The organism is Cupriavidus oxalaticus (assembly GCF_004768545.1).
In the GTDB taxonomy this organism is placed as follows: domain Bacteria; phylum Pseudomonadota; class Gammaproteobacteria; order Burkholderiales; family Burkholderiaceae; genus Cupriavidus; species Cupriavidus oxalaticus_A.
The window spans coordinates 1643683-1699213 of sequence record NZ_CP038635.1 but is presented as its reverse complement, the minus strand read 5'-3'; the positions used below and the strand labels follow the sequence as shown (position 1 = coordinate 1699213).

The 55531-nt window shown below is 64.0% G+C and carries 54 protein-coding genes and 2 pseudogenes (2 of these 56 running past the window's edge); 25 read left to right on the top strand and 31 right to left on the bottom strand.

Annotated elements, in window-relative coordinates:
* The 8 genes from E0W60_RS18675 to E0W60_RS18645 all read right to left on the bottom strand — a co-directional run.
* Positions 1-1424: the 5' portion of a hypothetical protein gene (locus E0W60_RS18675; protein WP_135705203.1), read on the bottom strand. It extends 1084 nt beyond the left edge of the window; the window shows 1424 of its 2508 coding nt (coding positions 1-1424); its start codon is at positions 1422-1424; the stop codon falls past the left edge of the window.
* Between the two features lie 5 nt (positions 1425-1429).
* Positions 1430-1594 (bottom strand): hypothetical protein, encoded by a 165-nt coding sequence (locus E0W60_RS37030; protein WP_167884584.1) that lies wholly within the window; start codon positions 1592-1594, stop codon positions 1430-1432.
* Between the two features lie 100 nt (positions 1595-1694).
* The gene (locus tag E0W60_RS18670; RefSeq protein WP_135705202.1) at positions 1695-2480 is read right to left on the bottom strand and encodes a hypothetical protein; all 786 of its coding nucleotides are present in this window, start codon (positions 2478-2480) and stop codon (positions 1695-1697) included.
* Between the two features lie 1031 nt (positions 2481-3511).
* Entirely contained in the window at positions 3512-4135 is a 624-nt protein-coding gene (locus E0W60_RS18665) for a hypothetical protein (RefSeq protein WP_135705201.1), read from the bottom strand.
* A 138-nt stretch (positions 4136-4273) separates the two neighbouring features.
* The gene (locus tag E0W60_RS38075; protein ID WP_276609607.1) at positions 4274-4405 is read right to left on the bottom strand and encodes a hypothetical protein; all 132 of its coding nucleotides are present in this window, start codon (positions 4403-4405) and stop codon (positions 4274-4276) included.
* A 38-nt stretch (positions 4406-4443) separates the two neighbouring features.
* Entirely contained in the window at positions 4444-5337 is an 894-nt protein-coding gene (locus E0W60_RS18660; protein WP_135705200.1) for a hypothetical protein, read from the bottom strand.
* Between the two features lie 632 nt (positions 5338-5969).
* Positions 5970-6557 (bottom strand): hypothetical protein, encoded by a 588-nt coding sequence (locus E0W60_RS18650; RefSeq protein WP_135705199.1) that lies wholly within the window; start codon positions 6555-6557, stop codon positions 5970-5972.
* Between the two features lie 33 nt (positions 6558-6590).
* Complete coding sequence (locus tag E0W60_RS18645) at positions 6591-7493, bottom strand: LysR family transcriptional regulator (RefSeq protein ID WP_135705198.1); 903 nt, start codon at positions 7491-7493, stop codon at positions 6591-6593.
* 263 nt (positions 7494-7756) lie between these two features.
* Here E0W60_RS18645 and E0W60_RS18640 point away from each other — a divergent pair, with 263 nt between their 5' ends.
* The 9 genes from E0W60_RS18640 to E0W60_RS18600 all read left to right on the top strand — a co-directional run bounded on the left by E0W60_RS18640 (position 7757) and on the right by E0W60_RS18600 (position 19189).
* Positions 7757-10789, top strand: a complete 3033-nt coding sequence (locus E0W60_RS18640; RefSeq protein ID WP_135705197.1) for a xanthine dehydrogenase family protein molybdopterin-binding subunit — start codon at positions 7757-7759, stop codon at positions 10787-10789.
* Entirely contained in the window at positions 10786-11601 is an 816-nt protein-coding gene (locus tag E0W60_RS18635; protein WP_133098283.1) for an FAD binding domain-containing protein, read from the top strand. Before E0W60_RS18640 ends, E0W60_RS18635 begins: the two co-directional genes overlap by 4 nt.
* The gene (locus E0W60_RS18630) at positions 11598-12170 is read left to right on the top strand and encodes a (2Fe-2S)-binding protein (RefSeq protein WP_135705196.1); all 573 of its coding nucleotides are present in this window, start codon (positions 11598-11600) and stop codon (positions 12168-12170) included. Before E0W60_RS18635 ends, E0W60_RS18630 begins: the two co-directional genes overlap by 4 nt.
* The gene (locus E0W60_RS18625; RefSeq protein ID WP_135705195.1) at positions 12163-13716 is read left to right on the top strand and encodes an AMP-binding protein; all 1554 of its coding nucleotides are present in this window, start codon (positions 12163-12165) and stop codon (positions 13714-13716) included. The genes E0W60_RS18630 and E0W60_RS18625 overlap by 8 nt, the downstream gene beginning before the upstream one ends.
* Before the next feature lie 4 nt (positions 13717-13720).
* Positions 13721-14536 carry an enoyl-CoA hydratase/isomerase family protein gene (locus E0W60_RS18620; RefSeq protein WP_135705194.1) on the top strand — a complete coding sequence of 272 codons (816 nt, stop codon included), beginning with the start codon at positions 13721-13723 and terminating at the stop codon, positions 14534-14536.
* 134 nt (positions 14537-14670) lie between these two features.
* Positions 14671-16032: an MFS transporter gene (locus E0W60_RS18615; RefSeq protein ID WP_135705193.1), complete on the top strand. Its 1362-nt coding sequence runs from the start codon at positions 14671-14673 to the stop codon at positions 16030-16032.
* Positions 16033-16386: 354 nt separating this feature from the next.
* Entirely contained in the window at positions 16387-16704 is a 318-nt protein-coding gene (locus E0W60_RS18610; protein WP_133098278.1) for a hypothetical protein, read from the top strand.
* Positions 16705-16895: 191 nt separating this feature from the next.
* On the top strand, positions 16896-18005 hold the full coding sequence (locus E0W60_RS18605) for an alkene reductase (protein WP_135706268.1): 1110 nt from the start codon (positions 16896-16898) through the stop codon (positions 18003-18005).
* Positions 18006-18028: 23 nt separating this feature from the next.
* A complete protein-coding gene (locus E0W60_RS18600) occupies positions 18029-19189 on the top strand; it encodes an MFS transporter (RefSeq protein ID WP_135705192.1) in 1161 nt (386 codons plus the stop codon).
* Positions 19190-19232: 43 nt separating this feature from the next.
* On the opposite strand, the gene E0W60_RS18595 is transcribed toward E0W60_RS18600, so the two are convergent.
* The 3 genes from E0W60_RS18595 to E0W60_RS18585 form a co-directional block, all read right to left on the bottom strand.
* The gene (locus E0W60_RS18595) at positions 19233-19451 is read right to left on the bottom strand and encodes a hypothetical protein (protein ID WP_240745966.1); all 219 of its coding nucleotides are present in this window, start codon (positions 19449-19451) and stop codon (positions 19233-19235) included.
* A gap of 267 nt (positions 19452-19718) precedes the next feature.
* Positions 19719-20144 carry an SRPBCC family protein gene (locus E0W60_RS18590; protein ID WP_135705191.1) on the bottom strand — a complete coding sequence of 142 codons (426 nt, stop codon included), beginning with the start codon at positions 20142-20144 and terminating at the stop codon, positions 19719-19721.
* 32 nt (positions 20145-20176) lie between these two features.
* The gene (locus tag E0W60_RS18585; protein WP_133098275.1) at positions 20177-21196 is read right to left on the bottom strand and encodes an aldo/keto reductase; all 1020 of its coding nucleotides are present in this window, start codon (positions 21194-21196) and stop codon (positions 20177-20179) included.
* Positions 21197-21310: 114 nt separating this feature from the next.
* Between E0W60_RS18585 and E0W60_RS18580 the strand changes: the two genes are divergently transcribed.
* The 4 genes and pseudogenes from E0W60_RS18580 to E0W60_RS18570 form a co-directional block, all read left to right on the top strand.
* The gene (locus E0W60_RS18580) at positions 21311-22240 is read left to right on the top strand and encodes a LysR substrate-binding domain-containing protein (protein ID WP_133098274.1); all 930 of its coding nucleotides are present in this window, start codon (positions 21311-21313) and stop codon (positions 22238-22240) included.
* Positions 22241-22431: 191 nt separating this feature from the next.
* A complete protein-coding gene (locus E0W60_RS37360; protein ID WP_205751664.1) occupies positions 22432-22695 on the top strand; it encodes a LysR family transcriptional regulator in 264 nt (87 codons plus the stop codon).
* Positions 22674-23069, top strand: a complete 396-nt coding sequence (locus tag E0W60_RS37355; protein WP_205751652.1) for a LysR substrate-binding domain-containing protein — start codon at positions 22674-22676, stop codon at positions 23067-23069. The genes E0W60_RS37360 and E0W60_RS37355 overlap by 22 nt, the downstream gene beginning before the upstream one ends.
* Positions 22952-23476, top strand: a pseudogene (locus E0W60_RS18570) (SDR family NAD(P)-dependent oxidoreductase); the annotation flags it as partial. The gene E0W60_RS37355 and the pseudogene E0W60_RS18570, both read left to right, overlap by 118 nt.
* A 128-nt stretch (positions 23477-23604) precedes the next feature.
* Here the strand turns inward: E0W60_RS18570 and E0W60_RS18565 are convergent.
* The 7 genes from E0W60_RS18565 to E0W60_RS18535 all read right to left on the bottom strand — a co-directional run bounded on the left by E0W60_RS18565 (position 23605) and on the right by E0W60_RS18535 (position 31090).
* Entirely contained in the window at positions 23605-25095 is a 1491-nt protein-coding gene (locus E0W60_RS18565; RefSeq protein ID WP_135705189.1) for a M81 family metallopeptidase, read from the bottom strand.
* 20 nt (positions 25096-25115) lie between these two features.
* Positions 25116-26399 (bottom strand): Zn-dependent hydrolase, encoded by a 1284-nt coding sequence (locus E0W60_RS18560; RefSeq protein WP_135705188.1) that lies wholly within the window; start codon positions 26397-26399, stop codon positions 25116-25118.
* Between the two features lie 49 nt (positions 26400-26448).
* Positions 26449-27153, bottom strand: a complete 705-nt coding sequence (locus E0W60_RS18555) for an ABC transporter ATP-binding protein (RefSeq protein WP_135705187.1) — start codon at positions 27151-27153, stop codon at positions 26449-26451.
* Positions 27150-27926 (bottom strand): ABC transporter ATP-binding protein, encoded by a 777-nt coding sequence (locus tag E0W60_RS18550; RefSeq protein WP_133098270.1) that lies wholly within the window; start codon positions 27924-27926, stop codon positions 27150-27152. The genes E0W60_RS18555 and E0W60_RS18550 overlap by 4 nt, the downstream gene beginning before the upstream one ends.
* On the bottom strand, positions 27923-28918 hold the full coding sequence (locus E0W60_RS18545) for a branched-chain amino acid ABC transporter permease (protein ID WP_133098294.1): 996 nt from the start codon (positions 28916-28918) through the stop codon (positions 27923-27925). Before E0W60_RS18545 ends, E0W60_RS18550 begins: the two co-directional genes overlap by 4 nt.
* Complete coding sequence (locus E0W60_RS18540; protein WP_135705186.1) at positions 28918-29775, bottom strand: branched-chain amino acid ABC transporter permease; 858 nt, start codon at positions 29773-29775, stop codon at positions 28918-28920. Before E0W60_RS18540 ends, E0W60_RS18545 begins: the two co-directional genes overlap by 1 nt.
* A gap of 112 nt (positions 29776-29887) precedes the next feature.
* Complete coding sequence (locus tag E0W60_RS18535) at positions 29888-31090, bottom strand: ABC transporter substrate-binding protein (RefSeq protein WP_133098268.1); 1203 nt, start codon at positions 31088-31090, stop codon at positions 29888-29890.
* 429 nt (positions 31091-31519) lie between these two features.
* Between E0W60_RS18535 and E0W60_RS18530 the strand changes: the two genes are divergently transcribed.
* Positions 31520-32353: a FadR/GntR family transcriptional regulator gene (locus E0W60_RS18530; protein WP_133098267.1), complete on the top strand. Its 834-nt coding sequence runs from the start codon at positions 31520-31522 to the stop codon at positions 32351-32353.
* Between the two features lie 90 nt (positions 32354-32443).
* Here the strand turns inward: E0W60_RS18530 and E0W60_RS18525 are convergent.
* Positions 32444-32848, bottom strand: a pseudogene (locus E0W60_RS18525) (DUF6496 domain-containing protein); the annotation flags it as partial.
* Between the two features lie 293 nt (positions 32849-33141).
* Here E0W60_RS18525 and E0W60_RS18520 point away from each other — a divergent pair.
* The 3 genes from E0W60_RS18520 to panP all read left to right on the top strand — a co-directional run bounded on the left by E0W60_RS18520 (position 33142) and on the right by panP (position 36012).
* Positions 33142-33720, top strand: a complete 579-nt coding sequence (locus tag E0W60_RS18520) for a lecithin retinol acyltransferase family protein (RefSeq protein ID WP_135705185.1) — start codon at positions 33142-33144, stop codon at positions 33718-33720.
* Positions 33721-33853: 133 nt separating this feature from the next.
* Positions 33854-34072 carry a hypothetical protein gene (locus E0W60_RS18515; RefSeq protein WP_133098266.1) on the top strand — a complete coding sequence of 73 codons (219 nt, stop codon included), beginning with the start codon at positions 33854-33856 and terminating at the stop codon, positions 34070-34072.
* A 281-nt stretch (positions 34073-34353) separates the two neighbouring features.
* Positions 34354-36012 carry a pyridoxal-dependent aspartate 1-decarboxylase PanP gene (gene panP / locus E0W60_RS18510; protein WP_346769560.1) on the top strand — a complete coding sequence of 553 codons (1659 nt, stop codon included), beginning with the start codon at positions 34354-34356 and terminating at the stop codon, positions 36010-36012.
* 24 nt (positions 36013-36036) lie between these two features.
* Here the strand turns inward: panP and E0W60_RS18505 are convergent, their stop codons facing one another.
* The gene (locus tag E0W60_RS18505) at positions 36037-36633 is read right to left on the bottom strand and encodes a short chain dehydrogenase (RefSeq protein WP_135705183.1); all 597 of its coding nucleotides are present in this window, start codon (positions 36631-36633) and stop codon (positions 36037-36039) included.
* Positions 36634-36716: 83 nt separating this feature from the next.
* On the bottom strand, positions 36717-37145 hold the full coding sequence (locus E0W60_RS18500) for an ACT domain-containing protein (protein ID WP_133098263.1): 429 nt from the start codon (positions 37143-37145) through the stop codon (positions 36717-36719).
* Positions 37146-37347: 202 nt separating this feature from the next.
* Here E0W60_RS18500 and acs point away from each other — a divergent pair, with 202 nt between their 5' ends.
* Entirely contained in the window at positions 37348-39405 is a 2058-nt protein-coding gene (gene acs / locus E0W60_RS18495; RefSeq protein WP_135705182.1) for an acetate--CoA ligase, read from the top strand.
* Positions 39406-39489: 84 nt separating this feature from the next.
* Here acs and E0W60_RS18490 read toward each other — a convergent pair whose 3' ends face one another.
* Both E0W60_RS18490 and E0W60_RS18485 read right to left on the bottom strand, forming a co-directional pair.
* A complete protein-coding gene (locus E0W60_RS18490) occupies positions 39490-40494 on the bottom strand; it encodes a Bug family tripartite tricarboxylate transporter substrate binding protein (protein ID WP_135705181.1) in 1005 nt (334 codons plus the stop codon).
* A gap of 21 nt (positions 40495-40515) precedes the next feature.
* On the bottom strand, positions 40516-41532 hold the full coding sequence (locus E0W60_RS18485) for a 1-aminocyclopropane-1-carboxylate deaminase (protein WP_135705180.1): 1017 nt from the start codon (positions 41530-41532) through the stop codon (positions 40516-40518).
* Between the two features lie 185 nt (positions 41533-41717).
* Between E0W60_RS18485 and E0W60_RS18480 the strand changes: the two genes are divergently transcribed.
* Entirely contained in the window at positions 41718-42263 is a 546-nt protein-coding gene (locus E0W60_RS18480) for an Lrp/AsnC family transcriptional regulator (protein WP_240745993.1), read from the top strand.
* Between the two features lie 123 nt (positions 42264-42386).
* On the opposite strand, the gene E0W60_RS18475 is transcribed toward E0W60_RS18480, so the two are convergent.
* Complete coding sequence (locus E0W60_RS18475; RefSeq protein ID WP_135705179.1) at positions 42387-43910, bottom strand: Rieske 2Fe-2S domain-containing protein; 1524 nt, start codon at positions 43908-43910, stop codon at positions 42387-42389.
* 707 nt (positions 43911-44617) lie between these two features.
* Here E0W60_RS18475 and E0W60_RS18470 point away from each other — a divergent pair.
* The gene (locus E0W60_RS18470; RefSeq protein ID WP_133098258.1) at positions 44618-45574 is read left to right on the top strand and encodes a methicillin resistance protein; all 957 of its coding nucleotides are present in this window, start codon (positions 44618-44620) and stop codon (positions 45572-45574) included.
* Between the two features lie 363 nt (positions 45575-45937).
* Here the strand turns inward: E0W60_RS18470 and E0W60_RS18465 are convergent, their stop codons facing one another.
* Together E0W60_RS18465 and E0W60_RS18460 are read right to left on the bottom strand one after the other, a co-directional pair.
* On the bottom strand, positions 45938-47056 hold the full coding sequence (locus E0W60_RS18465; protein ID WP_135705178.1) for a metal-dependent hydrolase: 1119 nt from the start codon (positions 47054-47056) through the stop codon (positions 45938-45940).
* Entirely contained in the window at positions 47032-47664 is a 633-nt protein-coding gene (locus tag E0W60_RS18460) for a TetR family transcriptional regulator (protein WP_240745964.1), read from the bottom strand. Before E0W60_RS18460 ends, E0W60_RS18465 begins: the two co-directional genes overlap by 25 nt.
* Before the next feature lie 184 nt (positions 47665-47848).
* On the opposite strand from E0W60_RS18460, the gene E0W60_RS18455 reads away from it, so the two are divergent.
* Complete coding sequence (locus E0W60_RS18455) at positions 47849-48934, top strand: AI-2E family transporter (protein ID WP_135705177.1); 1086 nt, start codon at positions 47849-47851, stop codon at positions 48932-48934.
* A gap of 134 nt (positions 48935-49068) precedes the next feature.
* Here the strand turns inward: E0W60_RS18455 and E0W60_RS18450 are convergent, their stop codons facing one another.
* From E0W60_RS18450 to E0W60_RS38070, 4 genes are all read right to left on the bottom strand, one after another.
* Positions 49069-49395, bottom strand: a complete 327-nt coding sequence (locus E0W60_RS18450; protein ID WP_133098291.1) for a hypothetical protein — start codon at positions 49393-49395, stop codon at positions 49069-49071.
* Positions 49396-49685: 290 nt separating this feature from the next.
* Positions 49686-50126, bottom strand: coding sequence for a hypothetical protein (locus E0W60_RS18445; protein ID WP_135705176.1), 441 nt, complete (start codon positions 50124-50126; stop codon positions 49686-49688).
* 160 nt (positions 50127-50286) lie between these two features.
* On the bottom strand, positions 50287-50865 hold the full coding sequence (locus E0W60_RS18440; RefSeq protein WP_133098254.1) for an elongation factor P: 579 nt from the start codon (positions 50863-50865) through the stop codon (positions 50287-50289).
* A 68-nt stretch (positions 50866-50933) separates the two neighbouring features.
* On the bottom strand, positions 50934-51065 hold the full coding sequence (locus E0W60_RS38070) for a hypothetical protein (protein ID WP_255519991.1): 132 nt from the start codon (positions 51063-51065) through the stop codon (positions 50934-50936).
* A 471-nt stretch (positions 51066-51536) separates the two neighbouring features.
* Between E0W60_RS38070 and E0W60_RS18430 the strand changes: the two genes are divergently transcribed.
* The 4 genes from E0W60_RS18430 (at position 51537) to E0W60_RS18415 (ending at position 55353) form a co-directional block, all read left to right on the top strand.
* A complete protein-coding gene (locus E0W60_RS18430) occupies positions 51537-52169 on the top strand; it encodes a malonic semialdehyde reductase (protein WP_135705175.1) in 633 nt (210 codons plus the stop codon).
* 234 nt (positions 52170-52403) lie between these two features.
* Positions 52404-53444 (top strand): isocitrate/isopropylmalate dehydrogenase family protein, encoded by a 1041-nt coding sequence (locus E0W60_RS18425; protein ID WP_133098251.1) that lies wholly within the window; start codon positions 52404-52406, stop codon positions 53442-53444.
* Positions 53445-53659: 215 nt separating this feature from the next.
* Complete coding sequence (locus tag E0W60_RS18420; RefSeq protein WP_135705174.1) at positions 53660-55003, top strand: CitMHS family transporter; 1344 nt, start codon at positions 53660-53662, stop codon at positions 55001-55003.
* A gap of 146 nt (positions 55004-55149) precedes the next feature.
* Positions 55150-55353: a cold-shock protein gene (locus tag E0W60_RS18415; protein WP_133098249.1), complete on the top strand. Its 204-nt coding sequence runs from the start codon at positions 55150-55152 to the stop codon at positions 55351-55353.
* Between the two features lie 117 nt (positions 55354-55470).
* On the opposite strand, the gene E0W60_RS18410 is transcribed toward E0W60_RS18415, so the two are convergent.
* Positions 55471-55531: the 3' end of a tripartite tricarboxylate transporter substrate binding protein gene (locus tag E0W60_RS18410; protein ID WP_135705173.1), read on the bottom strand. Its footprint extends 935 nt past the window's final position; 61 of the gene's 996 nt are visible here — the last part of the coding sequence; the start codon falls outside the window, past its right edge — the gene reads right to left on this strand; it ends in the stop codon at positions 55471-55473.

The window sequence follows — 55531 nt, the reverse complement described above, 5'->3', positions numbered from 1 at the left end:
ATGCTCGCAGCCAGGGCCAGACCGCCTGCCACCTGGCCCATTGTCCCGGCGACGTCCAAGAGGTTGGCCGCCCCAGCAGCCCCTTCCTGGAACAGGGTAAGCCCTTGATCCTTGAGGATGTTGGCGTAGAGCATCGCTGCCTGGCTACCCAGGTTCAGACCGGATGCCGCAATACCCAGGCCGTCGCCATCCTGGATGGCGTTGAACAGGTTCAGACCGGCGGCGAGTACGTTCAGTCCGGCCCCAATGCCATCTGGCAGCAAATGCACATCGCTGCGCAGCCCGTCCAGATTTGCCAGCATGGCGGCGCTGGCTGCCGCAATGGCCGCCGTGTCGCCGGACTCGATGGCCTGAACCAGCGACAGCATGCTTTGCACGCTGCCGAGCACCGCAGTGGCGGTGACTGGTGACTCCGGTGCCGGCGTAACAGTGGGTGGCGTCTCCGGTGTCGCGGAGATTTCACCGGGTGACAAGCCATCTGCCGTTGGGGCGGCTACGTTAAGACGGCCATCCGCCTGAACCGAGACTACCTCACCATGGAGTCCAGTCAGGCGAACATCGCTGCCATCGATGGATACCGTGGCGAGCACCTTCTGCTGTCCATCGACCAGAACCCGCGTGCCGTCATCCAGGGTGTAAAGGGAAACGTCCTTGCCGTAGAGACGCTCGATGGCGCTTTGCCAGTTCGCTGTTCGTTCAGCGAAGGCCTGTCTCTGGGCAAGAATTGCCTCCTCGGTCGGTGTCGCGCCGTCAGAAGTAACGCCGCCATTGTCGACTAGCGGAATACGGTCTCCGCCGAGTGCCGCAAGCGCATTGCCGACACCGGCTGTGCCGGTAGCATCCGAGAACAGCTTGTCGAAGACCTGCTTGAACTGGTCCTCGACTTCATTGCGGATTTGCTGGAGTGTATTGACTGCATCCACCCCAATCGAATCAAGGAAGCCTACCTTATCCAACTGGGTGACAGCGTCGAGAAGATTCTGAAGCTCTTTTCCCGATGTCACGCCGGGGGCCTTATCCAGCCAGTCCTTGGCCATGGCGCGGATGGAGGGATCAGGCGACGCTGATGCCCCATACATGACCCCGAGCGTGTAGAGGTTCGCTGCTAATGCGTCCCCGTAGGCACCGCCCGTGTCGCGCAGCATATTCCAGAACTGCTCCACTTTGGCCGGGCCGCCCATCTTTTCCATTACTCGGAATGGGGCATCAAGCGTCCAGGCTTCGGGAGGGAGACCATTCTTCTCGAAAACTTTGCTGTGAAAACCCCAAACCTCATTACTATTGATATCCCTACTAACAGGTTGAGTTCCCCCCTTTGTCTGCTCGTATAGCGTATCAAGATAGCCCCGAGCCATACCGAATTTAATTTGGTTAACTTGGGCTTCGTCTAGCGGTTTGCCTAACTCTTTTGCGGTGTTACTCATATAGGTCAGCGCCGATGCTCCTGCAATTGTATTTGCATTTGCAACGCCGCCGGCCCATATTTATAGCCATAGCTTTCAAGTTGGCGATAAACTTGATCTGGCGTAAGCTTTCCAGCTTCGAATTGGGAGCGAATCTGAGTGAGGGTCTGCGCGGATATTGGTGTTGGCATGAATATCTCTTATTTTCCCAATTTATCGCTCGTCTCGGCAGATCGTGCCTGGAAGCTAAGAATTAGTTTTCGAACCCCTTGCTCGTACTTCATCCATTGGCTAAGCGATGCGAGCATCGTATTGCAGAGATGCCTCGGCCTTTAGTGAGGGGTAAAGAGAAAATTGATGAGTGCATACATTACGCGGGCTTTCCTCAAAGGGCTCGATGTTTGCACTGCACTCAATGAAGGTGATATTATTCCCGTCCTTTGTAAAGAAGAATAGACGCTCCCTCTCCATGACTGATCCACCAGGGTAATAAACCAATTTCTGGGATCGATACTCGACCAGTCCATATAATGTTTCTGATTGCCGCTCGTAAAGTCGATTACGGAATTTACTCAAGCCATCGATCTTTGATTTTTGGTTAAATAGATCGCCATCGAGTAATTGCTGGTTGGTCAGATACATGGCGCTGCTTGCTCTGACCCCGATCGGGAGCCACTCCTCCGGCCCTTCAATTGATTTCTGCGCTCGGTAGTAGCTAGCCTCATTCTCGGCAGTCCTCGGCGCAAAATCCGGCAAATGCACCATCAGCGGTAACGAGTTGATCTTTGAGGCGAAGGTGCGGACTGGCGGCTTCCACTTGCGGCGTTCCGGGTCGAACAAGCTAGGATCGCCGTCGTATTCGGTCACGAGGTGGGTGTAGTTGACAGGAACAGAAACCGGCACACCCCCGAGGTCGCCAATAATGGGATCATCCCCCTTGGGGAGATCAAAGGGGCCGGCCCACGAGGCCGTTCGGGTGCCAACTACTACCGTCGCAGCCACTACGAACAGTACAGCAAGAGCGGCAAACAGCGGGCGCCTGAACCTCGCTCGCTTCGTTGATGAATGACTCCACATGCTGCATCGCCTCATTGTTTTTTTTCATGCCGACGGCAACTGCTATGCCGCACAGGGACACCACACGACAGCGTTTCGAATCTGTTGCTCGCTACCTTGTGTTTGCGAGGCGTATTTCGAAACGGCCATATATTGAGGATCTCCCAAGCTCATGGAAAATCCAGGTCGACAAGCAACCTCTCGAAGTGAGGTGTCAGATTGCTTGTTTGTTACACCAACTTCCGGCCCGAATGACTTCCCCTCGCAAGTTGCCGTTGCGGGCTTCGGTTGCGTGTTTGCGCACCCAACAATCATGGACGCACTTGCAATAAACGCTACCGTCTTACGCGGACTCCCTGACGGTGTTGATCCTCACGCATGACCAAGGCCTAGCAGGTTACCCCAAGGAAAGGCCGGGGATACGGCGCAGCCGGGGCGAAAACTTTGCCAAGTCCCACAGCTTCTCCATGGTCCCATGCACCCCTGCATGCCCAGTGGCGTTCGGGGGCTTCGCCCGGATATCGATGGACCGGCTGAAAATTCGCATACTGCATAACTCCATATTCTCGTTTTCACGCAAAGCAACATCGTTGTGTTGCCCACGGCCATTGGTGCTCCATTGCGACTCCACACCATGCGCGCACTGGAGCATACCGATACCATCGTCAAATAGACATCAGACGATTCCGAATCTGTATTCAGAAATTTTGATATCAGAAATAAGGATGGTTATTCGCGGTATGGACTCGCACTCGGCCACTTTCGCCGATTCTGCACCATAGCGAGATCGCCTTCCGCCTGCAATAGAACTTCGGCGAGTTCACAACATTTAACGTTTATTCACTTTTCCATGGCGCGGGTGGCTGTTATCCCGCCACTCACCGGAAACGTGGGCGCGACGATTTACGTGGAGATTCGTTGGGAGGCCCATGGTTCTGCCCGACACCCGGTCAACTTCGTTAGCCGATCCGTCGCGGTTGGCTGGACGCCGGTTGGCTGGCCAGCTCGGGGGAATATCCAGAGCGCCAGCTCGCCTGAGGTACGTACTCAATTCACGGTGGAGCGCGCTTGGCATGGGAGCTCCCTGGCGGAGTCGCTAGGCCATAGCGCAGCGTATCCTCTTTGTCGTAGCGAACGAACGCTGGCCCTCCAAATTTTGGATTTGTGGGTCCAGAATGGCTTTCAATAATTTTTTCTCTATTGAATGGGCTCCCCTCTTTGAGGGCATCATCCGAAATGAAAAATTGGCTACTTGCTGTAACACCGACCGGCAACCATTCATGCGGATCGTCTATGGCAGGGGTTTTGAAGTAGCTCGATTCGTTTTCCGCAGTCCTCGGCGCAAAATCTGGCAAGTGCACCATCAGCGGCAACGAATTGATCTTTGAGGTGAAGGTGCGAACCGGCGGTTTCCACTTGCGACGCTCCGGGTCAAAGACACTCGGGTCCCCGTCGTACTCAGTGATAAGGTGCGTGTAATTAAGCGGAACTGAGACGGGTTCACCTCCAAGGTCACCAATAATGGGATCATTTCCCTTGGGAAGATCGAAGGGCCCCGCCCACAAGGCGGACCGACTGCCGACAGCTACCGTGACGCCTACCAGGAGCAACAAGGCAAGGACGGCATACAGCGTGCGTCCAGGCGTCTTTCGCTTCGTTGATGCTTTACTCCACATGCTTAATCGCCTCTCTGTTTCTTTTAGTGACGACAACTTTCAGAAGCCCCCGGCATAAGCCCGGTGGCGTTCGGGAGTTGGAAGGTCATGCCATGAGCCATCCCCGTCAGCATTCCAAGCACCGAATTGCACGCCATGTTATTGGTGGTCGTGTTCGGCGTCAGGCAGTGCCCCAGCACCGACGGACAGCGGGGCGGTTCCCGGCCCGGTGCCATAGACGCCCTTGGCAAAGGGCATGTACTTGAGAATCGTGTCGTAGTTGGTCGCCATCGTGGTTCCGCTTCCGGGGCAATCGGTCTTCTTGTTGCTTATTTTTGCGATTGCCGGCGCAGGAACTCCTCCGCCATCGCCCTGTAATTCAGGCCGCGCGCTTTGTCGATGGCGCGGATCTTGTCCGAGAACGATTCTGGCAGTTCGACAAGGTATGCAAATTCGCTTAGCTGACGTCCGTTATTGGTCCGGGATCGGTCTCCGAGCTTATCGAAGGAAATCACAAACTTCCGCACATCCTGGGCTTCCCTCCTTGGATTGGTGAACATGCCGGTACTGCCTTCGACGGCCAGGTAGTCGATGCCTTCGAAGACGCGGACGAAGTAGGTCTGCTCATGCAGGGTCGTGATCGGCCAGACGATCTTGCCGTCCTTGATCCCAGAGATGCCGATCTGAGATAGCTCAAAAGCCTTTACCGGTATTTCGCGTTTGGGTTTTGGTGCATCCTTACGCAGCGCTTCCGAGAGTCGTTTTGACGATCTCGCTATCATGTATGCGGAGGGCAACGATGGTACCATTGCAATGGATGTATCGATCGCCATTGGCAGTGGTGTACCGGACTTGAAATAGAGTTCAAAGCGCAAGGACTTCGGGAAGCCGCACCGTTCCTCAACACCGTTGTAGCTACAGCGCTCCTCGTCGCGATTCTCCGAGACCGTGAAGGCGACGGCTTCCGCGCCCTTGAGGTCCTTGCTGACAAACTCCTGGGGTATGCAGTAGCGTTCAGCAAACTCCGGCGTTACGACCCACAGGAAGTGATCCTTGGTGTAGACGCCCTTGCCAGGCCGCGGCCCGGTGTAGTAGCCGTCCGGGCAGTGCTGGTATTTGGCTTTGATCTCGGCTTCATTGAGACGCTGAAACGGCTCCTTGCCGGCATCCTGAGCCGCCACGCTTGTGCTGATGGCCGTCACCGCGAAGCCAAGGGCTGCCATACACATTGCAGCGCGACGCCAATGAACTTGGAATGCACTGCTGAAAACTCCCATGCTGCTTAATTCCCTATTCTTGTTTTTGCTGAGCGGCATCGTTGTGTCGCTATGGGCGCGGGACAATCCACTGGGAAGCCCTTGCGTGCCGGGTCGGGATGGAGCGTATCCATGCCATCGCCAAAAAACCATCGGACGTTTCCTAATTTATATTCAGGAATTCAAACACCAGATATAAGCGCGACTTTGCACGATTCAGATTCGCGCTCGGCCCGCTTGGCGATTCGGCACCGTAACGGACCCTCATTGCGGCCGCAATAGAGATTTGGTGAATTCACAACATTTAACGTTTATTCACTTTTCTTGCGCCAGGGGTGGCATCCACGGAAACGCGAGCTGCAAGTCTGGGCACGACTATCCGGCCGTGGGCTTGCCTGCGACCACGGCTGAACAGACCGAGCTATCGGGATCGTTGACGCTTTCGTGGTCCACGGGCCTGGTGCCCAAGCGTGAAATCGACCACCGGCTTCCAAACGGGCGCTTCGGAAGGAATCGATTTCAACCACCTCGATCTACTTGAATAGCGACGACGTCAAGCGGGCCCGGCAGTTTGGGCAGGCCTTCGCAGCCTGACCGACTTATTCCACCTGGGAATAAGAATTGGGTTTTTCATAACCACAAGGCTTATGATAGCAATTTAGCCTCATCTTGGTCAGACCCCTCGCACGTCCCGAATTGCTGGTGGAAATCATCGTGACGGCGGCGGTCTGACGCTGGGCGCTGCCCTGATTTGCCAGGTCTCTCGCGCATTCGCGCCCCAGGCCGTCGGGGCGGCCATGCCGCTCGACCAACTCAGGTAAATGTGGTGAAGAAAGAGATAGCCGGCGGAGCGTCGCGCTAGCGCTCCGTCCATCCCCAGGCACAAGCCGCACGTTTACGGGGCAAACCATGCGCGCACGATTTCCGGATTTGCCTTCATCCAGTCGCGCGCGACAGCCGCCGGCGGCTTCCGGTCGACGACGATCTGCCGTTCCAGCTCCGTCACGACCGGAATCCCCAGCTGGATCGGGCTTGCCCAGCTTCAGCTGGTAGCCGGCGGCTTCAAGGCCGTAGCGCTGCATGATATCCGCGGATCCGACCATCAGGCCCGATCCCGGCCCCACGCCGACGACCGATAACGGTTGCGACAGCCGCACCGGCCGCTGCGTCAGTGCCCAGGCGATCACCCCACCGTTACGCCACCCCGTTATGCCACCCCGTTACGCCATCCCGGAAACCCGCCTGATTTCCTCCGCGACGATCACGATCAACGCCTCGGCCGCCGTGCTCAGCGGCCGTTGCGGATGGCTCACGCAAACCAGATGCCGCACGATGCGCGGCGCAATGATGGTATGCATCCGCAGCCGTCCCTCTTCCACGGCGCGCAGCACCACGATGCGCGGCAGCACGGTGGCAAAGCGCGTCTCCTGCACGAACTGGACGATGGTGCCGAGGATGTCGATCTCGAACTTCGGCGCAAGGGTGACGTCCTGCGCCTGCGTCGCCGTGTCCAGCACCACGCGCAGGCCATGCCGCTTGGTCGGCAGCACCAGTTCCAGTCCCGGCAGCTTCGCCATCTCTACCGATTCCGGCAGTTCGGGGCCGTGTTCGACGCTGGTCACCAGCACCATTTCCTCGTCGTGCAGCGGCTGCACATGCAGCGCCGGCCGGCCGCGCTGGCGATGCACCACGGCCGCGTCAAGCTGGCCGGCGGAAACGAGATCGATCAGCGCGGCACTGAAGCCGTCCGCCACGGAAACCTCTACGTTCGGATAGCGCGCATTGAAGCGCGCCAGCGATCCCACCAGCACGCTCTCCGTTTCGGACGCCACCATGCCAAGCGTGATGCGGCCGGCCATCTGCTCCTCGCGCTGCATCATCTGCTGCCGCGCGCCGGCGATGTCGCGCACGATGGGCAGGAACAGGCGGTACATCATGCGACCCGCAGCAGTCGGCACCATGCCGTGCGGGATGCGGTCGAACAGCTTCTGCCCGAACTCCTCTTCCAGCCGCGCGATCTGCATGCTGAGCGCCGGCTGCACGATATTCAGGCGCTTGGCCGCGCGCGTGACGGAGCCGTCTTCGAACAGCGCGATGAAGTACTGGATTTGCTTAAGGTCCATGGGTTGGTATCAATGGGACTGTCATTCCGGCATCAATTTTAGTGATGAAGCCAGGGCGGCATGCGATACAGAAGACTCCGGCATTGGCCAGCTTGTTGCGCATCCCGCTTGTCTCCGGGAAGACCCTTATCAATCATCACAAATGATGGCTCGAATCAGAAATCAATATTAGATCTTATATCGAGATGTCACTAATCTCCGTTTGACGTTGCACGGCCCCATCGCCTTCCGGCGCGGTTCCGTCGCACGGAACGGAGTCGCAAATGAAAAGATTCGATGCTGGCGAAATGACCGGCACGGTGGAGACACAGCAGCCCCGGCCGGCGCCGCATGTCGGCCGCCCGATGCCGCGTGTCGAGGATGCCGCCATCCTGACCGGGCGAGGCCGGTACGCCGACGACCTCGGCGTCAGGCCCGGCACCCTGCACGCCGCCATCCTGCGCTCGCCGCACGCGCATGCCGAACTCGGCGCCATCGACTGCGCCGCCGCGTTGCATGCGCCGGGCGTGCGTGCCGTGCTGACGGGGGCCGACCTGCCTGCCTGGTCGAAGCCCTTCGTGGTGGGCGTGAAGGCGCCGATGGAGCAGTGGGCACTGGCCATGGAGCGCGTGCGCTATGTGGGCGAGCCGGTGGCCGTGGTGGTGGCCGAGAGCCGTGCCCTGGCGGAAGACGCGCTCGACCTCATGCGGGTGGAGTACCGCGTGTTGCCGCCGGTGGTGTCGATCGAGGCCGCCGTCGCCGACGACACGAGCGTGCTGCATCCCGGCCTCTGCAGCAACGTGGCCAGCGACCGCCATTTCCGCTATGGCGACCCCGAGGCCGCCTTTGCCGCCGCGCCGCACCGCGTGGCGCTGACCGCCCATTACCCGCGCAACACCTGCACGCCGATCGAGTGCGGCGTGGTGATTGCCGAGCACTTGCCGGGCAACGAGGGCTACCAGGTCACTTCCAACTTCATGGGGCCGTTCTCGCTGCACGCCGTGATGGCGATGGCGCTGCAGGTCCCGGCCAACCGCCTGCGCCATGTCGCGCCGCGTGACTCGGGCGGCAGCTTCGGCGTCAAGCAGGCGGTGTTCCCCTACGTGGTGCTGATGTGCCTCGCCTCGCGCAAGGCGGGCGCGCCGGTGAAGTGGGTGGAAGACCGGCTCGAGCACCTGAGCGCCGCCACGTCAGCTACCGCGCGGCTTTCCACCCTGGAAGCCGCGGTCGAGGCGGACGGCCGCATCGTCGCGCTCTCGTACGACCAGCTCGAGGATTGCGGCGGTTACCTGCGTGCGCCGGAGCCCGCCACCTTCTACCGCATGCATGGCCTGCTGACCGGTGCCTACTCGATCCCGAACCTGCTGGTGCGCAACCGCGTGGTGCTGACCAACAAAACGCCGACCGGCCTCGTGCGCGGTTTCGGCGGGCCGCAGGTGTACTTCGCGCTGGAGCGGCTGGTGCAGCGGATCGCGGTGGAGCTGGGCCTGGATCCGCTCGACGTCTACCGCCGCAACTTCGTGCCCGCCGATGCCTTTCCCTATCGCGCGGCAGCGGGCGCGCTGCTCGATTCCGGCAACTACCAGCTGGCGCTGTCGCGCGCGCTGGAAGCGGGCGACTACGGTGAACTCAAGCGCCGCCGCGACGCCGCGCGCGCCGAGGGCAGGCTGTACGGCATCGGCTTCGCGGCCATCGTCGAGCCCTCGGTATCGAACATGGGCTACATCACCACCGCCACGCCGGCCGCGGCACGCCGCAAGGCGGGCCCGAAGAACGGCGCCATCGCCAGCGCAACGGTCAGCGTGGACCTGCTCGGCGGCGTGGTGGTGACCATCGCGTCGACGCCGGCGGGACAGGGCCACATGACCGTGTCGGCGCAGGTCGTGGCCGACGTGCTCGGCATCGATCCGGCTGACGTCGTGGTCAACGTCGAATTCGACACGCACAAGGACGCGTGGTCCGTGGCCGCGGGCAACTACTCCAGCCGCTTCGCCGGCGCCGTCGCCGGCACCGTGCACCTGGCGGCCTCGCGCGTGCGCGACAAGCTGGCGCGCATTGTGGCCTCGCACCTGCACTGCGACCCGGCCGAACTGGTCTTCGCGGATGGCCGCATCGTACGCCGGGGCGCGCCCGATACCGCCCTGCCCTTTGCGCGCGCGGCCAGTAACGCGCCGCATTGGTCGCCGCAGCTGCTGCCGGCCGGCGAGGAGCCTGGCCTGCGCGAAACCGTGTTCTGGTCGCCCCCCAACCTCGACGCCCCGGACGAGCAGGACCGCGTCAACACATCCGCCTGCTACGGCTTTGCCTTCGACCTGTGCGGCGTGGAGATCGACCGCGCTACCGGCCGCGTGCGCATCGACCGCTACGTGACTGCGCACGACGCCGGCAAGCTGCTCAACCCGGCGCTGGCCGACGGCCAGATCCGCGGCGCCTTTGCGCAGGGGCTGGGCGCGGCGCTGATGGAGGAATTCCGCTACGGCCCCGACGGCAGCTTCCAGTCCGGCACGCTGGCGGACTACCTGATGCCGACTACGTGCGAGGTGCCCGACCCGCTCATCGTCCACCTGGAGACGCCGAGCCCGTTCACGCCGCTCGGCGCCAAGGGCCTCGGCGAGGGCAACAACATGAGCACGCCGCCATGCATCGCCAACGCGGTGGCCGATGCGCTGGGCGTGAGCGACATCCGCCTGCCGCTCACGCCCGCCAGGGTGATGGCGATGATCGGCTTCGACGACCCGCCGCCATCGCGTCCGGAACTGGCCGAGGCGGCAAGAGAGGCCTCGGCGAACAACAAGAGCGGCGGCAAGGGCGGCAAGGCCCTGAGCGCGCGCGGCACGGTCGACCTGGACGCCACGCCCGAGGCCGTCTTCGCCGTCCTGCTCGACCCGCAGGCGCTGGCCAAGGTCGTGCCGGGCTGCCACGCGCTCGTGCCCATCGGCGACAACCGGTACCGCGCCGATGTGACCGTGGGCGTGGGCATGATCAAGGCCCGCTACGAAGCCGAGATCGCGCTGTCAAACCTGGAGCCGCCGCACCGGCTGCGGCTCGCGGGCGCGGGCCTGTCGTCGCTCGGCAGTGCGCGCGGCGCGGGCCTGGTCGAACTGGCCCCGCACGGTGCCGGCACCCGTCTCACGTATGACTACGAGGCCGAGGTGTCCGGCAAGGTCGCCGCGGTCGGCGGCCGCATGCTCGAAGGCGCGGCCAAGGTGGTATTGCGCCAGCTGTTTGAATCGCTCGGCCGCCAGGCCGGGGGCAAGCCCGCGCGCAAGCCGGGCTGGATCGCGCGCCTGCTGGCGCTCTTTGGAGTCCGTCGATGAAACCTCCAGCCTTTGATTACCTGCGTGCCGAATCCGCGCAGCACGCGCTGGAAGCGCTGGCCCGTGCCGGCGAGGGTGCCCGCGTGCTGGCCGGCGGCCAGTCGCTGATGGCCGTGCTGAACATGCGCCTCGCGCAGCCGCAATTGCTGGTCGACATCTCGCGCACCCCTGACCTGGATACCGTGCGCGTGGAAGGCGGCCATCTGGTGGTGGGCGCTGCCGCCACGCAGGGCAGCGTGGAATGGCGCCCGTCATTGGCCGACGAGGTACCGCTGCTCGCGCTCGCCTTCCCGCATATCTCGCATTTCCAGATCCGCAACCGCGGCACCGTGTGCGGCTCCATCGCCCACGCCGACCCGAGCGCCGAGCTGCCGCTGGTGCTCACCGCGCTCGGCGGCGAGGTGGTGCTGCGCTCGCTGCGCCGCCGGCGCGTGCTGCCGGCCGCCGAGTTCTTCCGCGGCATGCTGATGACGGCGCGCGAGCCCGACGAGCTGGTGGAAGCGGTGCACTTCCCGCTGCGGCGGCCCGGCGCGCGCTATGGCTTTACGGAGTTCTCGGCCCGGCATGGCGACTTCGCGCTGGTGGCCTGCGCCGCCATCGTCACGGACGACGCCATTGCGCTGGCCGTGGGCGGGGTGGCCGACCGGCCGGTGCTGGAGACCTGGCCGCGCCTGCAAGGCGAGGCACTGGCCGAGGCAATCAACGATTTCAGCTGGAAGCTGGGCGCGCAGGACGACGCCCATGTCAGCGCGCAGTACCGCCGCCACCTGGTGCGGCAACTGGGCATGCGCGCAATCGAGGAGGCAAGATGAGCAAGACCGCTAATGGCGCACCTTCGGGTGCGCCCCCGGTGATGCGGCGCAATGAGCGCCAGCGCGTCACCCTGACCCTGAACGGCATCGAACGCAGCGCCTCGTGCGCGCCACGCGAGCTGCTGTCCGACTTCCTGCGCCATGAACTCGGCGCCACCGGCACCCACGTCGGCTGCGAGCACGGCGTCTGCGGCGCGTGCACGGTGCGGGTGGACGGCGTGGCCGCGCGTTCCTGCCTGATGCTGGCGGTGCAGGCCGATGGCCGCGCCATCGACACCGTCGAAGGACTCGCTCCGCGCGAAGGCCTGGGCGACCTGCAGGAAGCCTTCCGCCGCCACCATGCGCTGCAGTGCGGCTTCTGCACGGCGGGCATCCTGATGTCGTGCGCGGACTACCTGGAGCGGGTACCCGACCCGACCGAGGCGCAGGTGCGCGACATGCTGTCCGGCCACCTGTGCCGCTGCACGGGCTACACGCCGATCGTCGCCGCCGTCCTCGACGTGGCCGCCAGCCGCGCGCGCTCGCGCCGGATTGCGGCACCGGTTGCCAGGGAGCACTGCGATGCTTGATCTCGGCCGCACCTTCCTGCAAAGCGTGGAGCGCAGTCCCCACGCCCCCGCCATCGTCGACGGCGACCTGGTGCTGACCTACGAGCAATGGCTCGCGCGCATCCGCGGCGTGGCCGCCGGCTTGCTCGACCTGGGCCTGCGGCCGGGCGACCGCGTGCTCGCCATCCTGCAGAACCGCTGGGAGATGGCGACACTGCACTGGGCCTGCCAGTTCGCCGGCCTGGTCATCGTCCCGCTGAACTGGCGCGCCAAGCCGGACGAGCTGGATTACTGCGTGCGCGACGCCGGCGTGAAGGCGCTGGTGTTCGAGCCGGTCAGCGCCGACGCGGTGCTGGACAGCGCCGCCGCGCAGGAAGTCCCCTGCATCGCGCTGGACGGCGCGCCGGGCGGCTCGCTGTCGTTCGACACCCTGCTACGTGCCACGCCCCGCCGGGACAGCACGCAGGCCGAGGCCGGCGACGTCTCGCTCATGCTGTACACCTCCGGCACCACCGGCAAGCCGAAAGGTGTTCCACGCCGCCACCGGCAGGAACGTGCAGCCGCGCTGGCGCATGTTGCGCAGAACCTGTACCGGCGCGGCGAGCGGACGCTGGGAGTGATGCCGCTGTACCACACCATGGGCGTGCGGTCCCTGCTGGCCATGGCGCTGGTGGACGGCCTATTCGTCTGCGTGCGGCGCTGGATCGCGTCGCAGGCGCTGCAGGCCATCACCGCCCATCGCGTCAGCTGCCTCTATCTCGTGCCCACGCTCTACCACGACCTGCTCGCCGAGCCGGGTTTCGACAGCAACGATGTGCGCACCGTCACCAAGCTCGGCTTCGCCGGCGCCGCCATGAACGATGGCCTGCTGACCCGGCTGGAGCAGGCGTTCCGCCCGGAGCTGTTCGTCAACCACTACGGCTCGTCCGAGGTCTACACCTTCAGCGTCGACCAGCAAGCGGCGCGCAAACCCGGCAGTGCGGGCCGCGCCGGCCTCAACACGCGGCTGCGCGTGGCGCGGCTTGACGCGGCCTCGCCCGACGAACTGGCCGCGCCCGGCGAGGAAGGCCAGATCATCGCCGACCTGCGCGGCGACGAGGCCTTCGAGGGCTACTGGAACCGCGACGACGCCAATGCCAAATCCCTGCGCGACGGCTGGTACTTCACCGGCGACATCGGCTACCTCGACGCTGACGGCGACCTGTTCGTCACCGGACGGGTCGACGACATGATCATCAGCGGCGGCGAGAACATCTCGCCCGCCGACATCGAATCGGTGCTGTCCCTGCACCCCGCCGTCGACGAGGTGGCGGTTGCCGGCGTGCCCGACGCCCGCTGGGGCCAGAAGGTGGTGGCCTTCGTCAAGCCGCGCGGCTGCGTTGACGCGGGCGCGCTCGACGACTACTGCCGCGGCTCCGACCTCGTCAACTTCAAACGCCCGCGCGACTACGTGTTTGTCGCCGACATCCCGAAATCGCCGGTCGGCAAGATCCTGCGCCGCAAGCTGTCCGCGGGCGAATACAGCGCGCTTTCCTCTCTTCCCCACAGCGACCCCATCAAGGAGTAACGACATGACCCAGGCCTTCGCACTGCCCCATCCCGACCAGCAGCGCCTGCAGGACCCCGACGGCTTTTCCGTGGAGATCGACCCGGCCCGCGAGCGTGCGGACATCATCCTGCACCGCCCGCCCTACAACGTGATCTCGATGGCAGCCCGCGACCAGTTGCGTGCTGTGTTCGAGGCGCTGGACGCCGATGATCGCGTGCGCGTCATTGTGCTGCGCGCGCAGGGCAAGCATTTCTCCAGCGGCGGCGACATCCGCGGCTTCCTGGAAGCGTCGCCGGAGCATGTGTCGAAGCTCGCGTGGAACGTGGCGGCGCCGGCGCGCTGCAGCAAGCCGGTGATCGCGGCCAACCAGGGCTACTGCTTCGGCGTGGGCTTCGAACTGTCGCTGGCGTGCGACTTCCGCATCGCCACCGCCACCACGGAATACGCGCTGCCCGAGCAGAAGCTTGGCCAGATTCCGGGATCCGGCGGCTCGGCGCGGCTGCAGAAGATGGTGGGCGTGGGCCGCACCAAGGACATCGTCATGCGCTCGCGCCGCATCCCGGGGCGACAGGCCTACGAGTGGGGCATCGCCGTGGACTGCGTCGCTGACGCCGAGCTGGCAGCCGCCACCGATGCGCTGGTCGACGAGCTGCGCGCCTTCTCCCCGCTGGCCCAGCGCACCGCCAAGAAGCTGCTCAACGACACCGAGGACGCACCGCTGTCGATCGCCATCGAACTCGAAGGGCACTGCTACAGCCGCCTGCGCAGCTCGGACGACTTCCGCGAGGGCGTGGAAGCGTTCCATGCGAAGCGCAATCCCGATTTCCGCGGCAGCTGAGCGCGGACGTGGGCGGGGCTGACCCGCCTGCCGAGCCCGAGAGACGGACGCATACGGACGCATACAGACGCATCGACGATGCCCCCGGTGGGCATCGCGGGGAGCCGTTCATTTAAAAGTATATGGAGACAACGATGGAAGTGCTGGCAAATGACAAGGTGCCGACCAGCGGCGCGCAGAGCGCGGCACCCGCGGCCGCGAACAACCGGCAGGTGCTGGGCGCGGTGACGGCTTCGTGCATGGGATGGGCGCTCGACCTGTTCGACCTGTTTATCCTGCTGTTCGTGGCGCCGGTGATCGGCAAGCTGTTCTTTCCGTCCGAGCATGCGATGCTGTCGCTGGCGGCGGTGTACGCGTCGTTCGCGGTGACGCTGCTGATGCGCCCGCTCGGCTCGGCGATCTTCGGGGCCTACGCGGACCGGCACGGGCGCAAAGGTGCCATGGTGGTGGCCGTGACCGGCGTCGGCCTGTCGACGGCGGCGTTCGGGCTGCTGCCGACAGTCGCCCAGATCGGCCTGTTCGCGCCGGCGCTGTTCATCCTGCTGCGGCTGGTGCAAGGCGTGTTCGTCGGCGGCGTGGTCGCTTCGACGCATACCATCGGCACGGAATCGGTGCCGCCGTCGTGGCGCGGCGCGGTGTCCGGCCTGGTGGGCGGCGGCGGCGCGGGCATCGGCGCGTTGCTGGCGTCGATCACGTACATGGCGATGACGGCGCTGTTTCCCGGCGACGCCTTCGAGGTCTGGGGATGGCGCTGCATGTTCTTCGCCGGCATCGTCAGCTCGGTGCTGGGGCTGGTCATCTTCAATTCGCTGGAAGAGTCGCCGCTGTGGAAGCAGCTGCAGGCGGCAAAGGCCGCCAGCGGCCACGCCAAGCCGCAGGCGCATCCGCTGCGCACGCTGTTCTCGCGCGAGTATCGTGGCATCCTGCTGGTCAACATCCTGCTGACCGTGGGCGCAGGCAGCGCCTACTACCTGACTTCCGGCTACCTTCCCACCTTCCTCAAGGTCGTGGTCAAGGCATCCCCCGGCGAGTCCTCGGCCATCCTGATGCTGAGCAGCCTCGGTGTGATCGTCGCATCGGTGGCAGCGGGGCATTTCAGCACGCTGGTCGGCCGCAAGCGGGCCTTTCTGCTGATCGGCGCGCTCAGCCTGGTGCTGATGCCGCTGCTCTACCAGTGGATGCCGGCCGCGCCAACCGCCACCCTGCGCGGCGTCTACGCGGTGGCGCTCAGCATGCTCGGGTGCGCCGGCTTCGCGCCGATCCTCATCTTCCTGAACGAGCGGTTCCCCACCAGCATCCGCGCCTCCGGCACGGGCTTGTCGTGGAATATCGGCTTCGCCCTCGGCGGGATGATGCCGACGCTGGCCTCGCTTGCCGCCGGCACGCCCGCCGACCTGCCGGTGATCCTTGGTGTTTTCCTCGCGGCCGTCACGCTGGTCTATCTGGTGGGCGCTACGATCGTGCCGGAGACGCTGGGCCGTCTTGCCGAAAAGTAAGGGGCACTGCTGAGCGGCGGGGTGGCGGCCGGACTTCGTTGAGGCGCCGGCCCTTACCCCCGGCCCCTCTCCCGCGGGACCCGCGGGCGGGAGAGGGGAGCAAACCGGATGCAAGACCTGCAAGGTCTTAAGTTCGACGCATTCCGTCTTGGACAGGCATGCCGCCCCTACCTAGACTCCAGTCACCCCCGGGCAATGCCCGGATTCTTAACAGTGAGACCCGGCATTTTTTTTGATCCGCTTATCTATCTACTCATAGATAGCATCACTTAAAAGCTGCCATCTCGATGACAGACTGGCCCTGCGACCAAACCCAAAGGTTGCCCGGCCGATCGGACTAAACAGGAGAGCATCATGCAAGCAAAGACCATCCTCGCGGCCATCACATTGGCCGCCGCCCTGACTGCCGGCGTGGCCCACGCAGCCGCCCAGCCGGAAACCGCCGGCAACGCGTTCCGCGTGGACACGCCTCGTGACGCCTACACCGACGGCGCCCGCATCAGCAACCGGGACGGCTACACCGATGGCGCCAGGATCACCAATCGGGATGGCTACATTGCCACCCGCAAGGTCGACCCCTACCTGGACGGTGCGCGCGGCAACAGCCCGCGCGATCCCTATTCAGAAGGGGCTCGCGGCGCCAATGGGTCCGGTGAGCACTTTTCGGCATAAGCGCCGAGTCATCGCGGGCACCTGTGCCTGGTCCGACGGGTCCTGACATTTGATATGAAATCAAAAGTATTTGACCCATACACGGCTTAATCAACAAATATAAACCGCGCAAACTGCGGTCCATCGACGAACTTACCGAGCGCGCCGCCACTACCCCGGTGGCCGCCCCCCTCCCTGATCAAGGTCCCAAAATGAGTCTCCTGTTTAAGCCCTTTACCATGGGCGAGCGCCAGCTCGCTAACCGGATCGCCATGGCGCCGCTGACCCGTTCCCGGAATCCGGACGGGGTTCCCAACGACCTCAACGCGCTTTACTACAGCCAGCGCGCCGACGCCGGCCTGATCGTGACCGAGGGCACGGTGATATCGCCCAGCGCCCAGGGCTTCCTGTTCAACCCTGGCCTGTACACACCACAACAGGTCGATGGCTGGCGCAAGGTCACTGACGCCGTCCACGCCAAGGGCGGCACGATCTTCACCCAGCTCTGGCATGTCGGCCGTGTGAGCCATGTTTCGATCCAGCCCGGTGGCATTCAGCCGGTCAGTGCCACCGGCCAGACCGCGAAGAACACCAAGGCCTGGGGTTACACCGCCGATGGCACGCCGGGTGCGGTCGATGTGTCCGCGCCCCGCGCACTGACGACCGGTGAAGTCTATGGTGTGATCGCCGATTTTGCCGAGGCCGCCGCCAATGCCATGGAGGCCGGCTTCGACGGCGTCGAGCTGCACGGCGCCAATGGTTACCTGATCGAGCAGTTCCTGAACCCGACGGTGAACGATCGCACCGATGAATTCCGCGGCGACACCGTGGAGAGCCGCACCCGTTTCGCCCTTGCAGCCATCGACGCGGTCGCGGCGCGGATCGGTGCGCGACGCACGGCCATCCGTTTGTCGCCCTATGGCGGCCTCGGCGACATGGCCGCCTACCCCGAGCTCGAGGAAACGTATCTCCATCTCGCCGATGAACTCTCCAGGCGCAATATCGCTTACGTCCACCTGATGGATCAGAGCACGCGCGGCAGTTCGGCCACGCCAGGTGACTTCCTTGCAAAGTTCCGCAGCCGATTCACGGGCGTGCTGATCCTTGCCGGAGGCATGACGCGCGCACGCGCCGATGGCCTCATCGCCGATGGCCTGATCGACATTGCGGCATTCGGCGAGCCGTTCATTGCCAACCCCGACCTGGTCGCACGCCTCGAGAACGACTGGCCCCTGGCCATGTCCGATCGCGCGCTCCACTATGGCGGCGGCGCCGAAGGCTACACCGACTATCCCGCCTACGACGGCAAGGCCGCAGCGTAAGGCACCTGCCAGGATCTGCCACGATGAAATCCAATACCGCACTGCTAGCGCTCGCCATCGGCGCCTTCGGCATCGGCACCACCGAATTCGCCCCGATGGGGTTGCTCCCCGTGATCGCCGAAGGCGTCGACGTCAGCATCCCCACCGCGGGGATGCTGATTACCGCGTACGCGGTTGGCGTGATGGTCGGCGCGCCGGTGATGACCCTGCTGTTCAGCCGCTTCGGCAAGCGCGCCGCACTGATGGCGCTGATGGCCATCTTCACCGTTGGCAACCTGCTGTCGGCGCTCGCGCCGGGATACGCCACGCTGCTGGCGTCGCGCCTCGTCACCAGCCTCAACCATGGCGCCTTCTTCGGCCTCGGGGCCGTGGTGGCCGCGAGCGTGGTGCCGAAGGAGAAGCAGGCCAGCGCCGTGGCAACGATGTTCATGGGACTGACCATCGCCAATATCGGCGGCGTGCCCGCGGCAACCTGGATCGGACAGCAGGTCGGCTGGCGCCTGGCGTTCGCCGGCACCGCTGTGCTGGGGCTGCTCGCCATTGCCGCGCTTTGGCTGGCGCTGCCGCAGGGCGAGCGCGGCACCCCGCCCAATGTGCGCCGGGAACTGGCCGTGCTCACCCGCCCGCCGGTGTTGCTGGCGATGGCGACAACGGTGCTGGGCGCGGGCGCCATGTTCACGCTCTACACCTATATCGCGCCGGTGCTTGCCGATCTCACCGGCGCATCCGACACCTTCGTGACGCTCTCGCTCGTGCTGATCGGCGTTGGCTTCACGGTCGGCAACCACGTGGGAGGACGGCTCGCGGACTGGTCGCTCGATGGCGCAACGAAGATCGTCCTGTCGGCGCTCGCCATCATCATGCTGGTGCTCCCCTTCGCCCTCTCCCACCACGTCACCGCGGCCCTTGGACTACTTGCCTGGGGAGCCGCGACCTTCGCCGTCGTCCCGCCGGTGCAGATGCGGGTGATGGAAGCCGCGGCGGAGGCACCGGGACTCGCCTCGTCGATCAACGTCGGCGCGTTCAATCTCGGCAATGCCCTGGGCGCAGCACTCGGTGGCGGGGTCATCAGCCTGGACCTCGGCTACAGCGCGGTGCCGGTCGCTGGCGGCCTGCTGGCTGCGGCGGGATTCCTGGTGGTGTGGCTCAGCCGGGCAGACAGGCGCGCGCTGTTCGCTTCGTGAGCGCTGTGCGAGCGTCCCTGTCCTGTGAGAGAGCAGGCAGCAATCACGCAGGACGCCGCACGCAGCTTGCCTCGCCGTCGCGCTGCAGCGCCCAGGCTTCCCACAGCAGCGCAGCCTGCAGCCGGTTGAGGACGAATCCTTCGATCTCCTTGTGCACATGGACCACGCTCTGGCCGATTGACAGCATCAGCGCCTCGGCAAACTCGACCGCCTCCCTCGACGTCTGATTCAGGTTGGCGGGCAAGCCGGACGGTGTGCCCATCCTTGCCCAGCCTCGCGCCATCGATGCGAATCGGCTCTCCATCGATAACGGCCTGATGAAGATGCCGTCGTAATGGCACTGCACCCCGTCAGCCGGATTCCGGCTGACGGGGTGCAGTGCAGGTGGCGCGACGGCGCGCCATCCCACGGATTTACTCGCCATACTGGAACAGAAGGCACCCTTCGCCAGGCACGCCAACCGCCGCCTGCGCAAGCCCCGACGTGCCGAACATGACCGCGAAAGCCAGCGACAAGGCCATCAGCCCTCTCATGATGCCGCCCCGGCCAGCGTTGCCTCCAGTGCCTTGAGGCCATCCCGATAAATGCCCTCGAACAGCCGCGATGCGTCGTCATCGCTCACGCCTGCCGGCGTGAACTGGCCAGACCATTCGACGCGCGATGCCTGGTCCCCGTCGATGCCGACCACGCGCAGCGTGGAGCGGTAGCCGGAGACCGGGAACGGCGCCTGCAGGATCGAGTAGGTGTAGCTGCGCGCGCCCTGGTCAAAGGCCTCGAGACGTTCGACGATGGCGTCGCCGTCCGGGTTGACGAGGCTGCGCACACGGCCGCCCTCGCTCAGTTCGCTCTTGGGGATATACGGCAGCCAGTCGGGCAGCGAATCGAAGCCGCCAATCAGTTGCCAGACGCGGTCCGGTGCTACCGGCAGCGTGATCGTTGCAGAAGCTTGTGCCATGATGGACTCCTTGAATCGAATGTGGTCCCGGATCAGTTGCTGTCGCCAGGCAGCGGTGCATTTGCCGCAACCAGGTGCTGCTCGCGCAGCTCGCGCCAGAAATCGGCGGGAATGACCGCCTTCAGCGCGGCGGTGTCCTCGGCGATGCGCTCGGGCCGGCTTGCCCCCGGGATCACGGCGGCGACCGCCGGGTTGGCCAGCACGAACTGCAGCGCGGCGGCCTTGATGCTGACGCCGTGGCGTTGCGCGATCGCCTTGATGCGCTCGACCTTGTCGATGATCTCGGGCGGCGCCTTCTGGTACTCGAAGTGCGAGCCGCCGGCCAGGATGCCCGAGCTGTACGGGCCGCCGACCACGATCTCGGTCTTGCGCTCCGCGGCCTTCGGCATCAGGCGCTGCAGCGCGCGCTCGTGGTCGAGCAGCGAATAGCGGCCCGCCAGCAGGAAGCCGTCCGGCTGCACTTCAGTCAGGTCCAGCGTCAGTTCGATCGGCTCGACGCGGTTCACGCCCAGGCCCCAGGCCTTGATCACGCCCTCTTCGCGCAGCCGGGTCAGCACTTTGAAAGCGCCCTTGCGGGCCGTCTCGAAATAGGCCAGCCACTCGTCGCCGTAGAAGTCCTGGGCGATGTCGTGGACCCACACGATGTCGAGGCGGTCGGCCTTCATCCGCTTGAGGCTGTCCTCGATCGAGCGCAGCGTGGCGTCCGCCGAGTAGTCGTTGACCAGCTTGTTCGGGCGGCCGGCGGCAAACAGGCCGCTTTTCTCGCCCAGCGCCCGCGCGCTGGCGTCTTCGACTTCGTCCAGGATCAGGCGGCCGACCTTGGTGCTGAGCACGTATTCGTCGCGCGGGTGCCGGGACAGCGCTTCGCCCAGCCGGATTTCGGCCAGGCCCGCGCCGTAGAACGGCGCGGTGTCGTAGTAGCGCACGCCTTGCGCCCAGGCCGCGTCCACGGTGGCCTGCGCCTCCGCTTCCGGGATGTCGCGGAACATATTGCCCAGCGGGGCGGTACCAAAGCCGAGCACGTTGCCGGCCAGTTTGTCCTTGATGCTCATGACTGCTCCACAAATTAAGTTGGGGTGAAGGCAGTCTAGGGTTGCAAGTTAAGTCTGTCCAAGACAGAATTTGAAAGACTTGATTCCCTAGAGGTCTGAAATTCAGGACTGGACATGCTAGATATCCGCCAACTTCACTATTTCGTGGCCGTGGCCGAAGACGAGCACGTCGGACGCGCCGCCGAACGGCTCCATATCTCCCAATCGCCACTTAGCCGGCAGATTGCCCAGCTCGAGGAAAAGCTCGGGCTGGTGTTGTTCGAGCGCTCCCAGCAACGCATCCGGCTCACGCGCGACGGCCGCACGTTCCTGGCCGAGACCCGCGCCTTCCTGACGCATGCCAACCGGCTCGAATCGCTGGCGCGGCGGCTCGGGCGCGGCGACGAAGGCGGCCTGTGCATCGGCTACCTGGAATACGCGATGCACTCCGGCATCCTGCCGAACGCCTTGCGCGAGTTGCGCCAGGACCGGCCCGCCGTGCACATCGCGCTGTACAACCAGCAGTCGGCGGCCCAGCTAGAGGGGCTGCGCCAGCGCAGCCTGGATATCGCACTCGTGTGCGAGCCGCCGCCGCCCGACGATCCGGATCTCGAGGCCGCACAGGTGCTCAATGACCCGATGCTGCTGGCGCTGCCCGAAGGCCACCCGCTTGCCAGGGCGGAGCAGCTCACCCCGGACGACCTCGCTGCGCAGAAGTGGATCGGCGTGATGCACCAGGAAACCGCGCTGCGGCATGACACGTTCATCGCGGCTTGCGCCAAAGCCGGCTTCACGCCGACCATCACGATGGAGGCGACCGAGCCGCTGGCGGCCCTGGGGCTCGTGGCCGCGGGACTGGGCGTGACCACGATCCAGCAAAGCCTGCGCCACCAGGCACCGAAGGGCGTGGTGCTGCACGAACTGTCGTGGTTCAGCTACCGCACGCCCTTGTGGGCGGCGTGGCACAAGGTCAACCTCCGGCCGCTGGTGGAGATCTTCCGCAAGACGTTGTTGCTGCAGGCGAGCAGTGTGGTACCGGAGATCGCAACGGTGGAGGCGGGCTGACGCGCCGTCGCTCCCCGAGGTGATCTGAGAAGGTGCAGACGACCGCCGTCCAATGCCGCAAAAAGCTATAGTGTCGGCTTTCGGTCCTGTCGTTGCCATGAAGCCGCTGGCTGTTCCTTCCCTCGCCAACATTGCATCGCGTCTTCGCCTCAAGCAGTTAAGGCTGTTGATCGCTAGAGAACCATGGCTCGCTGCACAAGGCGGCCGAGGAAATCGCCATCTCGCAACCCGGCGCGACCAAGGTGCTGCGCGAGATCGAGGACATCCTCGGCATGCCGCTGTTCGAACGGCAGCCGAAAGGGCTGGTCGCCAATGATCTCGGGCGCTGCGTCACGCGCTATGCGCGCCTGATCTACGGCGACCTGGAACACCTGCACGCCGAGGTCACTGCCCTGACGCAGGGACACGGCGCCACCTTGCGGTCGGCGTCATCATGGGCGCGGTGCCGCTGCTGACCCGTGCGCTGACCGACCTGCGCCATCGTCAGCCGCATCTTTCGATCGGGATCGTGGAGGGGACCAGCACCAGCCTGCTGGCACTGATCGACGAGGGGCGCGTCGATCTCGCCATCTGCCGCCGCGGCGGCAGCCGGCGCCCGGAAGCTTACGACTGCGTGCCGCTCGAATCCGAGCCGCTTGCGGTGGTGGCCGCGCGCGCGCACCCCCTCACCTGCAGGAAGACGCTGACCTTGCGCGACCTCGCGGAGGCGTCATGGGTAGCCTACCCTGTCAACACGCCGATGCGGTTCGCGCTCGAGCGCACGCTCGCCGATGCCGGCATCGGCGTGCCACGCTATCGATCGAGACCGCGTCGACGTTTGCAGCCCTAATCGTGGCGCGCAACGCCGATGCGCTGGAGCAAGCCGCCAGCGACATCCGTGCGCGCCATGGCCACCGCGTGGTCGCCGTGGCTGCCGACATCACCAGGCCCGAGGGCCGCGCCGCCGCGCTGGACGCGGTGGCCGGGCTCGGCGATCTCGACATCCTGGTCAACAACGCCGGCGGCCCGCCGCCGGGCAACTTCCGCGACTGGGACCGCGACACGTGGATGGCCGCGCTCAACGCCAATATGCTGACGCCGATCGACCTGATCAAGGCCACCGTCGACGGCATGATCGCGCGCAAGTGGGGCCGCATCATCAACATCACCAGCGGCGCGGTCAAGGCACCGATCGACGTGCTGGGCCTCTCCAACGGCGCGCGCTCCGGCCTGACGGGCTTTGTGGCGGGACTGGCGCACCACCGTCGAGCGGCGGTCGTTGTGGCTCAAGGCCGCCCCGTGACACCGACAAGGAGTCAGGCCGGAGAGCCAGACCGCCACCTGTTTCGAAACCAGCTCAATGTGTGCGCTGACCTAGCGCTGCCTTAGCCTGCCCAGGCAGCTGAGTCGTCGAGCGGATAGACCGGCCTGCTGACCTGACGAAACGGGAAGCGATCGTAGCGCGAACTGGTGACGCCTTCCCCGTCGCACTCGACCACCGCCTTGGCGATCGGGACGAACACCGGACGGCAATATATGCGCGACTTCAGCAGCAGGAACCGCGCCCGATGCGGGTCGATGCCGATATGGGTGAAGATCCCCATGTCCCAGTGCTCTTGCGGGGTTTCGGTCACGATCACCTGCGCTGCGCCGATATCGAGCAAGGCGGTGCGCCCCATGCGGATGCGCTGCCCGGTATAGGTCGGCCCGGTGATGATGTACTCGCCGTCGCTGATCGCCGCAACCTTGCCGGTCAGCGGCTTGGCCCGGGGATAGACATCCAGTTGGGGCAACGGCACCTTGTCGCCGACCGGCAGCGTGATGCTGGCCCCGACGCCGGCATCCACCAGCGCTGCCACCGCCTCCGGGTCGCATACGGGCCCGACTGCAATGCCGGTAAGTCCTTGCGCCAGTGCCTCGTGCAGCACCGCCATGTTGTCGCAGGTGCCGCCGGACATGCAATTGTCGCCATGATCGAGCAGCAGCACCGGTCGTGCGTCCGCACTGTCTGCGCTGTCGGCAAGCTGTGCCGCGCGTGCAATGGAACTGGCAAGCGGCTCCGCCTGGTAGGCAAAGGCATCGCGCTCTGCCCACGCCTGCTCCGCGATCCGGCGGGCGACCCTGTCGGCCCTGGCAGGGTCGCCGTCGCCAACCACAATGACGCTCAGGCATGGCGCGGCGATATCGGCCAGGCCGAAACCGGCCAGCACCGACACCGCCAGCATGCCGTCCCGCTCGGCCTCGCGCGCCAGCGCCACGGCGCGCTGCATGGCGCCTTCGTCGGTGCGGCTGCGCAAGGTGTGCGTGATCAGCGGCGGGCGCCGCCACGCCATGACCGGGCGCACGCGCCCGGCGACCATGTCCAGCAGCAGTCGGCCGGCATGCGCGCCAGTTTCATACATGTCAACGTGCGGGTAGGTCTTGAAGCTGACCGCGATGTCGGCATGGTCGACAAGGGTCTGCGTGATGTTCCCGTGCAGGTCGAGTGCGACCGCGATCGGTGCATGCGGTAGCACGCCGCGCAGGCGCCGAAGCAGGTCGCCTTCGCCGTCGTCGCTGTTTTCGGCCACCATTGCGCCATGCAGGTCGAGCATCACCGCGTCGCAGCCGTCGGCGGCTGCGACGATGGTGTCGCACAGGTGCGTGTAGGCGGCAGCGGCGACGCGTCCGCTCGGGTTGGCCCCAGCGATCACCGGCACCACGATTTCGGCGCCGGCGGCCTCGGCCAGGTCGATGAAGGCCGCAGCGGCCGTGCGAGTGCCCTTGGCGGCGCGATAGGCGGCGTCGCCATAGGCCGGCGCGAACGACGCTAGCGGCGTTGGCACCGGTGAAAAGGTATTGGTCTCGTGATTGAGTCGGGCAATCAGGATCTTCATTGGGGCAGTCCGTTCGGTTGTCATTGCCGCGTGGCGGCATCGAGCATGGCGTGCAGCAGCACGTTGCAGCCGGCCTCAAGGTGCTCGGGCCTCGCGTCTTCGATTTCGTTGTGGCTGATGCCGTCCTTGCACGGCACGAAGATCATCGCGGCCGGGGCGACGCGGGCCAGGTAGACTGCGTCATGGCCAGCGCCGCTGATCACCTCCATGGCGGAATGGCCGAGCCGCCGCGCGCCGCCTCGTACCGCCTCCACCAGTCGCGCATCGAACGGCTGCGGCGGAAAGTACACCACCTGCTGCAGATCGATGGCGATGCCGCTGCGCGCCGCCAATGCGGCAACCTCCCCGTGCAGCGCCGCGTCCATCGCGGATAGCACCGCGTCGTCGCCGGCGCGCAGGTCCACCGTCATCGTCACCTTGCCGGGGATGACGTTGCGCGAATCGGGATGCACGGCCAGGCAACCGACTGTGCCGCGGCCGTGCGGGGGATGGTCGAGCGCGATGCGGTTGACGATGGTCACCAGCTCCGACGCCGCCAGCAGCGCATCCTTGCGCAGCGCCATCGGCGTGGGACCCGCATGCGCTTCCATCCCGGTCAGCACTACGTCGTACCAGCGCTGTCCGAGCGCGCCGGTGACCACGCCGATGGTCGTGTCGTTTGCCTCCAGGACCGGCCCCTGCTCGATATGCGCTTCAAAGTACGCGCCGACCGGACGCGCACCGACCGGCTCCGGCCCGGCATAGCCGATGGCCTGCAGCGCCTGCCCGACGCAGATGCCATCGCGGTCGCGCTGCTGCAGCACGTCCGCCAGCGCAAACTCTCCGATGAACGCGCCCGAGCCCATCATCACCGGGACGAAGCGCGAGCCTTCCTCATTGGTCCAGACCGCGACCTCGAGCGGGGCATCGGTGACGATGCCGGCGTCAGCGAGCGTGCGCAGCACTTCGATGCCGGCGAACACACCGTAGTTGCCGTCGAACTTGCCGCCGGTCGGCTGGGTGTCGATATGGCTGCCGGTCATCACCGGTGGCAAGGCATCGTCGCGCCCGGCGCGCCGCGCAAAGATATTGCCGATGGCATCGACACGGATCGCGCATCCGGCCGCCTTGGCCTCGGCGACGAAGAAATCACGGCCCTGGCGGTCCAGGTCTGTCAGCGCCAGCCGGCATACGCCGCCCTTGGGCGTGGCGCCGATGGTGGCCAGGCGCATCAGGGTGTCCCACAGGCGCTCGCCGTCGATGCGCAGGTCGGCGCGCGCGCCGGCGGCCGCCGCTGCCGCGCGCGCAGCTTGCAAAGTCGTCATGTCATTCCTTGTATCGGTCGGCCGGCATTGCGGCCTGCATGATGCCGTTTCAGGCCGCCAGGCCGACGCCGAGATAGCGGTCCTTGACCGCCTCATCGGCGCGGAACGCATCATTGCTGCCGGTGTAGACCACCCTGCCCTGCTCGATGATCACGTGGCGGTCGGCCAGCTGCGTGCAGACCTCGAGGTTCTGCTCCACCAGCAGGATGGGCACGCCGGCCGCCTTGATGACCTTGAGCTGCGCCACGATCTCTTCCACGATCACCGGTGCCAGCCCTTCGACCGGCTCGTCGAGCATCAGCAGGCGCGGATGGTTCATCATGGCGCGCCCGATGGCGAGCATCTGCTGTTCGCCGCCGGACAGCTGCGCGCCGCCATTGCCGCGCCGCTCGCGCAGGCGCGGGAAGATGCGGTAGATATCCTGCAACTGCCACGGCGAACCGCTGCGCGCGGCCAGCTTGAGGTTTTCTTCCACCGTCAGCAGCTTGAAGATGCCGCGGTGCTCGGGCACCAGGCACAGGCCTTCGGCGGCAATCCGGTGCGGCGCCATGCCGGCAACGTCCCGGCCGCGGAAGATGACACGCCCGCCCCGGGGTTGGACGATGCCGGAGATGGCCTTGAGCGTGGTCGACTTGCCTGCGCCGTTACGCCCCAGCAGCGTCACCAGTTCGCCTTCGCCGACCGCCAGCGATACGCCTTGCAGCACATGGCTCTTGCCGTAGTAGCCATGTATCTCTTGTACGTCGAGCATCATCCCTTGCCTCCGGTAATCATGTTGCCGAGATAGGCGGCGCGCACGCGCGGGTCGCCGCGCACGACTGCGGGCGGCCCTTCCATCAGCACCTTGCCTTGCTGCATCACCGTGACGGTGTCTGAGATATCCATGACGATGTCCATGTTGTGTTCGATCAGCACGACTGTGTGGTCTGCGGCCAGCCCGCGGATCAGCCGTTTCATCGCGCCGAGATCGTCGACACCCATGCCCGACGTCGGCTCGTCCAGGAAGATCGCGCGCGGACGCGCGGCCAGCGCCATGCCGACCTCCAGGCGCCGCTGCTGGCCGTGTGACAGCACGCCCGCTGCGCTATCGGCGACGCGCGTCAGTTCCAGCCGTTCGAGCACCTGGTCGACGATCCCGCCGCAGGCAAGCTCACCAACCGGCAAACGCCATCCGCTCATGGCTTTGCGCGGCGACGTGCCCAACGCGGCGAGGCGCAGGTTCTCGCGCACCGGCAGGCTCGGGAACAGGCTGGTGACCTGGAACGAGCGCGCGATACCGCGCTGGACCCGCTGGTAGTCGGCTTCTGCCGTGACGTCCTTGCCGTCGAAGACGATCCGGCCCGCGCTGACTTCCTTCGTGCCGGTCAGCATGTGGAACAGCGTGGTCTTGCCGGCGCCGTTGGGGCCGATCACGGAATGGATCGTGCCCGGCATCACGCGCAGGTCGACCCCGCCCAGCGCCATGAACTTGCCATACTGCTTGACGATGCCGGTGGCTTCAAGGATGGGGGTGGTGGTAATGCTCATGCGCGTTCCTCCTGCGTGACGGGCGCGCGGCGTACGCCGCGCAGGCGATCCCATACCGTGGCACCCAGCCCCCACAGCCCGCGCTGCATGAACAGGCTGACAGCAATCAGCAGGAAACCGAGCAGCATCAGCCAGCGCGGCCACAGCGTGGACAGCCAGTCGGCCAGCAGCACATAGAAGGCGGCGCCCAGCACTGACGCGAAGATGTTGCCGGTGCCGCCGATCACGGTCATCACCAGGATCATTTCGCTGGCGTGGTAGTCGATATTGGTCAGCGGCGCGATGCCGGTGAGCATGGCGTGCAGCGCGCCGGCCAGCCCGGTGACCGCGCCGGAAACCATGAACGCCAGCAGCTTGAACGCCTTGACGTTGTAGCCGACAGCCAAGGCACGCTCTTCGTTGTCGCGGATCGCCAGCAGCGTGCGGCCCAGCACAGACTCGGTCACGCGCAGCACCGCAAGGAAGACCGCCAGGAACAGCACCGCGACGAAACCATAGAACTGCCACGGCGATGCCAGCGGCACCAGCGCATTACCGGCTATGGACAAGGGCGGTCGCGGGATGTCCAGCAGGCCGTTGTCGCCGCCGGTGATGCCGGGCGCCGTATAGGCCAGGAAGTAGAACATCTGCGCAAACGCCAGCGTCAGCATCACGAAGTAGGTGCCGCGTTGGCGGATCGCAAACCAGCCCACCAGCGCCGCCGCCGACGCGCCGATCGCGATCGCCAGCAGCAGCGCCAGCGGCATCGGCAGGCTTGCGCGGGTCAGCGCCAGCCCCACGGCATAGCTGCCCAGGCCGAAGAAGATCCCCTGACCGAACGACAGCAGGCCGGTGTAGCCGAGCAGCAGATTGCACGCCATGGCGGCCATCGCGTAAATCAGCACTTCAGTGGCAAGCGTGCCGGAGCGCATGGTCAGCGGCAGCAGCAGCGTGACGGCAAGTGCCAGCCACCAGAAGCGGTAGCGCAAGAACCCTTGTTTCTGCGTAGCCATCATCCCCTCCCCAGCAAGCCATGCGGACGCAGCAGCAGCACCGCGGCCATGGCGACATAGATCATCAGCCGCGCGCCTTCCGGCCACAGCGTGCTCATCAGGCTCTGCACCACGCCAACCAGCAAGCCGCCCACCAGCGCCCCGGTGAAGCTGCCCATGCCTCCTACCACGACCACGATGAAGGCCACGCCCAGCGCCTCGACGCCCATGAACGGCTCGGCGCCGCGGATCGGTGCGGCCAGCACGCCGGCGATCGCCGCAGTGGCGGCGCCGAGCGCGAACATCAGGCTGAACAGGCGGAACACGTTGATGCCGAGCAGCGACACCATCTCGGTGGATTCACTGCCCGCGCGCACCGCGCTGCCCAGGCGCGTGCCTTCCAGCAGCCACCACAGGCCGATGGCGAGCAGGCCGGTAAAGCCGATCACGAACAGGCGGTACTTGGGATAGACGAAGTCGCCCCACATCACCACGCCCTGCAGCGCATCCGGCGGCGGCACGTCGACGCCGAGCGGCCCCCAGCCGACGATGATGAGCTCCTGGATGGCCAGGGCCAGGCCAACCGTGACCAGGATGTGGAACTCGTGCGGCTGCGCATAGACGTGGCGCAGCATGAGCTTCTCGGTCAACCAGGCCAGCGCGCCGATGACGATCGGTGCGAGTACCAGCGCCACCCAGAAGTTCATCCCGATCTGCAGAGCCTGAAAGCAGAGGTAGGCACCCAGCGCATAGAAGGCGCCATGCGCGAAATTGACGAAGCGCAACAGGCCGAAAACGATCGACAGTCCTACCGCCAGCAGGAAGTAGAGCATGCCTATCCCGACGCCGTTGATCACCTGCAACAGATAGACGTTCATGAGTCGTACGGATGTAGGAAGCCGCCACGCCGCGCGGAACTGCGCGGCATGGTGCTTCGGTGTGCTTCAGTGTTTATCTGCCGGGGCGGCGGCCCCGCGCAATGTCAGGGCATCAGGCCATCTTGCACTGGGTCTGGTCGACCGGCAGGAAGGCCTTGCCGACGCTCACGACCTCCGCGTAATCGTCCTTGTCCTTCATGCGCGCCTTGGCCTTGCCCTTGAGCAGGTAGTAGTTCTTCAGGACCTGATGGTCAGCGGCGCGGATTTCCTCCGGCCCTGTCAGGCCCTCGTACTTCATGCCTTCGAGCGCAGCGACCACGGCCTTCGGGTCGGCGCTGCCGGCCTTGATCATGCCGTCCACCATGATCTTGGTGCAGATGTAGGAGCCTGCCAGGCTGTAGTTGGGATTGGCCTTGAACTTGTCGTGGGTGCGCTTGACGAGTTCGCGGTTCAGCGGCGTATCCACGCCGTGCCAGTACTGCGCTCCGAAATAAACGCCCTCGCACAGGTCGGCGCCAAGCGACTCGAACTGCTCCAGCCCCGAAGCCCATGCCAGCAGGATGGTGGTGTTCTTCTTCATGCCGAAGCTGACGGCCTGGCGTAGCGTATCGGCGGACTGCGAGCCAAAGTTCAGGATCAGCAGCACGTCTGGCTTGGCGGCCAGCGCATTGGTCAGGTAGCCGCTGAATTCCTTCTCGGTCAGGGCGTGGTAGCTGTTGCCCACGTGCTCGATGCCCTTCTCCTTGAAGATCGCCTTTGCTGCCGACAGCAGCCCGTCGCCAAACACATATTGCGGCGTGATGGTGTACCAGCGCTTGGCCTTGGGCATCGATTCGATCAGGGGCCGCACGGTGCGCTCGATCGCGCCGAAGGTCGGCACCGACCAGCGGAAGGTGGCGCGGTTGCAGTCCTTGCCGGTGATCTCGTCGGCCCCCGCGGTGGTAACGAACACGCCGCCAAATTTTTCCGCCTCCTTGCCCATGGCCAGCGATTCGGACGACAGGATGCCGCCCGCGAAATAGCGCGCCGCCTTCTGCTGCGCCAGTTCCTGCACCTTGCGCACCGCGGTGGCGGGCTTGCCTTCGGTATCGAGCACGCTGTAGCGCAGCGGCCTGCCCAGCACCTGGCCGTACTGGTCAAGGGCGAGCCGCATGCCCAGGTCGGCAAATTTTCCATTGGCGGCGAAGGCGCCCGACATGGGCACCGGGCAGCCGAATTCCAGGGCCTCGCCCGCGGCAAAGACGCTACGGGCATGGATCAGGGATGTGGGGACAGCAGACACAGCCGCCAGTTTTAGCAGGTCACGACGATTCAAGGCTCACTCCTCGGTATGTGGGGATTGGGCTGCACGGGGCGAAAGTCTGGACAACACCATGTGGCGCTGCACCGTCTCCCCGACATGCTGGTGACTTCGCCCGGCGCCGACATGGCCGAGCAAGAATCGAACCTGTTTATCCTATTTATACGTATAAATAGAATAGAATCATCTTAGGAGTCGGCCGGAACCGTTGTCAATAATGGAAAGGTCAGGGTTTACACACCCTCTGCGAAGGACACATGCGAACCCCCGTATTGCCTCATTGGCGGGACAAAAAAGGTGAGAGAGCGGTCTAGCCATGTTTGCCAACCGGGCAGCATGCACTGAGAGGGGGCAAGCCGGCTGCGCGCACATGGCGCTGCCCCGCTTGGCTAGAATGCAAACGCCCAAGCCTCGATGGCTTGGGCGCATGACAAGGAAAGAGCAATGGCGATGTTTCGGGAGGGCAAGACTGGCGCCATCGAGATCCGCAAGCAAAAGCGCGCGGACCTGGTGGCAGAAGAACTCAAGCGGCTGATTACCCAGCGCAACCTGCGCCCTGGCGACAAGCTGCCGCATGAGGTCAAGCTGCAGCAGATGTTCTCTGTCAGCAAGAGCACGATCCGCGAGGCGCTCAAGTCGCTGGAAGTGCAGGGCCTGATTCGGGTTAGCACCGGGCCGACGGGCGGGGGCACGATCGTGGAAGTCCCGCTGGACCGCACCTTCCAGCTCATGCAGAACTACCTGTTCTTCAAGGACGTCGGCATTGCCGACATCTATACCGTGCGCCGACTGCTGGAGCCGGAGCTTGCCGCCGGCGCGGTGCCACACCTCACAGAGGACGATTTCAAGGCGCTGGAACGCACCATCGACCTGTGCGACCCGGCATCGGCCGCGGCCGCGACTCCGCTGCTGGACCAGCGCCAGGAAGACCTGACCTTCCACGACATCCTTGCCGCGGCCAATCCCAACCCGATGCTGCGGTTTTCCTGCGAGTTGATCAACGAGATGATCCGTCAGTTGGTGGTGTTCGGCAACGACACCCCTGCCTGCGAGCATGAGAAATTCGGCGCTGCCAACGTCAAGTTCCACAAGCGCATTGTCGAGGCGGCACGCGAGCGCGACGCCGAGACGGTACGCACGTTAATGTCAGCCCATATGGAAGAGTGCACGCATTACGTCACGCGCATGAACGGACGGGTACATGGCCGCCTGGTGCTCGACTCCGAAATGCCCCGGCGCGGCCGGACGCTGCCGGCAGACCACGACGAGCTTGAATGAAGGGGGGAGCCGATAACCGCCGCAGCGCTACCCGCGTCCAGACTTTCACGGTTGAGGGCGGTACACCCAAGCGTATGCAAATACTAGCGACTAGCGAGCTGAGGTCTTTTTTGCGGCGCGCGTACGAGCAGCCTTTCGGGCCGCTTCGGAGCGGCCGGCAGCACCCTTCGTGCTGGCAGCCTTCCTGGCTGCAGCCGAGCGCTCGGCCGCCGTGCGCTTGCTTGCCGCGCCCTTGGCCTGCGCGGACAGCGCCTTAGGAGAAGCGCCGGCTGTGCTCTCGCGCTTGAGTGCCTTGAGCGCAGCCTGGGAGCGCTTGGCAGTGCTTTCTGAACTCGCACGTCGCGGTGCAGCCTTAGCGGCGGCGGACTTCGTTTCGGCCTTGGTGGCGCCCTTCTTCGGCGGAACATCGACTCCAGCGCGGCGCGCCTCCGACAAGCCGATCGCTATGGCTTGCTTGGCCGAGCGCACGCCGTGCTTACCTTTTCGCACAGCTTCGCTTCATCTCAACCAAGCCCGGGAATACCGGGCATAACTGCCGCGTTCATGTCGGATTTCGCTGACAGGCCGCGGGCGCATGACGGACAAAGGCCGTCTCAAAGCACGTACAAGCGGCCTGGCAAAAAGCCGACAGCATTTTCGGCACTGTGATGATTTCGGCATCGGCGGCCGACAACAATACTTCAGGCATAAGACAGGCATAAGCGGGACACAGGAGTGCTGGCGCCCGGCCAGAAACCGGCGCCCCAAATTAGGAGCGAGCAGCGCCACGAATCAACAAGGGGAAAGCGATGAGCGACGACCACCACATCGGACATGCACAGCGCCTTGCAGCAATCGCCGCGGACATTCCTCTTGGCGCGCATCTGAAAACGGACCGGCGGGGCTATATTCACCATGGTATTTATGCCGGCAACGGCGAAGTCCTGCACTATGCCGGCTTCAAAGGCTTCCTGCGTTGCGGCCCGGTCGAAAGGACTTCTCTCGCCGACTTTGCCGACGGCTACGGCTTCCGCCTCGCGCGGGCCGCGCAAGCCAGATACCCCGGATCAGAGATCGTACGGCGCGCAAGGGCGCGGCTAGGAGAAGACGATTACCGCCTTCTTACCAATAACTGCGAGCACTTTTGTACGTGGTGCCTGACTGGGGAAAGCCGCAGCGAGCAGGTGGAGTCGCTGCTGAGTCACCCATGGCGGGCGCTCCTGGCTATTGTCGAATGGACGGGAGCAGGCATTGCTGCTCGCCTCGCGCTACCGGTGCATAGCCCGTCAATGCAGCAACTCGGGCAGCAACTCGGGCAGCAACGCGACGACCCGCATGCTGGCGTTCAGTCCCTTGACCAGGCCCGAACAGATTATTGTGGTTTTTGAAACCGATCATTGTTCGGGTAAGGGTTTACCGCTCCAAGGGAAATCCCTAATATCGCACCCATTGAATGCCGCGGTGCAACAAGCACTGAACCAAACGGAATGGCATTCACCAGTTTGAAGAAAGAGGTGAGCCATGCATACCAATCTCCGTGCCCTACTCGCTGTCGCCGCGCTCGCTGCCACGTTCGCGGCGGCCCCCGTGTTTGCTAAGAGTGGTAAATTCGATACTTACACTGACGGCGCGCGGGCTGGAAAGTACGATGTTTATACTGACGGCGCAAAAAGCGGCAAATTCGACACTTATACGGACGGCGCCAGGTACTACATCGCGTCCGACCGCGCCCCGCTCTAAGGGCTGTTTCCCGATCGGGGACACCTCCCCAAATCCGGTCCCGCTCCAATCCCCACACTTCTCCAGAGTGTGGGGATTTTGCTTTTGGGGAACCGGGACTTTCAGACCGCCGACACGGAGCGTCCAGGGACAGAGTTTATTTTCCTGGGCGGCATATGAAGGTCGCCCACGGGCAGCGTCGGACGTCGTCAAAGGTGCCGGTCGGGGCCCTCGGCCATCCGAATCCGTCCGATCCGGCATAATCCCGGGCGAACCATGGCGATACGGGATTGAATTAGGTAATGCAAATGAAGCCGGACATCTCTCGCGAAGAGAGCTCACAAAGCACGGACAGGGGCGACGACTGCCCCTTGCGCTGGTTTGACGCGGATCGGGGCGCATTCGAATCGCTCGAGCGATGGATCGCCGAGCATCCGGCGGATTTCTTTGCGGGCGAGCGCTTTGATCCGGTTGGCGCGTGCGCCACACGCGAGGCGGTGTTCGCGTCGGTTGAGCTGCCCGAAACTCCGGCATCGCCGCAAGCGCATGCCGATCATCTGCTCAACGACGTGTTTCGGCACGTGATGCCCGTGGCATCGCCAACGTTCGTCGGACACATGACGTCATCGCTGCCGTCATTCATGCCTTCGCTGGCCAAGGTGGTGGCAGCGCTAAACCAGAACGTCGTGAAGCTCGAGACGTCGGGCGCGCTGACAGGGCTCGAGCGCCAGGTCATCGGCATGCTGCACAAGCTGGTGTTTGCCCAGGACAGCGCGTTCTATGCGAGATGGCTGCACGACGCCGACCACGCGCTCGGCGCGATCTGTTCCGGCGGCACGGTCGCCAACCTCACCGCGCTATGGGCGAGCCGCAACAACTTGCTGGGCGCGCGTGATGGCTTCGCCGGCATCCATGGCGCCGGACTGATGGCTGCGCTACGCCATTACGGCCATGACGGGCTTGCCATCGTTGTCTCGGAGCGCGGGCACTACTCGTTGGGCAAGGCAGCCGATGTCCTTGGCATCGGGCGCAACAATCTCGTACCGGTCGGGGTCGATGCAGACGGTCGCATGCGCATCGACCTGCTCCGCCACACCATGCGTGACCTGCAGCAGCGCAACATCCGGCCGATGGCAATCGTCGGCATAGCGGGGACGACGGAGACAGGCGCGGTCGATCCGCTCGACGCGATTGCAGATGTTGCTCAGGAGGCCGGCTGTCATTTCCACGTGGATGCGGCATGGGGCGGCGCAACCCTGCTGTCGGAGCGCGAGCGCTGGCGCTTCGCGGGCATCGAGCGTGCCGATTCCGTCGTCATCGATGCGCACAAGCAGTTCTACGTGCCGATGGGTGCGGGCATGGTGCTGTTTCGCAGCCCGGCGTGGACGCAGGAAATCATCCAGCAAGCGAATTACATCGTGCGCAAGGGCTCGGTGGACCTGGGGCGCCATACGCTCGAAGGATCGCGCGGCGCGGCGGCGGTCATGCTCTATGCGAACCTGCATCTGCTCGGTCGCAAAGGGTTGGCGCAGCTGATCGATCGTAGCATCGATAACGCCCGCTACTTTGCATCCCTGATTGCGCAGCAGCCGGATTTCGAGCTCGACAGCCACCCGCAGCTTTGCATCCTGACCTATCGCCATGTGCCCGAGACCGTGCGTGCCGCGCTGGCAACGGCTTCGGCCGACCGGCGCGAGAAGATCCTGGACGCGCTGGATGCGCTGACCATCAGCATCCAGGAAATGCAGCGCGATGCCGGCCGCTCGTTCGTATCGCGCACACAGTTGACGTCGACACAGTGGGGTGGCCGCCCGATTGCCGTGTTCCGCGTGGTACTGGCCAACCCGGATACGACGCATGCCATCCTGCAGGACATCCTCGACGAACAGCGCGCGCTGGCGGCGGCCAGCCCGTGCATGGCGCCACTGATGGCGCTGGTGGGCGCGCCGGACACCGCGTGAGGCATTTGCAGCTGGCACTGCGAGTCAATGGGTGACCGACACCACTTGCCCGGAAAAGTCTTCCAGAATGCACTTCTGGTAAACCTGTGCAACCACCGCTGCCCGAACGCCCTTGGCGGGGTCGCGTCCCATCGCTTCGAGCGTCTCCCACACCCATCCGGGGCTGACGACATTCACGCGAATTTTGCCTTGCAGTTCGAGCGCTGCAGTCCGCCCGAACGCCTCGACGCCGGCGTTCACGGTGCTCACGGCGGCACCACCGAGCATTGGATGCTGCGCGAGGGTGCCACTGGTGAGCGTGACCGACCCGCCCTGGGAGATGTAGGGAACCCCATACCGCACAAGGTTGACCTGCCCCATCAGCTTATTGGCGAGGCTGAATGCAAAATCATCGTCAGTCAGGGCGTCCAGTGGGGCGAATTTCGCGGTGCCCCCTACGCAGACCACGGCGTCAACCGTGCCCAGTTGTCTGTACATCGCCAGAATCGACTGCTTGTCGGAGATGTCCACGGAGAGCGCCGAAGACCCACGACTGGCCCCTATCACGTCATGCTCGTCCGACAATAAGGCCGTAATTTCTTTCCCGAGGAGCCCTGTGGCTCCAATGACCAGTATGCGCATACGTCCCCCTGATAGCAGATGACGGGCGGTAGTGAATGGCCCTCAGTACCTAACCCGTTTTGCCGTAGAAGGCCCGCGCCTCGTCAGCCTTTGCCCAAGATCGCCATTGCCTTGTTCGCATCGTCGAGCGAGTCCACTGACACGTACGCGACAAACTGTACCCCGATGACGGAGGCAGAGAATCCGCGTAGATTGATTCCGCCTTCCGCAAGCTTGCGGGTCAGTTCCGCCACGATGCCGGGCCGGTCCCCGCCCATGATACGCACCGAGTGCAGGCTGTGCGTGACATTGAAGCCGACCTGGGCAGCTGCACGGATTTCCCTGTCATTCTGCAGCGGTGTCACGAACACGACACCCTTGCCGGGATCCTCCGGCGTGCGGCGCGCAATCGCGAATTGCAGGTCCGCGCCGGCATCGCGCAGGGCCTCCAGTACCTCCGCGAGGCCGCCGGGCCGGTCCGGTATGCTTGCCGCCCAAACGTCCACGCGTTCCACAAGAAGATCGTTGGTCATTGCTGATTCTCCAATGCCCCCAATACGAATCTAGCGTATCGCGGCCGGCAGGCAAGCTCTGGGCTCGGCGGACAGCGGCGGCCGATTCCCTGGCAACTCCCCGTGCCCGGACTTAATATGGACTAGTCGTTATTTCAGGCGGCTATCGCAGGATAGTGGCACCTGCCTGGATGGATGTCATGGAAAGTGAAGGGGAATCGTCATGCCTGAAGACAAAGCGCCACATCATGCTACACAGCAGGAATCGGCCGATGTGTCCGAGGCGGAAATCGCGGTCCATTGGCCCGAGGAAGACTATGTCCCGCCGCCCGCGCAGTTCATTGCGCAGGCCAATCTGACCGATCCGCGCATTTTCGAACGCTTCTCCCTCGATCGCTTCCCCGAGTGCTTCAAGGAGTTCGCAGACCTGCTGGACTGGTACAAGTATTGGGAAACGACGCTGGATACCAGCAACCCGCCTTTCTGGCGCTGGTTCGTCGGCGGCAGGATCAACGCCTGCCACAACTGCGTGGACCGCCACCTTGCTGCGTATGGGAACAAGACCGCGATTCATTTCGTGCCCGAGCCGGAGCATGAGTCGGTGCATCACCTCACCTACCAGGAGCTCTTTGTTCGCGTCAACGAGCTGGCCGCCCTGCTGCGCGATTTCTGCGGCCTGAAGGCTGGCGACCGCGTCACGCTGCATATGCCCATGGTGGCCGAACTGCCCATCACCATGCTTGCATGCGCGCGCATCGGCGTGATTCATTCACAGGTATTCAGCGGCTTCAGCGGCAAGGCCTGCGCCGAGCGCATCGCGGACTCCGAGAGCCGGCTGCTAATCACCATGGACGCCTATTACCGCGGCGGTGAATTGCTCGATCACAAGGAAAAGGCCGACATCGCCGTGGCAGAGGCCGCCAGCGCCGGTCAGCAGGTCGAGAAGGTCCTGATCTGGCAGCGCTACCCGGGCAAGTATTCCAGCGCCGCCATGCTGGTGGAGGGCCGCGATCTCATTCTCAATGACATGCTCGCCGGTTTCCGCGGCAGGCGTGTCGAGCCCGAGCCGATGCCGGCCGAGGCACCGCTGTTCCTGATGTACACGAGCGGCACCACGGGCCGGCCCAAGGGCTGCCAGCATTCCACCGGCGGCTATCTGTCCTATGTGGCGTGGACCTCGAAGTACATCCAGGATATCCACCCCGAGGACGTCTACTGGTGCATGGCCGATATTGGCTGGATCACCGGGCATTCCTACATCGTCTATGGCCCGCTCGCGCTCGCCGCCTCGTCTGTCGTCTACGAGGGCGTGCCGACCTGGCCCGACGCCGGCCGACCCTGGCGTATTGCGGAAGGCCTTGGCGTCAATATCTTCCACACCTCGCCCACCGCAATCCGCGCGCTGCGGCGCAACGGGCCGGACGAGCCGGCGAAATACAACTACCACTTCAAGCACATGACCACGGTGGGCGAGCCGATCGAGCCCGAAGTCTGGAAGTGGTACCACCGCGAAGTCGGCAAGGGCGAAGCGGTCATCGTGGACACCTGGTGGCAAACCGAGAATGGCGGTTTCCTCTGCAGCACGCTGCCGGGCATCCACCCGATGAAGCCCGGCAGCACGGGCCCGGCGATCCCGGGCATCCATCCGGTGATCTTTGACGAGGAAGGCAAGGAGGTCCCGGCCGGCTCGGGTAAGGCGGGCAATATCTGCATCCGCAATCCCTGGCCGGGCATATTCCAGACCGTCTGGAAGGATCCGGACCGCTACGTGCGCCAGTACTATGCGCGCTACTGCAAGAATCCCGACAGCAAGGACTGGCGCGACTGGCCGTATATGGCGGGCGATGGGGCAATGCAGGCGGCGGACGGCTACTTTCGAATCCTTGGCCGCATCGACGACGTGATCAACGTCTCCGGCCATCGCCTCGGCACCAAGGAGATCGAATCGGCCGCGCTGCTCGTGCCCGAGGTCGCCGAGGCGGCGGTGGTGCCGGTGGCCGACGAGGTCAAGGGCAAGGTGCCTGATCTCTATGTGTCGCTCAAGCCGGGACTGTCGCCTTCCGCCAAGATCGCGAACAAAGTCTCGGCCTCGGTGGTGTCCCAGATCGGCGCCATTGCGCGTCCGCATCGGGTCGTGATTGTTCCCGACATGCCCAAGACACGCTCGGGCAAGATCATGCGCCGCGTGCTGGCAGCGATCTCCAACCGGCAGGAACCTGGCGACGTGTCCACGCTTGCCAATCCGGAGGTCGTCGACAAGATCAGGGAGCAGGCAACATAGGACGGCTGCGGCGGACAATGTCCGGCGGCACTGTCCGGTTGCCGGCTCGAATGCTGCTGCCGCCAGGCAAGGCGATGGAAACCATCAATTCGCCGTGATGCTCGCGCGCTGTGCGGTGGCGCGCATCAGCGGCAGCTCCTTGCTGATCATGGCGCTGACCTGCTCCGGGCCCGCGTAGTTCGGCTCCAGCCCGTTGGCCAGCAGCTTTTGCTGGACCTCAGGGTCTTTCATCGCCTGCGCGACCGCTTTTTCCAGCCGGGCCTTGACGTCGGCCGGCAAGCCGCGCGGCGCCGCGATGGCTACCCACGAGTCGGCATCGAAGCCGGGATAACCGGCTTCCGCGACGGTGGGCACGTCAGGCAGCAGCGTGGCGCGGCGGGCGCCCATGACCGCGATCGGCTTGATCTTGCCGCTGCGGATATGGGGCAACGACGCGGCGACCGTATCGACCGAGAACGGAATCTGCCCGCCGATCAGGTCGGCCACGGCCGGCGCACTGCCCTTGTACGGGATGTGCTGCAGCTTCATGCCGGTGGCGCCCAGCAGCATCTCGCCGGCGAAATGCCCGGTGGTGCCGGTACCGAAGGACCCATAGACGTACTTGCCCGGCGCAGCGTTGACCGCCGCAACCATCTGCGGCAGCGTATCCACCGGTACCGCCTTGTTCGCCAGCACAATCAGCGGTACGCGCGCCACCAGCCCGACGGGCTCGAAGCTTTTCACGGGGTCATACGGCAGGCTCGCGTTGATGGCCGGATTGACAGTGAATGTCGAGCCCGAGCTGACCAGCAGTGTGTAGCCATCGGCCGCGGCCTTGGCCACGTAGCCGGCCCCGACGATGGTGCCGGCACCGGCGCGGTTCTCGATGACCACCGGCTGGCCCAGCGCATCGCCAAGGCTCTTGCCGACGAGCCGGCCGATCATGTCGACCGCCCCGCCGGCCGGGAACGGCACCACGAGCGTGACGGGCCGGACCGGATACGCCGATGCAGCGTGGGCCCCGACGGCGGCAACCGCCAGCGCTGGCAGCGCCAGCGCCCGGGCTGCCACGAAGGCTCTGCGCAGGGACGAATGTAGAGTGGGATTCATCGCAGCACCTCCGTGCGTCGGTCAGCCGTTGCGGAACAGGAAGCTGTAGGCATTCAGGGCCGGTGCGCCGCCGAGATGGGCATACAGCACGCGCGAGCCTTCGGGGAATTCGCCGCGCCGGACCATGTCGATCATGCCGTGCATCGATTTCCCCTCGTAGACCGGGTCGGTCATCATGCCTTCGTGCCTGGCGCTCAGGCGGATGGCTTCGAGCGTGCCTTCGGACGGCAGGCCATACTCGGGGCCGCCATAGCGCTCGTCGAGCACCACGTCGGCGTCGGCGATGTCGCGGTCCAGTTCCACCAGCCCCGCCGTGTGCCTGGCGATGCGCAGGATCTGCGCGCGGGTCTGGGCGGGCTTGGCGGAGGCATCGATGCCGATCACGCGATCAGCCCGGCCGTCGGCGGCAAAGCCCACCACCATGCCCGCCTGCGTGCTGCCCGTTACCGAACACACGACGATGTAGTCGAACTTGAAGCCCAGTTCGGCCTCCTGTGCGCGCACTTCCTCGGCAAAGCCGACGAAGCCCAGGCCCCCCAGCGGATGCTCCGAGCAGCCGGCGGGGATCGGATATGGCTTGCCACCCTCCTTGCGCACGCTCTCCATGGCCTCTTCCCAGCTCTTGCGGATGCCGATGTCAAAGCCGTCGGCCACCAGGCGCACGTCGGCCCCCATCATCCGGGACATCTGGATATTGCCGACCCGGTCATAGACCGCGTCAGAGTAATTGACCCAGTTTTCCTGGACGAGCACGCACTTGAGTCCCAGGTGCGCGGCCACGGCGGCCACCTGGCGCGTCTGGTTCGACTGGATGCCGCCGATCGAGACCAGCGTGTCGCAGCCCTGCGCCAGCGCGTCCGGGATCAGGTATTCGAGCTTGCGGGTCTTGTTGCCGCCAAAGGCCAGGCCGCTGTTGCAGTCCTCACGCTTGGCGTACAGCTCGACCTTGCCGCCAAGGTGGGCAGAGAGGCGCTTGAGCGGCTGGATGGGCGTGGGGCCGAAGGTCAGGGGGTAACGGGCAAAGCGCTTGAGATTCATGGTGGCAGCTCCAGGGTTAGGGTGTGGTTCCGTCATCGGTGCGGCTTGCAGCAAGGCCAACGATGCGGCGACGGACTCTATCCTAGAAAAAAAGCCACGAAACGTGCTTGCAAAGAAGCGCGCTTTTGAACACCATTAGTAAGTCATCACCATTCATTCAGTCGGAAAATTCTCCCATAATCAAAATGAAAGAAACAAAATTTCGCACCAAATCCGCGCGGGCCGCACCCTCCCAGGCGCCATCGCAGACGCTGCCACCCGCACCCCACGTGGACTCGCTCGACCGCGCCGACAAGGCGATCCTGAGAGCCCTGCAGCAGGACGCATCGATCTCCAACGTGGCCTTGGCCGCAAAGGTCAACCTAAGCCCGCCCGCCTGCCTGCGGCGCGTGGAGCGGCTCAAGGAAATGGGGCTGATCCGCGGCATCGTGGCGCTGCTCAACCCCTCTGCGCTGGATGCGGGAATGCTCGTGATGATCGGCGTGGTGCTGGATCGCTCCACGCCCGAGTCCTTCGCGCAGTTCGAGTCTGCCGCGCAAAAAGTATCCGGTTGCATGGAATGCCACGTCGTGACCGGCGAATTCGATTACTTCATGCTGGTGCGCACAAGAGACAGTGAGAGCTTCAACCGCCTCCACGCGGAACAATTGCTCTACCTGCCAGGTGTCAGGCAGATCCGCTCGTTCATGGTGCTCAAGCAGGTGCTATCGACGACGCAGTTTCCTATCTGATGGACTTGCCACAGACGGATGGCAAGAAGCAGGACGCGCTGCAGCCGGGCAAACAAAGGACCGGTCCCCGCTATCCAGCCGCCTCGCCGATGACGCGCCGGTGGGATAAAGCTGCAGCAGGTCTCATCCTTCCAGCTCTATAATTTTCGCTTCCAGGCTGCAACTTCCATCCAATGCCTTTCCGTCATCCTCAAGCGAGAAAGCCCACCCATGGCGCGGGCATATGAGCTTGCCATCTTCCGTAATAGTGGCGCAAGACAGATCTGCTCCTTGATGAGGGCAATATCGATTGATCTCATAACGCATTCCACTGCCCCGGGAAATCGTTATTCTTTCCTTCGGAATGGCGAGTGTTTGGAGTATGGAATCGCGAAGATTCGAGACATCCGAAAGCAGGAATATGTTTATGATGTTGTCGAACCTGTCAGGAGCGCGATATAGCTTTGCCCTCAGCGAGAGGTGAATGTTCTGCCATCGGTCGCGACCGCACATCAGGGCAAAGTATTTCCTGTCCGCGGTAATTCGCCAGAATGCCGGCATGGAACCAGGCGGATCAATAATGGATTTCTCTGACAAATCAATACATATGGAGTCATCCTCGCCATCACCCCAGGCCAGTACCAGAAGAGACTCGCATTGGAATTCCAGGTCCCAGATCTGATCCAGCCTGTTATTCATTTCATCTATCAGTCTTTCCTTTGAAAAATCAATAGCAAGACCTTCCCAGCGATCTGGAATATTCTCTTTGTAATCAAGAATATCGCGTTCCCCGGGTGGGGCGATGGGCTCCCGTGCGGTGAGTTCATTTATCTCATCCCCTGGCCTTGGGTACAGGATGTTTTCAATATTGGCGCCCAATAAATATTGATGAAGCTCTGGTTGGTGAATGAAAATGTTGCCGACCCCGCATGATAGGGACAGGGGCAGAAAAGGAAATATTGCAGGCCCCGCAGCCGGGATGAAAAATCTCGGCTTAAGCCTTTGCATCGCGCCAACCACATTGTCGAGCTTTTTGATCGCTTTTTCCTTGCTGAGCTCCGCTCGTTCGCTTTCACTGTAATTCTCATAGCAGACCGGATGCCAGGTCGCACCGGAAAACTGAACCGAATAGTAGGTTATCGGCCGGGGTAGCTGATCAAGCCGATCAAATATCTTGCAATCGTTCTGGTTGAAAAAACTGAAAGCAGGCGTTTCAATCAGAAGCGCGCTGTCATGATTCACCCCAATGTCCGACACAAAGCAGGTCAGCGTCAACCATGCGCTCATCAAGCTTGGCTGACCATCGCGAAGTTCGATATATTGGAATCCCAGTTTGTCGATCTCGCTCCTCAGGGCATCATCGCGAAATCGTGGAATAACAAATACCGCATCCCGGCCGATCTTGCTGAGAGTGTCCACATCAAAATGATCCTGATGCTCATGGGAGATATATATCCAGCCCTTCTTCCTTTGGCTTGTCTCTATGAATTCCGCTTGGAGATGATGATTTTTCGGATACTGGAACCAGCTGCCATGGAATGCCCCGTTCTTGGTGAGCCAGGGGTCTATCGCAAGATATTCCGTTGACGACTCGACCAGAAAGCCGTTATGACCCAGGAATTTCAGGGAGACCGCTTGCTGCATATCCGTGCCGGTAGTGTTCGCCATGGTCACTTCTCCTCACATCCTATATCCACGCCTTGGAGGGGTGCCGAAGGTCTCCGTGAAGAGCCCCAGCCCGACCGCGATCGCCTTTGCCTCGAAGCAGGCGCGATCGCCAACATTGTGCAGACCGGTCCCGAAGCCGTTGTCCGACAAAAGGGCTCAGGTGTGTGCGAGCACCGCCAGATACCGGGCCCGTTCCTTTGCAGTGCCGAGCGAGGAGTCGTGCCACAGCATCGTGAGGCAGCCGTTCAGGTTGAGCACATTATCGAGATCACCGGGAGGCGTTACAACGGCACTGGGTGCGATGGCGCACGGTGTCTCATTCCAGGCTCACCAATTGATGTTACCGAGCGGCTACATTAGCCGTACGATCAGGCGCAAGGGGCTGCGACCAAGCTTCATAATCTTGCTCTGCCTTATCGGCATGACTTTTTGCCTGCCCGAAGCGGCTGGTCCCGCAATCGGTCTGACTCAAATCGAACAAATACAAGGCGGCAACGTGAGTGCACCATTCGATTAACCGTGGGCACGCAAGTCCGTTTCCCCAGCCGATGAATGCAATGCCGCGCCGGCATTTCTGCGGGGCATCCGCGATACCGTCCGTCCGACGGCTGATCGCCATCGGCATGATGTTGCGCCGGCCATGGATCCGCTAGTCTGGTTGGGCCAGCCGTACAGCGACAACGGCCATTCACCGGTGACTGAGACATATGGACATCAATCAGCAGAAGTACAGAGAGCTCTGCGAGATCGAACGCTCAATCCCGTTTTCCAGCCAGGCCTGGTGGCTGGACGCGACGGTCGGGCCTGAACGGTGGAGCGCGACCCTGGTGGAACGGGCAGGGAAGGTGATCGCGGCAATGCCCTATGTCAGAAAAACAAGATACGGTTTTGTCATTCTTACCCAGCCTCCCGCTGGCCATGGCTTGGGTCCCTGGCTGGCGTGCAAGGACGCGAAACCGACAAAATTGCTCAGCCAGCAGAAGGAGCTGATGACCGAGTTGATTGAACAATTGCCGAGGTTCGATCATTTCGCGCAGGCGTGGCATTACACCGATACCAACTGGCTGCCTTTTTTCTGGAAAGGCTACCGGCAGACCACGCGATACACCTACGTTCTCCCGGACCTTAGCGACGAGACGTCGCTTTGGAACGCCATGCAGCCCACCGTGAAACAGGACATCCGGAAAGCGACTGGCCGCTTCAATCTTCACGTGCGCCACACCGATAGTATTGATGAATTCCTGCCCTTGAACCGCAATGTCGGCACCGACCCAAGATGGCGACGAGGCTATTCCGATGACGTCGCGAGGCGAATCGATGCCGCGTGCAAGGAGCGTGGGCAGCGCAAGATATTCATCGTCGAGGACGAGGAGGGACGGGCTCACTATAGCGCCTATCTCGTGTGGGATGAGCAGAGCGCCTATGGCCTGATGGGTGGCGCAAACCGGGACCTGCCACCCAATACCGGAGCCGGCAGCTACTGCATATGGGAAACCATCAAATTCGCCTCGACGGTAACCAGGATCTATGACTTTTCAGGTTCCATGCTGGAATCGGTGGAACGCTTCTTCCGGGGATTCGGTGCTGTTCAGAGACCCTATTTCCGGATTACGAAGACACCATCCAGGGCGCTTTCCCTGTATCAGCTCATGCGGTCCCGATAGCGGGGGCCAGCGGGGAGATCGGGTGAACTACGACAACGGCACCGATCGTTGTGCCATGCGCTGAACGTCGGTCGCTTCGCGGCACTGCCGGAGCTCGGCTCAGAACTCATGCCGCATCCCGAGCCCCAACAGTGCAAGCACATAGCTTTGACGACGCGCCATCAGCGCGCCGGTTCCAGCGCGGCCTTCACTCCATTTTGAGCCCCACCGTCCTGGTCATGGCCTGGTAGGTCGGGGCCGGCAGGAATGGCATGCCGCTACTGGACGTGTGCCGGGAGATGGATATCCCGGTCGCTGAAATCATGGTGACCGCGCGCGTCGAGGAGAGCTGTGGGGGGCGCAGACGGGATTTCGCATGTCGTGCTAGTCAAGTCGCTGGCGCTGCTCCTGGCTGAAATAGGCAAGCCGGTATAGCCGCCATGGTGCCTGCACACTGTCGCGGCAATAGCCATAGCGGAAGATGTCTTCCACCGCGGGCAGGTCATAGCGCAGGTCGGTGAACCAGACGCAGGCGGCCGTTTCGCCTGGCTCGGGCGGCGGCAGGTCCGTTGCCGGCATCGCAGTGATGGCGGAAAGGGCCGGATAGACAGCGAATCGCCTGAAATCGGCAAAGTCCGGCCGCACCCAGAGTTGCCATGCGAGCGCCTGCCCGGACCGCGCCAGCGGAAGCTGCAGCAGCTGCGGCCGCAGCGTCCATTCCATGTGCGCGGGCGGCACATAGGCCCTGGCCATGGCGGGCAGGCGCCCCAGCACCGGCCATGGCGGCAGCCAGGCAGGATGCCCGGCCAGGTTGACGTGGGCGACATGGTAGTCCGTCCCCGCGCGGGCGATCAGTTTCCAGTTGAACGGAGAAAACGGCTGTGGCAGCGCGTCCACACCCTGCGCCTGGATGCCGGCAGCATGCAAGGATTCGTTGCCCAGTTCCAGCGCGCGTTGCCTGAGCACGCCCTGGGCGCCGACATAGGCGCACAGCAGCACCATGCCCGCCAGGGCTGCCCGCGCACGCAGCGGCGGTGCCAGGCACAGTGCCAGGCCCAGGGCGGATACAACGATGCCGCTCAGCAGCGGATCGACCAGGAAGGTGGTGCCGAGGCTGAAGCGCCGTTCGGAGCCGGGATAGAAGATGCGGGTGCCATAAACGGTGATCAGGTCCAGCGCGATGTGGCTGGCCACGCCGAGGCAACTGACGGCAAGCGCTTCGCGCCAGGCCTGGTGCCGGCGCGTCACCAGGCAGAACAGTCCGGCCAGCAATGCGCCCCAGGCCGGAAGCAGCAGCAGCGAATGCGTCGGCCCCTGGTGCCACTGGGCCAGGAAACGCAGCGGATGGACCAGGAAGCCCAGGAAATCGATATCCGGAAAGGCTCCGGCGGCAGCGCCAAGCAGCAGTCGTTCGCGCGTGCCGAGGCGCCGGCCGGGAGCCTCGTCCATGGGGACGGCCAGCGCAACCTGCGCGCCCATCAAGGCGTGGGTGATCGTGTCCATCCGGGCCGCGCTCCGGTGTCGCCAGGACGGCGCCACGCCAGGCGCTCGGCGCAGCGCAGTTGCCGATCGAGCCAGGCCCGCGTGCGGCCTGCATCCGGTGAATGGTCGCGCAGCCAGCAGCCGAAGGTGGAAAGGAAGATGCCGGTCAGCACGACCTCGCCCGCTTCGCGGCGCCAGCCGGATTCCGGCAGGCGGGCAGCTTCGCGCAGCCACTGCACGGTGCGGCTGATATGCAGCAGGCCCTGCACCTGCAGGTGTACGTGCTCCGGCTGCAGCTTGTAGCGCAGCATCTGGGCAGTGAGTTGCCGGTGCGGGGCCAGCGCCTCCAGCCAGGCGAGGATGGCCTGCTCCAGCCGCTCGCGATGGGACAGGGCGCCCCAGCCTTCACGCGCGGACACGCGCACCAGCGCCAGGTCAGCGCGCTCGAACCAGGCTTCGGCCAGGTCGTCCTTCTGCCGGTAATGCCGGTGGATCTCTTCCAGGCCGATGCCCATGTCGTCGGCGACATCATGCAGATGCAGGGCGTCCCAGCCGCGGCGCTCGCCGAGCATCAGGGCGACCTCCAGGATCCGGCCGGCCAGGGCTGCATTGTCGTTCATGGCGTTCATGGCTTTGCCATCCCCGGGAATGCGTCTGCACGCTGCTTTCCAGCATAGAAAGGCAGCGCGCAGGCTGGCGCCGATTTCTGACCCATGTGCGCGCTGCTGCTACCGCATCCTATGCGGCGTGATGCGCCGCGGTTAGCATATTGGCAACGTGCATCGCCCGGATGCCGTGCCCAGGTGCCCTTCCATGACCGATTCCCAAGCAGCCGTATGGGTACGCCGGACTCTCCTGGTGTGCCTGCTCGGCGGGCTGCTCGCCCTGTCCTTTGTCGTGGTACGGCCGTTCCTTGTGCCACTTGCCTGGGCCGCAATCCTCTCCTATATCACCTGGCCGCTCAACGCGCGGCTGCGCCGCGTGCTGCGCCAGCGGCGAACCTGGGCTGCGCTGATCTCCACGCTGATACTTTCCGCGTTGTTGGGCGTGCCGCTCATCGGGCTCACTATCCTCCTGCGTGCCGAGATGGTCGCGGCCTACCGCGAGGCGGCTGAGATCCTGAACGCGGGTGCGGCACTGCCGGATTCGCTCGCACGCCTGCCCTGGGTTGGCGAATGGCTGCAGGAATGGGTATCAGTGCTGTTAGGTGACCGCGCAGCCCTGCGTGCCCAGGTCACGCCGCTGATCGAACGATGGGGCGGCGCCCTTGCAAGGCTGGCCGGCGGCGTGGGACTCAACGCAGGGCTCATTGGCGTGACGCTGCTTACGGCATTCTTTTTCTTCCGCGACGGCGAGAAATTGCTTGCGCAGTTGCGCCTGGTCCTGCAAGGGGTGCTCGGGCCGCGCGCGCACGGGTATGTCATCGCAGTGGGCGACACCGCGCGGGCCGTGGTGTTCGGCCTCTTCCTCGCCGCAGTCGCGCAAGGGTCGTTCGCCGGAATCGGCTACTGGGCGGCTGGCGTCGAAGCGCCGGTGTTCTGGGGCATTGCCACGGCCATCCTTGCGCTGATTCCCTTTGGTGCGCTTGCGGTCTGGGTCCCCATCGGCGCATGGCTGCTCATCACCGGCCACACCGTGGCGGGGATCGGGCTCCTGCTGTGGGGCGCTACCGCCGTGAGCTGGGTCGATAACGTCGTTCGTCCGCTCGTCATCAGTGGAGCCACCAAGATTCCGTTCCTGCTGGTGATGTTCGGCGTTGTGGGCGGACTCGCCGCATTTGGCCTGATCGGCCTGTTCGTCGGGCCGGTGATCCTCGCGGTGCTGCTTGCCGTATGGCGCGAATGGCTGGAAAGCCAGGCGGAGCAACGGGTGGGGCCACCGCCGGCACCTCCGGCGTAACCGGGGCGACACCTGTCGTGCATCACCTAAGTTTGAACGCGGCGAATTGAAATCAGCCCCGGCGGGTTGCACCGGGGCTGTCAGGCTGGTTAATGTGATTAATGTGATTAGTGTGGTTAGTGTGGTTAGTGTGGTTAGTGCAGCTGGCGCTTCAGGTCAGCAAGCTCCGAATGCATCGAACTGACTGCATCCTTGACCTTTGCATCGAGACCGCCGGCCTGCTGGCAAGCGCGGTCTGCACGATCGCCGATCCGTTCGAGATCATCGACCCACTGCCGGATCCGGTCCTCGTCCTTGGACGACATGACCTTCGATGCCGATTTGCATTCCTTGTCGAGTTCATCCACCCAGTTCATCAAGTCCGGTGGAATCGCCGCCTCGGCATGACAAGTCCGTGATGTCTCGCTGATGGTTTGCTGCAGATGACTAAAGCGTTGCTGCATTTCGCTGGCTTGCAACATGATGCCCCCTTCGTGAACATCCATCCACATGAATTCAGGCAGCAGATAACAGTGCGTTGCCCGTGCCATTGTCATTCGCCCGCGAGCGGGCTGCCAGCGAAGTTGCATTGCGCCAAAGCGGCCGCCAAGCGCGCGAAGGACACTTTTTCAGTCTAGGTCAGAATCGGCCAACCGCTTCGCTGTGAGCCCGGGGTTCCTGCTAACCTCGGGAACAAGTCAGCCAGCTTGGCGACAACAGGTATGCCGAAGCCGGCCGGGCACGACGCCCGCCCCTGGCTGCAGCCGCAGGGCTATCGCTTGCCCGCCTTCCCGGCGTGCCGCGCGCCGTACATCCGGTCCGGGACCAGATCCTGGTCCAGGATGTCATCGATGCTTGGCGGCATTGGCGGGTGCTCTTCCCGCACGGCGCTATGGTCCGCCCTGTCTGCCGGGCTGTCCGAGGGAATACTCTCTGCAGCGCGGGTGATCTCGTTGCGGCCGTCCTCCGGCGCATCGTCATCATCCGGATGGTGGCCATGGGGAAAATCGACCGGCTCCACCACCCGTTCGACGATCTGCTCGACGGCCCGTTCAACGTCTTCCCATACCTCTTCCGGTTCGATCGGATCCAGGATGCTGGGCATGGAGCGATTGGCGTGAGACCGACGCGGTGGTCCGCTTCGCCGCGTCCCGCCCAAATCCGCTTTGGGTGGCTTGTGCATGAACAACTCCTGAGCGACGACGATGGTCATGCGGCATGCATGGCATGCGCATACTTGCATAATATGCAGACGCGAGGCTCAAAGTGAAGGACAGGTACCGGATACGGTACTGCCGCCGCCGCTGCCGGCCCGTCCCGGCGCGATTGTACGCGGCGCTGCACATGCCGGGAGCGATGCCGCATCATGGGATTCACGATTTCCGCGTCCCGTGCCTTACCCGCTCCAGGTATTTTCCTGAAGCAGCCTCGATTCGCACCGTGTCCCCTTCCTTGATGAATTGAGGAACGAGAACCTCCATGCCGTTGTCCAGCGTCGCGGTCTTGAAGGTAGAGGTTTCATGCTCGCGCAAGCCCGGCGGCGTGGACACGATGGTTAACTCGACTGCAGGGGGAAATGCGATGGTGACCGGCTCGCCCTCATAAAGCTGCACCGGGATTCGCATGCTGGGGCGAAGAAATTTTTGATATGCGCCTATGGTCTCTGCGGGAAAACTGATCTGCTCGAAGGTTTCGGGATTCATGAAGTAAAAGGCGGCACCATCGGTGTACAGATATTCCATCTCCTGGTGAACGAGCGCGACCTCCTCGAGCTTGTCGCTCGGGCGCAACCGCAACTCCTTGATGTGACCGGTCTTCAGGTTCCTGAACTTGGCGAAAACTGCGCTTCCCTGCTGGCCACTGCCGGCGTGATAACCGGCGCTGGTAACGCTGTGAAGTTCGTCCTCGAGCATGATGACCATGCCCGGCTTCAGTCCGGAAGCTTCGACCATTGGTGTCTCCGCCTGGGCGGCAAGATTCGCCTTCAGCGTAGCACCGCAGCGCCCTTTCAACAAACGGCCTAGATGAAGTCGCGGCCAAATGCAGCGCAAACCCGCACGGTGGTGGTGAAATCGCGCGGCCATTTCCGCGCGGCCATTTCCACGCGGCCTTCGACCAGTTCCTGACCACGGTGATCGGCCACGACCGGCAAGAATCGATGATCAGCTCACGCAAGCTCCGGTGCGCCACATCGACCATGCCGCCGCAACAAATGCAGTGAAGAAGCGCAAGGGAGTCCGAAAGGCCGCGCGCGGGTCGATGAAGCACGCGAGCACCTGTTCGCTACGGCTTTCCCCATACAGGCACCAGGCGCAGAAATGCTCGCAGTTACTGGTCAGCATCCGGTGGCACTGCATTAGCAGTGCGACTTTGGCTGGAGGTGGGGTGGTCCATGTTCAAACACTCAAGCAATCACGTGAACTTGAGAAAAGCCTAGACCCGGCAAAACATTAATGACAATCAAAGATTCTTCTGCCGACCATAAGCATTTGTTGATCGACCCACAAGGGCGATGGGACAGATCAGCAGTGCGCTGAACCGAGGGGCATCCGTGACTATGCTAGTCAGGAGCGGCGGGCTGGCCGGTCAGCCGCGGAGTCCATCCCAGTACAAGGAGGCAACCATGAACAAGCGCTTGAGTGAAGACGGCATGGATCTGCTCTTTCGCGAGGCACGCACGCACAACGCATGGCTGAGCCAGCCCGTGAGCGACGAGACGCTGCGGCAACTCTATGACTTGATGAAATGGGGGCCGACCAGCGCCAACTGCTCTCCCGCACGCATCCTGTTCCTGCGCACCCCTGAGGCCAAGCAGCGCCTGGTGCCCGCACTCGCGCCGGGCAATGTGGAGAAGACCATGGCGGCGCCAGTCACTGCCATCATCGCCTATGACGTCAAATTCTACGAACTTCTGCCCAAGCTGTTCCCGCATGCGGACGCACGCTCATGGTTTGCCGACACACCGGAACTCGCGCTCACCACCGCGAGGCGCAACTCTTCCCTGCAGGGCGCGTACTTCATCATTGCGGCCCGCTCACTGGGACTCGACTGCGGGCCGATGTCCGGCTTCGACAACGCCAAGGTCGATCATGAGTTCTTTCCCGCGGACCCGAAGGAGAATGCCTTCCAGCTCGAATATTTCCCGGACAGCCATGTGAAATCGAACTTCCTGTGCAATCTGGGCTATGGCGACCCCGCCAAGCTGTTTCCGCGTGGCCCTCGCCTGGAATTCGACGAGGCATGCAAGCTGCTCTGACGGAGGGCGCATCGCAGGCTTGATTGGGGAAGCCCTTTGACAACCGGCGCTACAGGCTGCCGCGCACCCGGGCGAAGACTCCGCGTAAACCCCGAGGACACAATCGTTACATTGACAGTTTGCTGACAGCTTCCCCCCATAGAATCTGCCCCTCGCAAGCCGGACCTGCGGCACGAGCCGGATAGCGTCCGGCCTCGGCGAGCCAGCGGTTCGGACACCTCGACAGGAGCACAGATGGAAAACGGAGCAAGCGAACAGATCCCGGCCACACTGATCCCCGGCGACGGCATCGGTCCCGAAGTGGTGGATGCCACCGTCAGGGTGCTGGACGCGCTCGGTGCCCCGTTCGCCTGGGACCTGCGGCGCGCGGGCATGGCCGGTGTGGAATACAGCGGCGATCCGATGCCGGAAGACACGCTGGATAGCATCCGCCGCACCGGCCTTGCGCTGAAGGGCCCGCTGACCACGCCGGTGGGCGGCGGCTTCCGCTCCGTCAATGTGCGCCTGCGCGAAGCATTCAACCTTTACGCCAATGTGCGCCCCGCGCGAACGCTGGTGCCCGGCCGCTTCGACAACATCGACCTGGTACTGGTGCGCGAGAACGTCGGCGGCTTCTACGTGGCGCACGACTACTACATCCCGGTCGGCGACGACCCGCATGCGGTGGCCGTATCTACGGGCACCAACACGCGCGACGCCTGCCGCCGCATTGCCCGCTTCGCGTTCGAGTACGCCGTCAAGAACGGCCGCAAGAAAATCACGGTGGTGCACAAGGCGAATATCCTGAAAGCACTCACCGGCATCTTCCTGGAAGCGGCGCGGGAAGTGGCCAGCGATTATGCCGGCCGCGTAGCGATGGACGACATCATCGTCGACGCCTGCGCGATGCAGCTGGTGCTCAACCCGTGGCGCTTCGACATGCTGCTCTGTACCAACCTTTTCGGCGACATCCTGTCGGACCAGATCGCCGGCCTGGTCGGTGGGCTCGGCATGGCGCCGGGCGCCAACATCGGCGACGACGCGGCGATCTTCGAGGCGGTCCATGGCTCGGCGCCCGACATCGCGGGCCAGGGCATTGCCAACCCGATCTCGCTGATGCTGGCCGCCGGGCTGATGCTCGACCACGTGGGACGGCAGGACCTCGCCACGCGGCTGCGCGGCGCCATCGAGCTGACGCTCAACCAGGACCAGGTGAAGACTGGCGACCTCCACGGTACTGCCTCAACGCTGCAGTTTGCCGACGCGGTAACGAAGCGCATCGTTTCCGCGGGCTGACCCGCCCACGCCTGGCACGCCTTGCCAGCGCGCAAGGCTGCCTCTCCCCGGTCGTTCCTCGTTGTTCCGGCACGCTGTCCCGTGCCGGCAGGATCGGCTTGCCTTGAAATCCGTGCGCCGGACGGACGCACACAGCCGGCTCGGGTACCCCCTGGTTCCTCCCTCGGGGCCATTCGTGTTCTCGTGGCCTGGCCGGCAAAGAGATACAGAACAAGATGTTGACCCTGCTCGCCTACTCGATGGTGATCGTGTTCATGGCACTGATCATGACCAAGCGGCTCTCTGCCATGGTGGCGCTGATCCTTGTGCCAATTGCGTTCGGCGCCGTCGGCGGATTCGGCCCGGAACTCGGGCCGATGATGCTCGAGGGCGTCAGGAAGCTGGCCCCGACCGGCGTGATGCTGATGTTCGCCATCCTGTATTTCGGCCTGATGATCGACGCTGGGCTGTTCGACCCGGTGGTGCGCGTCATCCTGAAACTCGTCGGCGGCGACCCGGTCAAGATCGTGGTCGGCACCTTCGTGCTGGCCGCGCTCGTATCGCTGGACGGCGACGGCTCGACCACCTACATGATCACCTGCGCCGCCATGCTGCCGCTCTACAAGCGGCTGGGCATCAGCCGGCTCGTGCTGGCCTGCGTGATCATGATGGCCGGCGGGCTGATGAACATCCTGCCCTGGGGCGGACCCACCGCGCGCGCGGCCAGCGCGCTCGGCGTGGACGTGGGCTCGCTGTTCGTGCCGATGATCCTGCCGATGATCGTCACCGGCATGTGGGGCGTGTTCGTGGCCTTCGTGCTGGGCCGCCGCGAGCGCAACCGGCTTGGCACCCTGGCCCTGATGAGCACCGGGCCAGGTCATGCCGGCCTGTTTTCGGGCCGCGCCGGCGACACCGACCCGGAGGTAGCTGCCGGCGATCCGCAAATCGCCAGGCCCAGGTTGCTGTGGTTCAACTTCCTGCTGACCGTCGGCCTGATGGCCATGCTGATCCTCGGCACCGTGCCGCTGCCGGCCCTGTTTATCGTGGCCTGCGCGATCGCGCTGATGGTCAACTACCCGACGCTGCAGGAACAGAAGGAACGCATCGGCGCCCACGCTGCCAACGTCGTGCCGGTGGTATCGCTGATCTTTGCTGCCGGCGTTTTCGTCGGCATCCTGTCGGGCACGAAGATGGTCGACGCCATCGCCCACAGCGTGATCAGCGCCGTGCCTGACTGGATGGGCCCCTACATGGCCCTGGTGACCGGCGTGCTGAGCGTCCCGTTCACGTTCTTTATTTCGAACGACGCGTTCTACTTTGGCATCCTGCCGATCCTGGCCAAGGCCGCCGCGGTCTATGGCATCGGCGCCGCCGAGATCGGGCGCGCGTCGCTGATCGGGCAGCAGGTCCACCTGCTGAGCCCGCTGGTTGCATCCACCTATCTGCTGGTCGGCCTGGCGGAAGTCGAGTTCGGCGACCATCAGCGCTACACCCTGCTGTGGGCGCTGTCGGCGGCGGTGGTCATGCTGGTTGCGACAGTTGCCTTCGGGGTCATCCCGCTCGTGGGCCGTATCGGCTGACGGCAATGTGCCCGCTCCGATACCGCCTCACTTGGCACCTGCTCACCGCTTCGCCTATGCTGACAATCAACGATGTCTGGCGTGCGCCGAAGTCATGAAAGGATTTCTGGGCACCAGGCCCGTGCGTACCAAAATCCGAGGACGAGATGGCGACTGGCACTGTGAAGTGGTTCAACAGCGAAAAGGGGTATGGGTTCATCACGCCGGATGATGGCGGCAAGGACTTGTTTGCGCATCACAGCGAAATCGAGGGGACTGGCTTCAAGTCACTCGATGAAGGCGCGAAAGTTGAATTCGAGGTCACCCAAGGCCAGAAAGGCCCACAAGCCTCGAAGATTCGCAAGCTATAGTCGCTTGCACCGCGCAGAACCAAGGTAGAGGCCCTTTGATTGCCAAGGGCCTCTTTGTGTTGGAGGTACTGTGTCTTCCCCGTGGTGCTCGCCCGGGGTTGCCAGGCGCGGTTTAAATCAGTCGGCCCTGATCCCCCGCTGGCGGATCAGCGTACCCCACTTCTCCGTTTCCCTGGTC

What these genes read in the sequence shown, in the direction of transcription:
- E0W60_RS37030 (WP_167884584.1), bottom strand. Translation starts at nt 1,594, where the DNA reads ATGCCAACACCAATATCCGCGCAGACCCTCACTCAGATTCGCTCCCAA.
- E0W60_RS18515 (WP_133098266.1), top strand. Translation starts at nt 33,854, where the DNA reads ATGCATACCAATCTCCGTGCCCTACTCGCTGTCGCCGCGCTCGCTGCC.
- E0W60_RS18490 (WP_135705181.1), bottom strand. Translation starts at nt 40,494, where the DNA reads ATGAATCCCACTCTACATTCGTCCCTGCGCAGAGCCTTCGTGGCAGCC.
- E0W60_RS18585 (WP_133098275.1), bottom strand. Translation starts at nt 21,196, where the DNA reads ATGAGCATCAAGGACAAACTGGCCGGCAACGTGCTCGGCTTTGGTACC.
- E0W60_RS18620 (WP_135705194.1), top strand. Translation starts at nt 13,721, where the DNA reads ATGACCCAGGCCTTCGCACTGCCCCATCCCGACCAGCAGCGCCTGCAG.
- E0W60_RS18450 (WP_133098291.1), bottom strand. Translation starts at nt 49,395, where the DNA reads ATGTTGCAAGCCAGCGAAATGCAGCAACGCTTTAGTCATCTGCAGCAA.
- E0W60_RS18670 (WP_135705202.1), bottom strand. Translation starts at nt 2,480, where the DNA reads ATGTGGAGTCATTCATCAACGAAGCGAGCGAGGTTCAGGCGCCCGCTG.
- E0W60_RS18560 (WP_135705188.1), bottom strand. Translation starts at nt 26,399, where the DNA reads ATGACGACTTTGCAAGCTGCGCGCGCGGCAGCGGCGGCCGCCGGCGCG.
- E0W60_RS18610 (WP_133098278.1), top strand. Translation starts at nt 16,387, where the DNA reads ATGCAAGCAAAGACCATCCTCGCGGCCATCACATTGGCCGCCGCCCTG.
- acs (WP_135705182.1), top strand. Translation starts at nt 37,348, where the DNA reads ATGCCTGAAGACAAAGCGCCACATCATGCTACACAGCAGGAATCGGCC.
- E0W60_RS18530 (WP_133098267.1), top strand. Translation starts at nt 31,520, where the DNA reads ATGGCGATGTTTCGGGAGGGCAAGACTGGCGCCATCGAGATCCGCAAG.
- E0W60_RS18470 (WP_133098258.1), top strand. Translation starts at nt 44,618, where the DNA reads ATGGACATCAATCAGCAGAAGTACAGAGAGCTCTGCGAGATCGAACGC.
- E0W60_RS38075 (WP_276609607.1), bottom strand. Translation starts at nt 4,405, where the DNA reads ATGGCGACCAACTACGACACGATTCTCAAGTACATGCCCTTTGCCAAG.
- E0W60_RS18630 (WP_135705196.1), top strand. Translation starts at nt 11,598, where the DNA reads ATGAGCAAGACCGCTAATGGCGCACCTTCGGGTGCGCCCCCGGTGATG.
- E0W60_RS18500 (WP_133098263.1), bottom strand. Translation starts at nt 37,145, where the DNA reads ATGACCAACGATCTTCTTGTGGAACGCGTGGACGTTTGGGCGGCAAGC.
- E0W60_RS18475 (WP_135705179.1), bottom strand. Translation starts at nt 43,910, where the DNA reads ATGGCGAACACTACCGGCACGGATATGCAGCAAGCGGTCTCCCTGAAA.
- E0W60_RS37355 (WP_205751652.1), top strand. Translation starts at nt 22,674, where the DNA reads ATGGGCGCGGTGCCGCTGCTGACCCGTGCGCTGACCGACCTGCGCCAT.
- E0W60_RS18645 (WP_135705198.1), bottom strand. Translation starts at nt 7,493, where the DNA reads ATGGACCTTAAGCAAATCCAGTACTTCATCGCGCTGTTCGAAGACGGC.
- E0W60_RS18440 (WP_133098254.1), bottom strand. Translation starts at nt 50,865, where the DNA reads ATGGTCGAAGCTTCCGGACTGAAGCCGGGCATGGTCATCATGCTCGAG.
- E0W60_RS18600 (WP_135705192.1), top strand. Translation starts at nt 18,029, where the DNA reads ATGAAATCCAATACCGCACTGCTAGCGCTCGCCATCGGCGCCTTCGGC.
- E0W60_RS18480 (WP_240745993.1), top strand. Translation starts at nt 41,718, where the DNA reads ATGAAAGAAACAAAATTTCGCACCAAATCCGCGCGGGCCGCACCCTCC.
- E0W60_RS18430 (WP_135705175.1), top strand. Translation starts at nt 51,537, where the DNA reads ATGAACAAGCGCTTGAGTGAAGACGGCATGGATCTGCTCTTTCGCGAG.
- E0W60_RS18455 (WP_135705177.1), top strand. Translation starts at nt 47,849, where the DNA reads ATGACCGATTCCCAAGCAGCCGTATGGGTACGCCGGACTCTCCTGGTG.
- E0W60_RS18635 (WP_133098283.1), top strand. Translation starts at nt 10,786, where the DNA reads ATGAAACCTCCAGCCTTTGATTACCTGCGTGCCGAATCCGCGCAGCAC.
- E0W60_RS18625 (WP_135705195.1), top strand. Translation starts at nt 12,163, where the DNA reads ATGCTTGATCTCGGCCGCACCTTCCTGCAAAGCGTGGAGCGCAGTCCC.
- E0W60_RS18615 (WP_135705193.1), top strand. Translation starts at nt 14,671, where the DNA reads ATGGAAGTGCTGGCAAATGACAAGGTGCCGACCAGCGGCGCGCAGAGC.
- E0W60_RS18595 (WP_240745966.1), bottom strand. Translation starts at nt 19,451, where the DNA reads ATGGGCACACCGTCCGGCTTGCCCGCCAACCTGAATCAGACGTCGAGG.
- E0W60_RS18660 (WP_135705200.1), bottom strand. Translation starts at nt 5,337, where the DNA reads ATGGCAGCCCTTGGCTTCGCGGTGACGGCCATCAGCACAAGCGTGGCG.
- E0W60_RS18545 (WP_133098294.1), bottom strand. Translation starts at nt 28,918, where the DNA reads ATGGCTACGCAGAAACAAGGGTTCTTGCGCTACCGCTTCTGGTGGCTG.
- E0W60_RS18520 (WP_135705185.1), top strand. Translation starts at nt 33,142, where the DNA reads ATGAGCGACGACCACCACATCGGACATGCACAGCGCCTTGCAGCAATC.
- E0W60_RS18540 (WP_135705186.1), bottom strand. Translation starts at nt 29,775, where the DNA reads ATGAACGTCTATCTGTTGCAGGTGATCAACGGCGTCGGGATAGGCATG.
- E0W60_RS18550 (WP_133098270.1), bottom strand. Translation starts at nt 27,926, where the DNA reads ATGAGCATTACCACCACCCCCATCCTTGAAGCCACCGGCATCGTCAAG.
- E0W60_RS18555 (WP_135705187.1), bottom strand. Translation starts at nt 27,153, where the DNA reads ATGATGCTCGACGTACAAGAGATACATGGCTACTACGGCAAGAGCCAT.
- E0W60_RS18420 (WP_135705174.1), top strand. Translation starts at nt 53,660, where the DNA reads ATGTTGACCCTGCTCGCCTACTCGATGGTGATCGTGTTCATGGCACTG.
- E0W60_RS18460 (WP_240745964.1), bottom strand. Translation starts at nt 47,664, where the DNA reads ATGAACGCCATGAACGACAATGCAGCCCTGGCCGGCCGGATCCTGGAG.
- E0W60_RS18605 (WP_135706268.1), top strand. Translation starts at nt 16,896, where the DNA reads ATGAGTCTCCTGTTTAAGCCCTTTACCATGGGCGAGCGCCAGCTCGCT.
- E0W60_RS18565 (WP_135705189.1), bottom strand. Translation starts at nt 25,095, where the DNA reads ATGAAGATCCTGATTGCCCGACTCAATCACGAGACCAATACCTTTTCA.
- E0W60_RS18425 (WP_133098251.1), top strand. Translation starts at nt 52,404, where the DNA reads ATGGAAAACGGAGCAAGCGAACAGATCCCGGCCACACTGATCCCCGGC.
- panP (WP_346769560.1), top strand. Translation starts at nt 34,354, where the DNA reads ATGCAAATGAAGCCGGACATCTCTCGCGAAGAGAGCTCACAAAGCACG.
- E0W60_RS18505 (WP_135705183.1), bottom strand. Translation starts at nt 36,633, where the DNA reads ATGCGCATACTGGTCATTGGAGCCACAGGGCTCCTCGGGAAAGAAATT.
- E0W60_RS18485 (WP_135705180.1), bottom strand. Translation starts at nt 41,532, where the DNA reads ATGAATCTCAAGCGCTTTGCCCGTTACCCCCTGACCTTCGGCCCCACG.
- E0W60_RS18580 (WP_133098274.1), top strand. Translation starts at nt 21,311, where the DNA reads ATGCTAGATATCCGCCAACTTCACTATTTCGTGGCCGTGGCCGAAGAC.
- E0W60_RS18665 (WP_135705201.1), bottom strand. Translation starts at nt 4,135, where the DNA reads ATGTGGAGTAAAGCATCAACGAAGCGAAAGACGCCTGGACGCACGCTG.
- E0W60_RS18415 (WP_133098249.1), top strand. Translation starts at nt 55,150, where the DNA reads ATGGCGACTGGCACTGTGAAGTGGTTCAACAGCGAAAAGGGGTATGGG.
- E0W60_RS18640 (WP_135705197.1), top strand. Translation starts at nt 7,757, where the DNA reads ATGAAAAGATTCGATGCTGGCGAAATGACCGGCACGGTGGAGACACAG.
- E0W60_RS18590 (WP_135705191.1), bottom strand. Translation starts at nt 20,144, where the DNA reads ATGGCACAAGCTTCTGCAACGATCACGCTGCCGGTAGCACCGGACCGC.
- E0W60_RS18465 (WP_135705178.1), bottom strand. Translation starts at nt 47,056, where the DNA reads ATGGACACGATCACCCACGCCTTGATGGGCGCGCAGGTTGCGCTGGCC.
- E0W60_RS18445 (WP_135705176.1), bottom strand. Translation starts at nt 50,126, where the DNA reads ATGACCATCGTCGTCGCTCAGGAGTTGTTCATGCACAAGCCACCCAAA.